The following is a 56596-nucleotide window of genomic DNA, read 5'->3' on the forward strand; positions in this document are numbered from 1 at the left end:
GGCCTGGAGGGCGTTGAGCTGTTCGAAGCCGATCAGGGCATTCAGTTCAACGGCGTGCAGACCAAAGCGCACGGCGTGCGCGTGGTGGGCAAGCTCGGCTTCCGCGATCACCCGATGCTGGAGCACTTCCGCTTTCTGCAGAGCGTCGCGGGCGACGCGGTGCCGAAAATGACCATTCCCAGCCCGAGCGTGCTGCATTTCCGCGGCGGTCGCAAGGTGATCGACGAGACGGTCTATCCCGATCTGGCGGCGTACTTCGACGATCTGGCGGAAACCTATAAAACGGCGATCAAAGCCTTTTACGACGCGGGCTGCCGCTATCTGCAGCTCGACGACACCGTCTGGGCCTACCTCTGCTCGGAAGATCAGAAGCGTCAGATCCGCGAGCGCGGCGACGATCCCGAGCAGCTGGCGCAAACCTATGCTCGCGTGCTTAACAAGGCGCTGGAGGGCAAACCCGCCGATCTCACCGTGGGCCTGCACGTCTGTCGCGGCAACTTCCGCTCGACCTGGATTTCAGAAGGCGGCTATGAGCCGGTGGCGGAGATCCTGTTCGGCGGCGTCAATATCGACGCCTTCTTCCTTGAGTATGACAACGAGCGCTCGGGCGGTTTCGAACCGCTGCGCTTTATCAAGCCGGGCCATCAGAAAGTGGTGCTGGGGCTGGTGACCACCAAAAACGGCGAGCTGGAAGATCCGGCGCAGGTGAAGGCGCGCCTGCAGGAGGCGGCGAAATTCGTTAGCCTCGACCAGATTTGCCTCAGCCCGCAGTGCGGTTTCGCCTCTACCGAAGAGGGCAACAGCCTGAGCGAAGAGCAGCAGTGGGCGAAGATCCGCCTGGTGGTCGATATCGCTGGTCAGGTGTGGTAATGCTGTAAACTTGTGCAAACAGGCGCGTAAAACGCGCCTTTTGTGCATCAGGATGCGCACTTACGCTGAAATTTCTTACGCGCTGGAGAAAAAATAAGCACATCATCTGATGCCCTGCGGAGATATATCCGAGATATTCACTGGTTTTGCCCTGTTTTCCGTCATAACCTTCTGGTTTTCCGATCCCGTATTGCCTTTCTCCGCTATAAACGTTCTACTTACGGCCGTTGTCGTATCATCCCACTTGTGAACAGAACAAAAGCAGCTTAATTCACCTGCGCGACACGATTAAGGCAAGCACAATGCGCTGGCATCGTGCGCTAAGTCGTTGTCAACGCGCGGTCTGGGGACAACATAAACCCAACTTCCACCGCAACACTCGTAACAGGCAATACAGTTGTATGACACATCGTTTAACCTCGAAGGATATCCTCGCGCTGGGCTTTATGACGTTTGCCCTGTTTGTTGGCGCGGGTAACATTATTTTCCCCCCGATGGTCGGTATTCAGTCAGGCGAACACGTCTGGACCGCCGCCGTTGGCTTCCTGATCACCGCGGTTGGCCTGCCGGTGATGACCGTTATCGCGCTGGCGCGCGTCGGCGGCGGGGTTGACGCGCTCAGCAGGCCGATCGGCAAAGGCGCCGGCCTGCTGCTGGCCACCGTCTGCTATCTGGCGGTGGGTCCGCTGTTCGCCACGCCGCGCACCGCTACCGTGTCGTTCGAGATGGGCATTGCGCCGCTGACCGGCGATGGCGAGCTGCCGCTGTTCATCTATAGCCTGATCTATTTCGTGCTGGTGATTGGCGTGTCGCTCTATCCGGGCAAGCTGCTCGATACCGTGGGCCACTTCCTCGCGCCGCTGAAGATCGTGGCGCTGACGGTGCTCGGCGTCGCGGCGCTGATCTGGCCGGCGGGCACCACCGCGCCCGCCACGGAAGATTATCAGCGCGCCGCCTTCTCCAGCGGCTTCGTTAACGGCTATCTGACCATGGATACGCTGGGCGCGCTGGTGTTCGGCATCGTGATCGTCAACGCGGCGCGCTCGCGCGGCGTTGAGAGCGCCAGCCTGCTGACCCGCTACACCATTCTGGCCGGCCTGATCGCCGGCGTCGGCCTGACGCTGGTCTACCTGAGCCTGTTTAAGCTCGGCAACGGCAGCGGGGCGCTGGTGGCGCAGAGCGCCAACGGCGCGGCGATCCTGCACGCCTACGTGCAGCAGACCTTCGGCGGCATGGGCAGCTTCTTCCTCGCGGCGCTGATTTTCGTCGCCTGCATGGTGACGGCGGTCGGCCTCACCTGCGCCTGTGCGGAATTTTTTGCGCAATACCTGCCGTTGTCGTATAAAGCACTGGTCTTTATTCTGGGTCTCTTCTCGATGGTGGTGTCAAACCTCGGTCTGAGCCATCTGATCCAGATTTCGATTCCGGTGCTGACGGCGATCTATCCGCCGTGCATCGTGCTGATTGTGCTGAGTTTCACCCTGAACTGGTGGAACAAGAGCAGCCGACTGATTGCGCCGACCATGCTGGTCAGCCTGATTTTCGGCATTATCGACGGCGTGAAAACCACCGGATTGAAAGATATGCTGCCGGCGTTTAGCCAGCATCTGCCGCTGGCGGATCAGGGACTTGCCTGGTTGCCGCCTTCGCTGGTGATGCTGCTGGTCGCGGCGATTGTGGATCGCGTGAAAGGACGCGAGCAGGTTACGGCTCACTCGTAACCGCCACAGCTGTTTACTCTGACCACGGGCTTGCCCGTGGTTTTTCTTTTCACAGGTACAGGTTGTTATGCAAGAAACCAATAAGCTCAAACGCGGACTGAGCACGCGCCACATCCGTTTTATGGCGCTGGGATCGGCGATTGGCACCGGACTGTTCTACGGGTCAGCGGATGCCATCAAGATGGCGGGGCCGAGCGTGCTGCTCGCCTATATTATCGGCGGCGCGGTGGCCTATATCATTATGCGCGCGCTGGGCGAGATGTCGGTGAATAACCCGCAGGCCAGCTCGTTTTCGCGCTACGCGCAGGATTATCTCGGGCCGCTGGCGGGCTATATCACCGGCTGGACCTACTGCTTTGAGATCCTGATCGTCGCCATCGCCGACGTCACCGCCTTCGGCATCTATATGGGCGTCTGGTTCCCAGAGGTGCCGCACTGGATATGGGTGCTGAGCGTGGTGCTGATTATCGGCGCGGTCAACCTGATGAGCGTGAAGGTGTTCGGCGAAGTAGAGTTCTGGTTCTCTTTCTTTAAGGTCGCCACCATCGTGGTGATGATCGTCGCCGGGTTCGCCATGATTATCTGGGGCATCGGCAACGGCGGTCAGCCGACCGGCATCCATAACCTGTGGAGCAACGGCGGCTTCTTCGCCCACGGCGTGGTCGGCATGCTGCTGTCGCTGCAGATGGTGATGTTCGCCTACGGCGGCATCGAGATTATCGGCATTACCGCCGGCGAAGCGAAAGATCCGGCGCAGTCGATTCCGCGTGCCATTAATTCGGTGCCGATGCGTATTCTGGTGTTTTACGTCGGCACGCTGTTCGTCATCATGTCGATTTATCCGTGGAACCAGGTCGGCACTGACGGCTCGCCTTTTGTTCTGACCTTCCAGCATCTCGGCATCGCCGCGGCAGCCTCGATCCTCAATTTCGTGGTGCTGACGGCGTCGCTGTCGGCGATCAACAGCGACGTGTTCGGCGTCGGCCGCATGCTGCACGGTATGGCGCAGCAGGGCCACGCGCCGAAGATGTTTATGAAGGTCTCCGCGCGCGGTATTCCGTGGGTGACGGTGGTGGTGATGATGGCGGCGATGCTGATTGCGGTTTATCTCAACTATCTGATGCCGGAGAAGGTGTTCCTGGTGATCGCCTCGCTGGCGACCTTCGCCACCGTCTGGGTGTGGATTATGATCCTGCTGTCGCAGATCGCCTTCCGCCGCAAGATCGGCAAAGAGGCGGCGAGCAAGCTGCAGTTCGCGGTGCCGGGCGGCATCTGGACCTCGCTGTTCGGCGTGCTGTTCCTCGCCTTTATCATCGCGCTGATCGGCTACTTCCCCGATACGCGGATTTCGCTCTATGTGGGGCTGGTGTGGATTGTGCTGCTGCTGGCGGGTTATAAGCTGGTGCGTAAAGCTTAATTTAGCTACGGCAAGGATTGCCTTTCCGCCTGAAGCGTCGTGCCAGCGCGCCAGGCATAGCCCGATCGCAAAGACGCAAAAAGCGGCATCCCTGCCAGCTCGGCCCGCGCGATTACGCACCTCATCCCTGAGGTGCGCCCGTAGCCGGGCTAACGCGTTGCGTTATTCAAAAACGCTCCCGGCGTTTTTGTCCCTGGCGCGGGACGCTTTGCTCTTCGGGCTTTGCCTGTCACGTATGGATTACGAGCCGTCTGTTTTAGTAGCCTACCAGCGGCTGCCCAGCGCGATTTCCACCCCTTGCGGGCTCAGATGGTTGTTATCGTAGTAGAGCGGCAGCCCTTGCCAGGTCACCAGACAGCCGCTGCGGTTGCATAAATTTTCCCGTAGCGACACCACGCGCACATCGCGCTGTTCATAGCCGCGCAGCAGCCGCGTCAGCGCATCTTCCGGCAGCGAATAGCGCGTGGTGCGTTCGTTCTGCGTCGGCAGCGTTTTCCAGTCGCTTAGCCACTGGCTCAGCTCGCGGCGCAGCGGCATATTGCGGTTGTTGCTGTAGCGCAGGGCATCCAGCGACAGCGACGGCGCGTCCTCTATCAGCACCACTTTTTTGCCCGCCTGCCGCAGCTGAGCGATGACTGCGTCCATGCCCTGTTTCAGGGCGCTGAGGTTGTCTTTGTCAGGGTGGTTGATGTCGCGATAACCGGCGCCGGGCAGAGTTTCAATGCCCGACGCCCAGAAGGCGGTCATCACCACTTCGCTGATGCGATCGCTCAAGAGTTCTTTCATCACCGCGTCATTAAACGCCGCGCACTGCTTCGCGTGCGCGGGCTGCTGGTAGACCGCGCGCGTGACCCCCGCCGCCAGCAGCGGGCAGGTCGCTTTGGTGAGCTGATAGAGCGGTTTTTGCTGCGCCTCGGCGTAGCGCGCGACGGCGGTGCGCATCGCGGCGGCATGGCTGTCCCCCACCAGCGCGACGCCAGGACGGGAGGCGTCTGGCTGACAGCGTTTATCCTGCGACGGCAGGTTAGGGCCGGCATCAAGCAGGCAGGGATTGGTCTGGGCGGCGATTTTATAGGCTTCGCTGCTGATCACTTTGTCATTGACGCGCCAGGTCATGCCGCCGCTGGCCCACAGGCCCACCATCGCCGCCGCCGCGGCCACCGACATTAAGCAGTAGGTAGGGATGACGCTGCGCGGCTTTCTGACCGGACGGCGGAACGGCTGTTCGACATAGCGCCATGAGAGCCAGGCGACGACCAGCGCAAGCGCGCTGACGCCCAGCCCCTGCGAGACGCTGAGCGGGCCGTCGCTGCAGATGCGCGCCAGCGCCAGCAGCGGCCAGTGCCACAGATACCAGGAGTAGGAGATTTTGCCGATAAAGCGCATCGGCGCGTTTTCCAGCACCAGGCGGCTGAGCGCGCCGCGCGCCGCGATCAGCAGGCAGGCCGCCAGCACCGGCAGCAGCGCCAGATAGCCGGGAAAGGCGTCGTTTTTGTTGAGCGTCAGGGCGCAATACGCCGTCAGCGCCAGTCCGGCAAGGGTAAAGAGATTGGCCCAGCGGCCGCTGAGCGGCTGCGGTTTCCACAGCGCTAGCAGGACGCCCGCGCCCAGTTCCCAGGCGCGCGTCGGCAGCAGATAGAACGCCTGCGAGCTGTTTTGCGGCGTCAGCCAGATGCAGCCCGCCAGCGACAGCAGGCTCAGCAGTAGCACTAGCCCCGCCATGGATCGGCGCAGCCTGGCCGCCAGCAGCAAGACAAACGGCAGCGCGACATAAAATTGCTCTTCGATCCCCAGCGACCAGCTCATCAGCAGCGGATTTAAATCCGCCGACGCGCTGAAATAATCGCTGCCCTTGAGCAGAATAATATTCGGCACCGAGAGAAAGACGCCGAAGCTGTATTTCGCCAGCTGGCCATATTCGAGCGGCGACAGCAGGAAATAGCCGATAAACAGCAGGCTGAACAGCATCACCATCAGGGCAGGCGCGATGCGGCGAATGCGTCGCACATAGAACGAATAAAATGAGAACTGGCCGGACGCGATATCACGGCTCAGGATGCCGCCGATCAGAAAGCCAGAGATAACAAAGAATATATCGACGCCCGCGTAGCCGCCGGGCAGGGCGCTGACGCCCGCGTGAAACAGCACCACCAGCAGGATGGCGACGGCGCGCAGGCCATCGATATCCGCACGATAACCCTGTATAGAGCGTGTTTTCATTATCGGATCCCCGAGTATCGATAAACGTATTGAATACCGCTTGTATCGTTAACGCGCCGCCAATAAAGAAATCGGCGAATCCAGTCGCCGAATTAAGCAAAAAAACAAAAAAATAATGATAAAGGGATGATTGACGCCGTTATGTTACGTCAAAAAAGCGCGGTGAAATCATGCCGTCGCGAATATAGAAAAGTTCGCACCGACACTGAAAAAACAGTGCAGCAACGATTAAGAAAAAAAGGGCGACTGATTAGCCAGACTAAAGGCGGGTAACGCGAGCAGGGCGCAGACGCGGAGAGCAGGCAGACTCTCCGCATGGCAAACGCTTTTTACGGGCAATGTCAGGCTTCGGCGACAGCATCCGGCCCGAGCAGCGTGTTAATTTGCGCATAGATAGCCGGGTTGGCCAGCAGCACCGGATTGCCGTTCTTCAGACCATCGTTGGCCAGATAGTCGTTGACGACGCCGCCCGCCTCGCGCATCAGCACGATGCCCGGCAGGCTGTCCCAGGGGTTCATATGCGCTTCGTAGTAGCCGATCAGACGGCCCGCCGCCGCCCAGGCGGTGGTCAGCGCGCCGGAGCCGATGCGCACAAACATGCCGCCCTGCTCAAGCAGCCCCTGAATAACGCCTGCGGTCTGCGCGGCTGGCGTGCGGCTGGAGTTGCTGATGCCCAGCACGCCCTCGCTGAGATGCTGCGCGCCGTGCGCCTGCAGGCGCGTGTCGTTCATCCAGGCGCCGTGGCCGGCGCGGGCGTGAAACAGCTCCTGATGGTTTGGGTCGCACACCACGCCGATCAGCGCCTCGCCGTCGCACAGCACCGCCAGCGACACGCACCAGTTATGCAGGCCGTTAAGGAAGCAGGCGGTGCCGTCGATGGGGTCGACCACCCAAACCCAGCGCGCGCCCTCGACCACGCCGCCGCTCTCTTCCCCCAGCACCGCGTCGTCCGGGAAGCGCTCGGCGATCAGCGTCTTAATCAGCGCTTCTACGTTGCGGTCCGCCTCGCTGACCACATCCTGTAAATCCCGCTTGTGTTCCACCACCAGCTGCTGGCGCTGCTGATACCATGCATAGGCGCGGCTGGCAGCCGCACGGGCGATTTCGCACGCGTGGTGATAACGCGCGTCTGTTTCAGTTTGCGAAGCGGATGACATCCTTTCCCTCTTATGGTTTGTCACGCGGCTGAATCGATCATTCGCCGGAAATAGCGCGCCGCGGACGCGCTATTGATAAGCAGGGTTTCATTAAGCCGTAAATGGGCAGGGCTGGCAAGTCGGGAAAAGCTCAGAGCGTTTTGCTGGTCGCCAGCACCATCAGGCGCGGATAGAAGCGGAAAAACAGCTGCTCCAGCTGGTCGTAGTGCGCGGTGAAGTCGTGATAGGAGTCGCGCAGCGAGGCGAGGCGCGGTCGGCGCTGCGCCATGCCGCTCAGCACGCGCGCCAGGCGCGCCGGTTCGGCGTAGTGTTCAAACCAGCGCTCGCGCCACATCACGGCGTTCAGCGCCTGAAAGCCCTCCGGCGTGCCCGCCAGCTGCGGCACGATGCGCTGTTCGGCAAAGCGCGAGAAGGCCGCCAGCGAGCGATCCGGGCAGAGGCTCTCCCAGTGACGCGCGAGAAAGTGATCCCACACCACGTCGAGCGTAATCGGCGCCACGCGGCGCGTTTCCGCGCGAAACAGCGGACGCGCCTCCTGCACTTCGGGCAGGGCGTCGGTCATCGCGTCAAGACGACGATGCATCAGAATGCCGTCAGCGACCGGCGTCGGCCACTGCTGGTGCGGATTGCCGCGCACGAAATCCGCCAGCAGGTTGCCAAGCAGCGAGCTTTCGGCGAGGTGAGCGAGGTGAAGATGAGCGAGAAAGTTCATGCCGCATTATAGCCAGAAGTGCGAAGGCGCAGCCAGTTGTTCAGAATTGGCCGCTTTTCCGCTAAACTGTGCCGCCTGTTTTTATGCCTGAGTAAGAAGTTAGCCATGCGTGTCGCCGATTTTACGTTTGAGTTGCCTGAATCCCTTATCGCCCACTATCCGCAGGCGCAGCGCAGCGGTTGTCGCCTGCTGTCGCTGGACGGTCCGAGCGGGCAGCTGACGCACGGGGTGTTTACCGACGTGCTGGAGAAGCTCAATCCCGGCGATCTGCTGGTGTTTAACAATACACGGGTGATCCCGGCGCGCGTCTTCGGCCGCAAGGCGAGCGGCGGCAAAATCGAAATGCTGGTGGAGCGCATGCTCGACGACAAGCGCGTGCTGGCGCACGTGCGCGCCTCTAAAGCGCCGAAGCCCGGCGCGCAGCTGCTGCTCGGCGATGACGAGAGCGTCAAGGCGACCATGGTGGCGCGCCACGACACCCTGTTCGAAATCGCCTTTGAAGACGACCGCGCGGTGCTGGATATTCTCAACAGCGTCGGCCATATGCCGCTGCCGCCCTATATCGATCGTCCCGACGAAGAGGCGGATCGCGAGCTCTATCAGACCGTCTACAGCGCCCGTCCTGGCGCGGTGGCGGCGCCCACCGCCGGTTTGCACTTCGACGAACCGCTGCTGGCGGCGCTGCGCGACAAGGGCGTCGAGATGGCGTTCGTTACGCTGCACGTCGGCGCGGGCACCTTTCAGCCGGTGCGCGTCGACAGCATCGAAGAGCATGTGATGCACTCTGAATATGCCGAAGTGCCGCAGGAGGTGGTCGACGCGGTGCTGGCGTGCAAAGCGCGCGGCAATAAAGTGGTCGCCGTCGGCACTACCTCGGTGCGTTCGCTGGAGAGCGCCGCGCAGGCGAGCAAAGAGGCGCTTATCGCGCCGTTCTTCGACGATACGCAGATTTTTATCTATCCCGGCTACCAGTATCAGGTGATTGACGCGCTGATCACCAATTTCCATCTGCCGGAATCGACCCTGATTATGCTGGTGTCCGCCTTTGCCGGCTATCAGCACACCATGGCGGCCTATCAGGCAGCGGTGGCGGAAGCCTATCGCTTCTTCAGCTACGGCGACGCCATGTTTATCACCAAAAATCCGCAGGCGCCGACGGAAAAAGTCGGCGGCTGATGACGTCCGGTTTACGGCGCTGCCGTAAACTGCTTGTTTAACCATCGCATCAGACTGTTTCTCTGATGGAGGCTTTGTGAAGTTTGAACTCGACACAACCGACGGGCGCGCGCGCCGTGGCCGTCTGATTTTCGATCGCGGCGTGGTGGAAACCCCGGCGTTTATGCCTGTGGGCACCTACGGCACGGTAAAAGGCATGACGCCGGAAGAGGTGCAGGAGACCGGCGCGCAGATTATCCTCGGCAACACCTTCCATCTCTGGCTGCGTCCTGGCCAGGAGATCATGAAGCTGCACGGCGACCTGCATGACTTTATGCAGTGGAAAGGGCCGATTCTGACCGACTCCGGTGGCTTCCAGGTGTTCAGCCTCGGCGATATTCGCAAGATCACCGAAGCGGGCGTGCACTTCCGCAACCCGATCAACGGCGATCCGATCTTCCTCGATCCCGAAAAGTCGATGGAGATCCAGTTCGATCTGGGATCGGACATCGTAATGATCTTCGACGAGTGCACGCCATACCCGGCGGACTGGGACTACGCGAAGCGCTCGATGGAGATGTCGCTGCGCTGGGCGCAACGCAGCCGCGATCGCTTCGACAGCCTGGGCAACAAGAACGCGCTGTTCGGCATTATCCAGGGCTCTGTTTACGAAGATTTACGTGATGTCTCAGTCAAAGGTCTGGTAGAGATTGGCTTTGATGGGTACGCTGTGGGCGGCCTGGCGGTCGGCGAGCCGAAAGAGGATATGCACCGCATCCTCGAGCACGTTTGTCCGCAGATCCCGCAGGATAAACCGCGTTATTTGATGGGCGTCGGCAAGCCGGAAGATCTGGTGGAAGGCGTACGTCGCGGCGTGGATATGTTTGACTGCGTGATGCCGACGCGCAACGCGCGCAACGGCCACCTGTTTGTGACCGACGGCGTGGTGAAAATCCGCAACGCGAAGCACAAAGACGACACCTCGCCGCTGGATGCGGAGTGTGATTGCTACACCTGTCGCAATTACAGCCGCGCCTACTTGCATCATCTTGATCGCTGTAACGAAATACTCGGCGCGCGCCTGAATACCATTCATAACCTGCGCTACTACCAGCGCCTGATGGCAGGTTTACGCCAGGCTATCGAAGAGGGTAAATTGGAGCGCTTTGTTAGCGAGTTCTACCAACGGACGGGCAAAGCGGTTCCGCCGTTAAACGTCTGATAATTCTATCAATGAGGGAAATTAAATGAGCTTTTTCATTTCTGACGCCGTGGCTGCCGCAGGTGCACCGTCGCAGGGAAGTCCGTATTCTCTGGTGATCATGCTGGTGGTGTTTGGCCTGATTTTTTACTTCATGATCCTGCGTCCGCAGCAGAAGCGTGCGAAAGAGCACAAAAAGCTGATGGAGTCTATCTCTAAAGGCGACGAAGTGCTGACCAGCGGTGGCCTGGTAGGCCGCGTCACTAAAGTTTCCGAGACGGGCTATGTCTCTATCGCCCTGAATGAAACCAACGAAGTGGTTATCAAACGTGATTTCGTGGCTGCCGTCCTGCCGAAAGGTACGATGAAGGCGCTCTAATATTTACTTCCCTAAGGGAACTGCCGTGTTAAATCGTTATCCTTTGTGGAAGTACGTGATGCTGGTCGTCGTGATTCTCGTCGGCCTGCTCTATGCGCTTCCCAACCTGTATGGTGAGGATCCGGCCGTTCAGATCACTGGCGCGCGCGGCGGCGCCGCCAGTGAGCAAACGTTGGATCAAATTCAGAACCTGTTAAAACAAGAGAATATCCAGAGCAAATCCCTCGCGCTGGAAAACGGCGCCATTCTGGCGCGCTTCGCCAATACGGATGTGCAGCTGCGCGCCCGTGAAGCGATTGTGAATAAGCTTGGCGAGAACTACGTCGTCGCGCTCAACCTCGCGCCGGCAACGCCGCGCTGGCTGAGTATGCTGGCGGCTGAGCCGATGAAGCTCGGTCTGGATCTGCGCGGTGGCGTGCACTTCCTGATGGAAGTGGATATGGACACCGCGCTGGGCAAGCTGCAGGAGCAGAATGCCGACAGCCTGCGCAGCGACCTGCGCGAAAAGAATATCCCCTATACCAACGTCAATAAAATCGCCAACTACGGCGTGGAAATCCGTTTCCGCGACGGCAGCAGCCGCGACGCGGCGATTAGCTGGCTCTCTGGCCGCCATCGCGACATGGTGATCTCCTCTAGCGGCAGCGACGGCCTGCGTGCGGTGATGAGCGACGCGCGTCTCAGCGAAGCGCGCGAATACGCCGTTCAGCAGAACATCACCATCCTGCGTAACCGCGTTAACCAGCTCGGCGTTGCCGAACCGCTGGTGCAGCGTCAGGGCACTGACCGCATCGTGGTTGAACTGCCGGGCATTCAGGACACCGCGCGCGCCAAAGAGATCCTCGGCGCTACCGCGACGCTGGAGTTCCGTCTGGTGAATACCACTGCCGATCCGACCGCTGCCGCCAACGGCCGTGTGCCGGGCGACTCGGAAGTGAAGCAGACGCGCGAAGGTCAGCCTGTTGTGCTCTACAAGCGCGTGATCCTGACCGGTGACCATATCACCGACTCGACCTCGAGCATGGACGAGTACAACCAGCCGCAGGTCAATATCTCCCTGGACGGCGCGGGCGGCAATATCATGTCGAACTTCACCAAGGACAATATCGGCAAGCCGATGGCGACCCTGTTCGTGGAGTATAAAGACAGCGGTAAGAAAGACGCCAACGGCCGCGCGGTGCTGGTGAAACAGGAAGAGGTGATTAACGTCGCCAATATCCAGTCTCGCCTCGGCAACAGCTTCCGCATCACCGGCATCAACAACCCGAACGAAGCGCGTCAGCTTTCGCTGCTGCTGCGTGCGGGCGCGCTGATTGCGCCGATTCAGATCGTGGAAGAGCGCACCATTGGCCCGACCATGGGCGCGCAGAATATCACCCAGGGGCTTGAAGCCTGCCTGTGGGGTCTGATCGCCTCGATTCTGTTTATGGTGGTGTTCTATAAAAAGTTCGGCCTGATCGCTACCAGCGCGCTGCTCTGCAACCTGGTGCTGATTGTCGGCATTATGTCGCTGCTGCCGGGCGCCACGCTCACCATGCCGGGCATCGCCGGTATCGTGCTGACGCTGGCGGTGGCGGTGGATGCGAACGTACTGATCAACGAGCGTATCAAGGAAGAGCTGAGAAACGGCCGTTCCGTTCAGCAGGCGATCCATGAAGGCTACAAAGGCGCCTTCTCCAGTATCGTCGATGCGAACGTCACCACGCTGATCAAGGTCATCATCCTGTATGCGGTTGGTACCGGTTCAATTAAAGGCTTTGCGATCACCACCGCGATCGGTATCGCCACCTCGATGTTTACCGCGATCGTTGGAACGCGCGCCATCGTGAACCTGGTGTACGGCGGCAAACGCATCAACAAGCTGTCTATCTGAGGAGTGCGTTGTGGCACAGGAATACAATATTGAACAGCTGAACCACGGGCGTAAAGTCGTCGACTTTATGCGCTGGGACACGCTGGCGTTTATCATCTCGGGCCTGCTGATCGTGGCGTCCATCGCCATGATCTCGGTGCGAGGTTTCAACTGGGGTCTCGATTTTACCGGTGGTACGGTGATCGAGATCGCGCTGGAGAAACCGGCCGAGCTGGATACGCTGCGTGACGGGCTGGAAAAAGCGGGCTATGCCGATCCTATCGTGCAGAACTTCGGCAGCAGCCGCGACGTGATGGTGCGCATGGCGCCGCTGGATGGTCCGGCGGGCCAGGAGCTGGGCAACAAGATCATCACCATCATCAATCAGACCACGCAGCAGAACGCGACCGTGAAGCGCATTGAGTTCGTGGGCCCGAGCGTGGGCAACGACCTGGCGCAGGCGGGTGCGATGGCGCTGCTGGCGGCGCTGATTGCGATCCTGATCTATATCGGCATTCGCTTTGAATGGCGTCTGGCGCTCGGCACCGTGCTGGCACTGGCGCACGACGTGATCATCACCTGCGGCATTTTGTCGCTGGCGCGCATCGAGATCGATCTGACCATCGTCGCCTCGCTGATGTCGGTGATCGGCTACTCGCTCAACGATAAAATCGTGGTTTCCGACCGTATTCGTGAGAACTTCCGCAAGATCCGCCGCGGCTCCTCTTACGATATCACCAACGTGTCGCTGACCCAGACGCTGAGCCGTACCCTGATCACCTCACTGACCACGCTGGCGATGATCCTGATCCTGTTTATCTTCGGTGGCGCGCTGCTGAAAGGCTTCTCGCTGACGATGCTGATCGGCGTCACCATCGGCACCATCTCGTCGATTTATGTCTCTTCCGCGCTGGCGCTGAAGCTGGGCATGAAGCGCGAGCATATGCTGGTGCAGAAGGTCGAGAAAGAGGGCGCGGATCAGCCCTCTATCCTGCCGTAACGCGCACGCGCGATAATAAAAAAGGGGCTGCCATCTGGCAGCCCCTTTTGTTTGGGCGCGTGGCTTACTGCGGCGGCGCGGCGGGCGCGTCGCCCACCACGTCATGCACGCGCACGAAGCCGATCTGCGACGGCGCGAAGCCGCTCAGACGCAGCGGCACGCTCACCGAGGCGCGCGGCAGCAGGGCGGCCGGCACCTCGATGGTCTGGCTCAGGCTGCTCGCTTCCAGCGGTTTGCCGGTGGCGGGATCCCGCTCGCCCCAGACCACGCGCGCCTGCAGCGCCGGCACCGGCTGGCTGCCGGTCGCGCTGAAGGTGAGCGTGGCGCGCGCGCCGTTCGCTTCCGCCGTCGGGCGCGTCAGCGACAGCCGCAGTGTGCCAAGCTGAGTTTGCAGTTCGACCGGCGTGTTGGCCTGCGGCACCAGCCAGGCGCCCTGCGTCGAGTGGCTGTTGAGCTGCCCCTGGATTTCGATGGCGCCCGCCTGACTGGTCAGGTGACGCATCTGCTGATTCAGCTGGCTCACTTCCTGATGCAGCTGAGTCACTTTCGGGCTGCTGGGCGTCGAGCTACAGCCGCTCAACAGCGCCATCGCGCACGCCAGCGGCGCCCAAACCATCCTGATCATAAAGCCTTCCTTGTACGTTATTTAGGAATACGTAATACCTGGCCTGGATAGATTTTATCAGGGTGCGTCAGCATGGGTTTATTGGCTTCGAAAATCTTGTTGTACTCGTTGGGGTTGCCGTACACGCTTTTCGAGATGGCGCTCAGGGTGTCGCCTTTCTTCACCGTATAGAACTCCGCTTCCGGTGCGTTGTCGGCGGTTTTAACCTGGTCATCGACTTTGGTGATGCCCGCGACGTTACCGGCCGCCACCAAAATTTTCTCTTTCAGCTCCTGAGAAATCCCGTCGCCGCTTACCGTGACGGTGTCGCCGTTAACCGCGACGTTGACTTTGTCGCTATCTGGCAGCCCGAGCTTGTCGATATGATCCTTCAGCTTTTTGCTGGCATCGTCGTGGCCGGACACCGCGTCCCACAGTTTTTCGCCTGCCTCTTTCACAAAGTTGAACAAACCCATAGATATCCTCCAGATGGTTAGGGTGTACGTCGCCTTTCTGACGACAACAGTAAGCATAGACATTTTCTCGCGTCCTCTCCTGCCGCAAGCCAAAAGGCACGCTTATACATTTTGTTGAAAACGCATTCGCGCTACACTGTATGGCTCATTTAGTTAGCGTCAGGAAACGTCATGCACTGCCCATTTTGCTCTGCTGTGGACACTAAAGTCATTGATTCTCGTCTGGTTAGTGAAGGCTCGTCCGTGCGCCGCCGCCGTCAGTGTCTGGTGTGCCATGAGCGCTTCACCACCTTTGAAGTGGCGGAGCTGGTGATGCCGCGGGTAGTGAAAAGCAATGACGTGCGCGAACCCTTTAACGAAGACAAGCTGAGCAGCGGCATGATGAAGGCGCTGGAGAAGCGCCCGGTCAGCGCCGATGCGGTCGAAAGCGCGGTAAACCATATCAAAACGCAGCTGCGCGCCACCGGCGAGCGCGAGATCCCCAGCAAGCTGATCGGCAATCTGGTGATGGACGAGCTGAAAAAGCTCGACAAGGTCGCCTATATTCGCTTCGCCTCGGTCTACCGCAGCTTTGAAGATATCCGCGATTTCGGCGCCGAGATTGCCAGGTTACAGGATTAACCATGACCGATGAACGCTATATGGCGCGCGCGCTGGAGCTGGCGCGGCGCGGCCGTTTTACCACCATGCCGAATCCTAACGTCGGCTGCGTTATCGTGCGCGACGGCGAAGTGGTGGGAGAGGGCTGGCATCAGCGCGCGGGCGAGCCGCACGCCGAGGTGCACGCGCTGCGAATGGCGGGCGAGAAGGCGCGCGGCGCCACCGCTTACGTCACGCTCGAGCCCTGCAGCCACCACGGCCGCACGCCGCCGTGCTGCGACGCGCTGATCGCCGCCGGCGTCAGCCGCGTCGTCGCGGCGATGCAGGATCCCAACCCGCAGGTCGCTGGCCGCGGCCTATATCGGCTGCAGCAGGCGGGCGTTGCGGTGAGCCATGGCCTGATGATGGCGGAAGCGGAGGCGCTGAATCGCGGCTTCCTGAAGCGGATGCGCACCGGTTTCCCCTGGGTTCAGCTCAAGCTCGGCGCCTCGCTGGATGGCCGCACCGCGATGGCCAGCGGCGAGAGCCAGTGGATCACCTCAGCCGCCGCGCGCCGCGATGTGCAGCGGCTGCGGGCGCAGAGCGCCGCGATCCTCAGCAGCAGCGCCACCGTGCTGGCGGACGATCCGTCGCTGACGGTGCGCTGGTCCGAGCTGGACGCGGAGACGCAATCGCTGCTCGACGAAGCGACGCTGCGTCAGCCGCTGCGCGTCATCGTCGACAGCCGCAATCGCGTCACGCCGCAGCACAAACTCATTTCCCAGCCGGGCGAAAGCTGGCTGATGCGCGCCGCGCCGGATGAGCAGCCCTGGCCGGCGAGCGTGACGCAGATCGGCGTGCCGCTGCGCGGCGAGCAGCTGGACCTGGTGGCGCTGATGATGCTGCTGGGTAAAAAGCAGGTGAACAGCCTGTGGGTGGAGGCGGGCGCGTCGCTGGCCGGCGCGCTGCTGCAGGCGGGCGTGGTAGACGAGCTGATCCTCTATCTGGCGCCGACGCTGCTGGGCGACGCCGCGCGCGGACTGTGCCAGCTCCCTGGCCTGCAACAACTGGCTGATGCGCCAGCCTTTTCATTTCGCGACGTGCGCCAGGTCGGCCCCGATCTGCGCCTGACGCTGACGCCGCGCTGAGCGCGGCGGAAAAGCGAGAGCACGCCGCCAAAGAGTGTGATAGAATCCGCCCCCCTGCGGGGCCATAACAAAACCCTGAAAGGATAAGTATGAAAGTTATCGAAGCTGCTGTTGCCACGCCTGAGGCCAATGTCGCCATCGTTATTGCGCGTTTTAACAACTTCATCAACGACAGCCTGCTGCACGGCGCGATCGATGCCCTGAAACGTATCGGTCAGGTGAAAGATGAAAACATCACCGTCGTCTGGGTGCCAGGCGCGTACGAACTGCCGCTGGCAGCCCGCGCGCTGGCGAACAGCGGCAAGCACGACGCCATCGTGGCGCTCGGCACCGTGATCCGCGGCGGCACCGCTCACTTTGAATATGTCGCCGGCGAAGCCAGCTCCGGCATCGCCAACGTCGCGATGACCAGCGAAATCCCGGTAACGTTCGGCGTGCTGACCACGGAAAATATCGAGCAGGCTATTGAGCGTGCCGGTACCAAAGCGGGTAACAAAGGCGCCGAAGCGGCCCTGACCGCACTCGAAATGATTAACGTATTGAAAGCCATCAAAGCCTGATTTTTGTAAGGGGAATTTTGTGAAACCTGCTGCTCGTCGCCGCGCCCGCGAGTGCGCCGTCCAGGCGCTCTACTCCTGGCAGTTGTCTAAGAATGACATTGCCGATGTGGAATACCAGTTTCTGGCGGAACAAGACGTCAAAGACGTCGACATTACCTATTTCCGCGAACTGCTGTCCGGTGTGGCGACCAACAGCGCGTATCTGGATGGGCTGATGAAACCTTACCTGTCGCGTCAGCTGGAAGAGCTGGGCCAGGTTGAAAAAGCAATCCTGCGTATTTCGCTGTTTGAACTGAGCAAGCGCGCTGACGTGCCCTATAAAGTGGCCATCAACGAAGGCATCGAGCTGGCGAAAGTGTTTGGCGCCGAAGACAGCCATAAGTTTGTCAACGGCGTGCTGGACAAAGCCGCTCCACAAATCAGACCCAATCGCAAATAAAGAAAAGGCCAGCTTGCTGGCCTTTTTTCATCAGTAAGCGGAACGCAACCATGTCCTGTGGCGAATTCGAACTCATCGCACGCTATTTCAATCGCAGAACCCGCAGCCGCCGTGACGTCGAGACCGGCATCGGCGACGACTGCGCGCTGATGAGCGTGCCGGAGAAACAGACGCTGGCGATCAGCACCGATACGCTGGTGGCGGGCGTCCACTTTTTACGCGATATCCATCCTGCCGATCTTGGCTATAAAGCGCTGGCGGTTAACCTCAGCGACCTGGCGGCCATGGGCGCCGATCCGGCGTGGCTGACGCTGGCGCTGACCCTGCCGGAAGTTGACGAAGCCTGGCTGAAAGCCTTCAGCGAAAGCCTGTTCGAGCTGCTGGAGTATTACGATATGCAGCTGGTGGGCGGTGATACCACGCGCGGCCCGCTGAGCCTGACGCTGGGCATTCACGGCCTGGTGCCGCAGGGACGCGCGCTGAAACGTTCAGGCGCGAAGCCGGGCGACTGGATCTACGTCACCGGCACGCTGGGCGACAGCGCGGCGGGGCTGGCGCTGCTGCAGCATCATCGCCGCATCGACGATCCGGCGGTGCATGAGGTGCTGATCAAGCGTCATCTGCGCCCGATGCCGCGCATTTTGCAGGGGCAGGCGCTGCGCTCGCTCGCCTCGGCGGCCATCGACCTCTCCGACGGGCTGATTTCCGATCTCGGCCATATTCTCAAGGCCAGCGGCTGCGGCGCGCGGCTCAATCTGGAGGCGTTGCCGCTATCGTCGGCGCTGCGCGACCATTTCGAGCCTGAGCAGGTGCTGCGCTGGGCGCTGAGCGGCGGCGAGGATTACGAACTCTGCTTTACCGTGCCGGAGATGAATCGCGGCGCGCTCGACGTCGCGCTGGGTCATCTCGGCGTGCCCTTTACCTGTATCGGGCAGCTGATGCCGGAAGCGGAAGGGCTGACGCTGCTGGATCACAACAAACCGGTTACCTTCAGCCACAAAGGATTTGATCATTTTGACGCGAAATAAGGATGTGGCGAAGGGTCGCCTGCGGCTGAGCAATCCCTGGCATCTGCTCGCCACCGGCTTCGGCAGCGGCTTAAGCCCCTATGTGCCGGGCACTATGGGGTCGCTGGCGGCGATCCCGTTCTGGTGGCTGATGGCGCGGCTGCCGCAGGATCTCTATTCGCTGATCGTGCTATTGGGCATTAGCATCGGCGTCTATATCTGCCACCGCACCGCCAAAGATATGGGCGTGCACGATCACGGCAGCATCGTCTGGGATGAGTTTATCGGCATGTGGATTACGCTGATGGCGATCCCGACCAACAGCTGGCAGTGGGTGCTGGCCGGTTTTGTGGTGTTCCGCATTTTCGATATGTGGAAACCCTGGCCGATCCGCTGGTTCGATCGCAACGTGCACGGCGGCATGGGGATTATGGTGGACGATATTATCGCCGGCGTGATTTCGGCGGCGCTGCTCTATGGCGCGGGCGTGTGGCTGTCCCCTCCCTTCCCATTGAGCTAATGGCTGCTTTTTAAGCCGCACAATGCCGCTTAGAGCGGGTAGCACGGACAGAAGAGCAAAGCGTCCCGCGGCAAGGACAAAAACGCCGGGAGCGTTTTTGAACAACGCAAAGCGTTGGCCCGTTTACGGGCGCACCTCAGGGATGAGGTGCGTATTCGCGCGGGCCGAGCGCGCAGGGAGGCCTTGAGCGACTTTGCGATCTGTCCGTGCTACCCGCTCAGGCACTTTTCCAGCAGCCTTTAGCCTACCTTTATTCAAATCCCACTACTGGATGCGGCTGATAAACCGTCTCCAGCTCGGCAATCTCCTCGGCGCTCAGATCGACCTCCACCGCCTTTACCAGATCCGCCAGCTGCTCGGCGCGCGAGGCGCCGATAATCGGCGCGGTCACGGCCGGCTTATGCAGCAGCCAGGCGAGCGCCACCTGCGCGCGACTCACCCCTTTCTGCGCCGCGATCGCCTCGACGCGCTGCGCGATGGCCGCATCGTTCTCTTCCGTCGCGCTGTAGAGCGTCTTGCCGAACTCATCCGACACCGAGCGCGCGGTGGTTTCGCCCCACGGACGCGTCAGACGACCGCGCGCCAGCGGACTCCACGGCAGCACGGCGACATTCTCCGCCTGACAGAGCGGGTGCATCTCGCGCTCCTCTTCGCGCTGAATCAGGTTGTACTGATCTTGCATACTGACGAAGGGTGCCCAGCCGTGCTGACGCTGGGTATAGAGCGCTTTGGCGAACTGCCAGGCGTACATGGAAGAGGCGCCGATATAGCGCGCTTTACCCGCCTTCACCACGTCGCTTAACGCCTCCAGCGTCTCCTCCAGCGGCGTCTCGTAATCCCAGCGGTGGATCTGCAGCAGATCGACATACTCCATATCGAGACGCTTCAGGCTGTCGTCGATCGACTGCATGATATTGCTGCGCGACAGCCCCTGCGACAGATTGCTGAGCGGGAAGTAAACCTTAGTGGCGACCACGATCTCATCACGACGCGCATACGCCTTGAGCGCCCGGCCGACAATCTCCTCGCTGCTGCCGTCGGAGTAGCTGTTGGCGGTATCGAAAAAGTTAATGCCTGCGTCGAGCGCCTGCTGGATCAGCGGGCGGCTGCTCGCTTCCGGCAGCGTCCAGGCGTGACGGCCGCGGTCCGGTTCGCCAAAGGTCATACAGCCGAGACAGAGACGGGAAACCTGAAGATCGGTATTGCCTAACTGCGTGGTTTTCATGAAAGCTCCTGCTATGCATTAACAATCGGTTAAGCATAGCAGGAGAGCGGGGCAGGGAATTTACTCGGCGAGCCAGTCGCGGATCTGCTGCTGAATGCCTTGCGCATCCAGCTGATAGTCGTGACGCACCTCATCCTGCGTGCCCTGCGGGATAAACTCATCCGGCAGGCCCAGATTGAGCACCGGCACGCGCAGGCGCTTCGCCATGACCGTCTCGTTGACGCCGCTGCCCGCGCCGCCTTTGATGGCGCCTTCTTCCAGCGTCACCAGCGATTCGTGACTCTGCGCCAGCTCGGCAATCAGCGCCTCGTCGAGCGGCTTCACGAAGCGCATATCCACCAGCGTGGCGTTAAGCGCTTCCGCCGCTTCCGCCGCCGCCGGCAGCAGCGTGCCGAAATTGAGGATCGCCAGCTTCTCGCCCTGGCGCTTCACCACGCCTTTGCCCAGCGGCAGGCTCTGCAGCGGCGTCAGCTCGACGCCGACCGCGTTGCCGCGCGGATAGCGCACCGCGCTCGGCCCATCCTGATAGTGATAGCCGGTGTAGAGCATCTGGCGACATTCGTTTTCGTCGCTCGGCGTCATGATCACCATCTCTGGCACGCAGCGCAGGAAGGCGAGATCGAACGCGCCCTGATGCGTCTGCCCGTCGGCGCCGACGATGCCGCCGCGATCGATAGCGAACAGCACCGGCAGCTTCTGGATCGCCACGTCGTGGATCAGCTGATCGTAGGCGCGCTGCAGAAAGGTCGAGTAGATCGCCACGATCGGCTTATAGCCGCCGATCGCCATGCCGGCGGCGAAGGTCACCGCATGCTGCTCGGCGATCGCCACGTCGAAATACTGCGACGGATAGCGGCGCGAAAACTCCACCATGCCGGAACCTTCGCGCATCGCCGGCGTCACCGCCATCAGCTTCGCGTCATCCTGCGCCATCTCGCACAGCCAGTTGCCGAAAATTTTCGAGTAGCTCGGCAGGCCTTCGGCGCTCTTGGGCAGCGCGCCGCTGGCGGGATCGAACTTCGGCACCGCGTGCCAGGTGATCGGATCCTCTTCGGCGGGCGCGTAGCCTTTGCCCTTTTTGGTCATGATATGCAGGAACTGTGGCCCTTTCAGGCTGCGCATGTTGTTCAGCGTGGCGACCAGCGTCAGCACGTCATGGCCGTCTACCGGGCCGATATAGTTAAAGCCCAGCTCCTCGAACAGCGTGCCCGGCACCACCATGCCTTTCAGATGCTCCTCGGTGCGCTTCACCAGCTCTTTGATCGGCGGCAGCCCGCCCAGCACGCGCTTGCCGCCTTCGCGCAGGCGCGAATAGGTCTTGCCGGAGAGGATCTGCGCCAGACGATTATTCAGCGCGCCGACGTTCTCTGAGATCGACATCTCGTTGTCGTTAAGGATCACCAGCATATCGGGCTTGATGTCGCCCGCGTGGTTCATCGCCTCAAACGCCATGCCGGCGGTGATCGCGCCGTCGCCAATAATGCAGGCGGTGCGACGGCCCAGCCCTTCGCGCTCCGCCGCCGCCGCCATGCCGAGACCGGCGCTGATCGACGTCGACGAGTGGCCGACGCTCAGCACGTCATATTCGCTCTCGCCGCGCCAGGGAAAGGGGTGCAGGCCATTTTTCTGACGGATGGTGCCGATGCGGTCGCGACGGCCGGTCAGGATTTTATGCGGATAGGCCTGATGACCGACATCCCACACCAGATGATCGAACGGCGTGTTGTAGACGTAATGCAGTGCGACGGTCAGCTCGACCACGCCCAGACCCGAGGCGAAATGGCCGCTGGAGCGGCTGACGCTGTCCAGCAGGTATTGACGCAGTTCGTCGCACAGCGCCGGCAGCGACTCTTTCGGCAGAGCGCGCAGCTCCTCAACGGTGCTGGCCTGCGCCAGTGTCGGGTATTTTGCAATATCAAAACTCATCAGAGACTCATTATGGAAGTTATTTGTCGCGTTCAATTATGAAGCTTGCCAGCGCCTGCAATGCTGTGGTGTCTAACGATTGCGCCGCAAGAATGTCCAGCGCGCTCAGCGCCTGCTGGTGAAGCTCTCTGGCTTTCGCGCGGGCGCTTTCCAGCCCCAGCAGCGACGGATAGGTGCTCTTGTCGAGATCCTGATCGGCACCCTGTTTTTTACCGGTTACCGCGCTGTCGCCGACCACATCCAGAATATCGTCCTGTACCTGAAACGCGAGGCCGATAGCGTCGGCATAGGTGTCCAGCGCGGGCAGCGCGGCGCGTCCGCGTTCGCCTGCCGCTAACGCGCCAAGGCGCACCGCGGCGCGGATCAGCGCCCCGGTTTTATGGCGGTGGATCTGCTCAAGCTGCGTCAGCCCGACGCGCTGGCCTTCCGCCGCCAGATCGAGCGCCTGACCGCCGCACATGCCGGCGACGCCGCTGGCGCGCGCCAGCTCGGCGATCATCGCCAGTCGACAGGCGTCGCTGACGCCCGGCATCGGCTCGTCGGCCAGAATAGAGAACGCCAGGGTTTGCAGCGCGTCGCCCGCGAGGATTGCGGTATCTTCGCCATACTTAATATGACAGGTCGGCTGGCCGCGACGTAACGCATCGTCATCCATCGCGGGCAGGTCGTCATGGATCAGAGAGTAGGCGTGAATGCATTCAACGGCGGCGGCGGGCGCGTCAAGGCTCGCCGCGTCGGCGCGCAGCATTTCGCCGGTGGCGTAGACCAGAAAAGGACGCAGGCGTTTACCGCCTAATAATGCCCCATAACGCATGGCATTAACCAGAGGAGAACTCTGAAAGGGCAGCGGCGCTAAAAAGCGCGACAGCGCCGCGTTTACGCGTTCCGGGTAAACGCTCAGCAGGTGAATAAAATCCATTAACTGTTTTCCGGCGTGAAGGCGCTGAGATCGGCGTCTTTATCGTCGCTGAGCAGAATGCGCACGCGCTGCTCCGCCTGTTGTAGGGTTTGTTGACCGTTGCGCGCCAGCTGGACGCCGCGCTCAAACTCATTCAGCGCCTCTTCCAGCGGCAGCTCGCCGCTCTCCAGTCGGCTGACGATCTGCTCCAGCTGCTGTAAGGAGGTTTCAAAACTGGCAGGCTGTTCGGCTTTTTTCGGCATATTCAGTGTCGACTCACGTGTAAGACTTTATCTCGTAATCGGTCATGGTAGCGGAGAGCGTTTGATTAGCAAAATAATCAATGTGACTGCGGTTGCAGAAGCAGTCATCTGACAAAGGTGATATACTCTCGCGCCTCGGATGCGGATGCGCCCTTTAGCCCGCAATATTTGTGATTTTACCAGCTAAGTGCTGCTCGCTCGCACTTATTTGCCCAACGAATTCGTGTCGCCATGAAGTTTATCATCAAGTTATTTCCTGAAATCACCATCAAAAGTCAGTCGGTGCGACTGCGCTTTATTAAAATTCTCACCAGCAATATCCGCAACGTGCTGAAAACCGTTGGCGAAGATATCGCCGTGGTGCGTCACTGGGATCACATTGAAGTGCGTTCCAAAGACGAAGGGCTGCGCGGCGTGATTGTCGATGAACTCACGCGCATTCCCGGTATTCATCACGTGCTGTCGGTGGAAGACCGCAGCTATACCAGCGTGCACGACATCTTCGAGCAGACGCTGGCGCTCTACGGCGACAGCCTGCAAAACAAAAGCTTCTGCGTGCGCGTTAAACGACGCGGTAAACATGAGTTTAGCTCGCAGGACGTAGAGCGCTACGTCGGCGGCGGGCTTAATCAGCATATCGCCAGCGCGAAGGTGCAGCTCAACAAGCCGGACGTCACCGTGCATCTCGAAATCGACGACGATCGCCTGATGCTGATCACCGGCCGCTACGAAGGGCTGGGCGGCTTCCCGATCGGCACCCAGGAAGATGTGCTGTCGCTGATCTCCGGCGGCTTCGACTCCGGTGTCTCCAGCTATATGCTGCTGCGCCGCGGCTGCCGCGTGCACTATTGCTTCTTTAACCTCGGCGGCGCGGCGCATGAAATCGGCGTGCGCCAGGTGGCACACTATATCTGGAACCGCTTCGGCCGCTCGCATCGCGTGCGCTTTGTGGCGATCAACTTCGAGCCGGTGGTGGGCGAGATTCTGGAAAAAGTGGATGACGGCCAGATGGGCGTGGTGCTGAAGCGCATGATGGTGCGCGCGGCGTCAATGGTCGCCGAGCGCTACGGCGTGCAGGCGCTGGTAACCGGCGAAGCGCTGGGCCAGGTCTCCAGCCAGACGCTGACCAACCTGCGCCTGATCGACAACGCCTCCGACACCCTGATCCTGCGTCCGCTGATTTCGCACGATAAAGAGCACATCATCAAGGTGGCGCGCGAAATCGGCACCGAAGATTTCGCCAGCACCATGCCGGAATATTGCGGCGTGATCTCGAAAAGCCCGACGGTGAAAGCGGTGAAGGCGAAGATCGAGGCGGAAGAGCAGCATTTCGACTTCGCTATTCTGCAGCGCGTGGTGGAAGAGGCGAGCAACGTCGATATCCGCGACATCGCCGAGCAGGCCGAAGAGGAGGTGGTGGAAGTGGAAACCGTTGACTCGTTCGGCAGCGACGACGTGGTGCTCGATATTCGCGCCATCGACGAGCAGGAAGACAAGCCGCTGACGCTGCAGGGCACCGAGGTGAAATCGCTGCCGTTCTACAAGCTCAGCAGCCAGTTCGGCGATCTCGATCAGAGCAAAACCTGGCTGCTCTACTGCGATCGCGGCGTGATGAGCAAACTGCAGGCGCTCTACCTGCACGAGCAGGGCTTTAAAAACGTAAAGGTTTACCGTCCGTAAGCTGCGCGCGCCGTCGGCAATCCCCTGTGGGCGCTGCCGACGGCGCGCTGCGCGCTATTCGCTGTAATCGTAGATCCCCGGCGCCAGCACCAGCTGCGACGCCACTTCCGCCGCTTTCTCTTTGCCTGCCAGCAGATCGATCAGCTTGAGCGCGAAATCCATCGCCGTGCCTGGCCCCTGGCTGGTGAGCAGATTAACGCGCGGATCCCACACCACGCGCCGCTCCATCCACTTCTCCGCCGGAATGGTCTCTTTTAAGCCGGGAAAGCCGGTCATATTGCCGACCGGGAAGAGATCGTGCGGCACCAGTACGGTGCCGGCCGCGGCGCAGATCGCCGCGACGATGCGGCCGGAGAGATGGCACTGGCGCACGGTTTCCACCAGCAGCGGACTGTCGCGAAAGGTCTGCGCGCCTGTTAGCCCGCCCGGCAGCACGATGGCCGCATAGTCGTTATCGGCCACCTCCACCAGCGGCGCGTCAGCCAGAAGGCGCACGCCGCGCGAACAGTGGATCTCACGCGTGCCGTCGCTCTCGACGCTGGCGGTGACCACTTGCAGGCCGCCGCGCACCAGCAGATCGATGGTGGTGACCGCTTCGGTCTCTTCACTGCCATGCGCGAGGCAAACCAGTACTGGCATGTTCGCGGTCATAATGGGACTCCTTGCGTTTAACTAACTCATAAAGCCGGGTGTTTTCCGGCAGCGCGATGCCCTGCGCGCGAGCGCGCCGCAGCAGAAAACCGGTAATGTAGTCGATTTCGGTCAGGCGCTGCGCCCGCACGTCCTGCAGCATTGACGAGGTGTTGGCCGCCGTGGTCTCAATCACGTTGTAAACAATGTCTCGCAGGCTGTCGGCGGTAATGTGCTGACCTTCGCGCTCCATCACCCAGCTCAGCTCCTGACAGAGCAGATCGATCTGCTGCGGCCAGGCGCGCAGCGCGCCGTTCTGGCAGTCGTGCTCGACGGTGAGCGGATTGATGACGCAGTTAACCGCCAGCTTGCGCCAGCAGGCGGCGCCGATGTTGTCATGCCAGGCGACGTCCGGCAGCGCCGCGTGCAGAATATCGGCGAGATCGCTCCAGGCGGCGCTTTTCCGATTGGCTGGCCCGATATGGGTGATGCCGCTGGCAACATGCTTGATCACCGTACCGTCACGCATCGCCGCGTGGGTGGTGATGCCGCGCAGCAGCGGCTGGCTGAGACCTTTTAGCTCATCCAGCGTGCCCATGCCGTTGTGCAGCAGCAGCACTGGGCAATCGTCCGACAGCACGCTCTGCAGGTTGCGCACCGCGGGCGACACCTGCGGCGCCTTGAGCGTCACCAGCAGCAGCTGGCTGTCGGCCAGAAACAGCGGATCGTTGGCGATAAAGGTGTGGTTGCTCACCTTGCCCTGGTAATCGATAACGTTAACGGAACAGTAGGGCTGCGGCACGCGCAGCCATCCCTGCACCTCATGGCCCTGGCGTGCAAGCGCGGCGAGCCAGATCTGGCCGATGGCGCCGCAACCCAACACGGTAATTTTCATACTGCCTCCCGCATCCGGGGTTGTCGTTTGTTCTTACTACACAGCGATAAGTATAGCGTTGTGCGCAGCCTGATTTTGTTTAGTGCGGCAAGACGCGTATTATGCATGTCACTTTAGCGTCAGGAGAAGAAGAGATGCCATCTTTCGATATCGTTTCCGAAATCGACATGCAGGAAGTCCGCAACGCGGTCGAAAATGCCAACCGTGAATTAACGACCCGCTTCGATTTTCGTAACGTAAGCGCCAGTTTTGAGCTTAACGAAAAGAATGAAACCATCAAAGTCACCAGCGAATCTGATTTTCAGGTGAAACAGCTGGTGGATATGCTGCGCGAGAAAATGCTCAAGCGCGGCATTGAGGGCGCTGCCCTGGATATCCCGGAAGAGATCGAGCACAGCGGCAAGAGCTGGAGCGTCGATGCCAAAATGAAAAAGGGCATTGAGACAGAAGTGGCGAAGAAAATCGTCAAGCTGATCAAAGAGAGCAAGATCAAAGTGCAGACGCAGATTCAGGGCGAGTCGCTGCGCGTGACCGGCAAGTCGCGCGACGATCTGCAGAGCGCGATGGCGCTGGTGCGCGGCGGCAACCTTGGTCAGCCGTTCCAGTTTAAAAACTTCCGCGACTGATCCCCCCTTTTAACGTGCGGCGTCCTGCGCGCCGCACGCTTTTCACCCAATCCTGCTCTATATCAACACGGCGCCCGGCAAAGTCGCGCACATTTCTTCAGAAGCCTGTCTACTGGAGAGACGAATCATGAAAACGATGAAAGCCGCCGTAGTGAAAGCCTTTGGTCAGCCGCTGGAGATTGAGCAGGTGCCGGTGCCGCAGGTCGGGCCAGGCCAGATCCTGGTGAAAATCGCCGCCACCGGCGTTTGCCATACCGATCTGCACGCGGCGGAGGGAGACTGGCCGGTCAAACCGACGCCGCCTTTTATTCCCGGCCATGAAGGCGTTGGCGAGGTGGTGGCGCTCGGGCCCAATGTGACCCATCTCCGCCTGGGCGATCGCGTTGGCGTTCCCTGGCTCTACTCGGCGTGCGGCCACTGCGAACACTGCCTGGAGAGCTGGGAGACCCTCTGTCTGAGCCAGCAAAACGCCGGCTACTCGGTTAACGGCAGCTTTGCCGAATATTGCCTCGCGGACGCGAATTACGTCGGCCTGCTGCCGGATAACCTTGAATACGCCGAGGTCGCGCCGATCCTCTGCGCCGGCGTCACCGTCTATAAGGGACTGAAGATGACCGATACCAAACCAGGTGACTGGGTGGTGGTGTCCGGCATCGGCGGGCTGGGGCATCTGGCGATCCAGTATGCCGTGGCGATGGGGCGCAACGTCGCGGCGGTCGATATCGACGACGATAAACTGGCGTTCGCGCAGCGTCTCGGCGCCAGCGTGGTGGTTAACGCCCGCAAGGCGGATCCGGCGCAGGTCTGCCATACCGCCTTCGGCGGCGCGCATGGTGCGCTGGTGACCGCCGTTTCGCCCACGGCGTTTGAACAGGCGATCGGCACGCTGCGGCGCGGCGGCACCATGGTGCTGAACGGCCTGCCGCCCGGCAAATTCGATCTCTCTATCTTTGATATGGTGCTGGACGGCATCACCGTGCGCGGCTCAATTGTCGGCACGCGCAAAGATCTGCAGGAGGCGCTCGATTTTGCCGGCCAGCATAAGGTCAAGGCCAGCGTCGCCGTAGAGCCGCTGAGCAATATCAACGACATTTTCAACCGCATGCGCGCCGGTAAAATCGAGGGGCGCATCGTGGTGGATATGTCGCTCTGAGCGGCAAGGTAAAAAGCAAAAACCCGGCGCAGGCCGGGTTTTTTATGCGACGAACGCGCTTAGCTGCTGGCGAGCAGCGCCTCCAGCTCGGGACGGCTGGTGACCTTGCTGTCGATCTTGATATAGGCGCTTTTCTCTTCCGGCACGATCAGCACGGCTGAGACGCCCGGCTGCGCCTTCAGGCGCTGTTCCAGATTCGGCACCGCCAGCGCGTTGTCGCTCAGCACGATGCGCAGGCTGCTGACGTAGGGCGGCTCCTGCATGGTCATGGCGACGAACAGCCAGATCGCGGCGACGATGGCGCCCACCAGAAACACGGTCTGCGCGTCAAAATGACCAAACACCCAGCCGCCGAGGCTGCCGCCAATCGCCACGCCGATAAACTGGCTGGTGGAATAAAGTCCCATCGCCGTGCCTTTGTAGCCCGCCGGCGACTCTTTGCTCACCAGCGAAGGCAGAATCGCCTCCATCAGGTTAAAGGCGAAGAAGAAAAGCTGCACGCCGATCACCAGCGTCCAGAAGTGGCCTTCCGCGCCCCACAGCACAATCTCCGCGATCACGATCAGCCCGACGCAGGCGACAAAGACCCGCTTCATGCGGCGCTTCACCTCGGCGTAAATAATAAAGGGCACCACGCCGACAAAGGCGATCAGCATCGTTACCAGATAGATTTTCCAGTGCTCGGAGGCGGGCAGGCCCGCCTGCTCGAACTGGCCGGGCAGGGCAACGAAGCTGGACATCAGCAGGATATGCAGGCAGAGAATACCGACGTTGAGTTTAATCAGGCGTGAATTGCCGAGCACCTTGCGGAAGCTGCCTTTCACCATGCCCGATTCGCGATTCAGCACGTGGTTAGGGGCATTGGGCACCACCAGCAGGGTGATCACGATGCCCAGCGAGGCGAGGATAGCGATCATCCAGAACAGCGCGTGCAGGCCAAGCGCATGGGTAACGATTGGGCCGATGACCATTGCGATGGCGAAGGTGACGCCAAAGCTGATGCCAATAAAGGCCATCGCCTTGGTGCGGTTCTGTTCACGGGTTAAATCAGAGAGCAGCGCCATGACGGCGGCGGCGATGGCGCCGGAACCCTGTAGCGCGCGGCCCAGAATAATGCCCCAGATCGAGCTGGTGGTGGCGGCGATAATACTGCCAAGAACGAACAGCAGCAGCCCGCCGACAATCAGCGGCTTACGCCCGATGCGATCGGAGAGCAGGCCAAAGGGGATTTGAAAAATCGCCTGCGCCAGACCGTAGATGCCGATCGCCAGGCCGATAAGCGTTTCACTTGCACCCTGAAGCGCCATGCCGTAGGTGGTTAACACCGGCAGGACCATAAACATGCCCAGCATTCGCAGGGAAAATACCGTACCCAAACCCCATGTGGCGCGTCGCTCCACCGGCGTCATTTTATTATCGTTCATTCCAACCTCTGTAAGTTTGCCGCATCTATTTTAGGGAGCAGGGGAGGGCGGGTAAAACAATAGTGTTTAAGAAGTGGTAACAAAAAGAAAGGGCGCGAAATCGCGCCCTTAGCATGCTATTGCCGTGCGGTTTTACCACACATAGGTCAGCAGATCTTTCGACGCCGGGGCCATGAAGTCGACCGACATCATCACGCTCAGCGCGGTGATGGCGACGATAGAGAAGACGAACAGCTTACGTGCCCAAACGCGATCGTTTGAGGTTTTGTAACCTGACAACGCCATTCCCAGCCACCAGACGCTCACCGCCGCCGCGACGACCAGATATTTATAGCCCGCGTAGCCGCCCAGCGTCAGCATCAGCGTGGCGATCATAAACGCCAGAATGTAGAGCGTAATATGATTCTTCGCCACGGAGATGCCTTTCACCACCGGCAGAACCGGGATGTTGGCCGCCTGGTAATCTTTGAAGCGGAAGATGGCAATCGCGTAGGAGTGCGGCATCTGCCACAGGCTAAAGATCGCCAGCAGGATCAGCGCGCCGGCGTCGAACTGACCGGTGACGGCGCAGTAGCCAATCACCGGCGGCGCGGCGCCTGACAGGCTGCCAATCAGCGTCCCGTAAACCGAGTGACGCTTCATGTACAGGCTGTAAATACCGACGTAAACCACGAAGCCCATGACCGCCAGCCACATGGCCAGCGGATTGGCGCCAAAGTAGAGCAACGCAAAGCCAGCAATACCCAGCGCGGTAGCATAAATCAGGCTTACTTTCGCGGAGATGAGGCCTTTAACCAGCACTCGATTCCGGGTTCTCTCCATCTTCACGTCGATATCGCGGTCGATCACGTTGTTAAAAACACAACCTGAGGCGACAACCAGCGATACGCCGATCAGCGAGGCGAGGAACAGGGCGTAATCGATGCTGCCTTTCGAGGCCAGCAAAAATCCGCCGATCACAGAAATTAAATTCCCGAAAATAATTCCTGGTTTGGTTACTTGCAGGTATTGCTTAATCATTACGCGACTCTTTAGCGAACCATCATGTTGTAGTTGAGGTTCCACATAATCCACAGCGAGCCCACTACGACGATCAGAATAATGACCGCCGAGAAGACGATGGCCACCATGTTCCAGCCGCCTTCGGACTTGGTGTCCAGATGCAGGAAGTAGATCAGGTGAACAACGACCTGGATAACTGCGCAGGCAACGACAACGCCCAGCGTCATACCCTGGGATGACCCGCCGCTCATCACCATCCAGAACGGAATACCGGTCAGGATGACAGAGAGGATGAAGCCGATCATGTAGGACTTCACGCTGCTGTGCGGAACAACATTTCCGTTAGCTGAATGACTCATTACATGACCCCCATCAGATAGACAATGGTAAACACGCAGATCCACACCACATCCAGGAAGTGCCAGAACAGGCTCAGGCAGAGGATGCGCGTATGGTTAGTCGACGTCAGTCCACGTTTGGCGATCTGGAACATCAGCACCAGCATCCAGATCAGGCCGCAGGTCACGTGCAGACCGTGGGTGCCGACCAGCGTAAAGAAGCCGGACAGGAAGCCACTGCGGTTCGGGCCGAAGCCCTCTTCGATCAGATGATGGAACTCATAGATTTCCATGCAGATAAAGCCAAGACCGAACAGGAAAGTCAGCGCCAGCCAGCTGAGCACCGAGCTTTTCTTGTCGTGGTTCATGGCGATAACCGCCATGCCGTAGGTGATGGAGCTAAGCAGCAGCAGCGCTGTTTCGCCCAGCACGAACGGCAGTTCGAAGATATCTTTGCCTGACGGACCGCCGGCAGTGCTGTTGACCATGACTGCATAGGTCGCAAACAGGGTTGCGAAGATAATGCAGTCACTCATCAGGTAGATCCAGAAGCCAAAGACTTTATTGGCTCCTGCATCGTGATGCCCATGCTCCGCATGGGCGTCGTGGTGGTGTTTTGTCAGAGTTTCAGTTGACATTATTTCAGACCCGCTTTGCTGATATCGTCAAAGTGCTGCTTTTCGATCTTCTCAATCTCGGCAACCGGAACGTAGTAGTCCACGTCTTCGTCGAAGCTCTTCACAATCCAGGTCACGATCATGCCCAGGAAGGAAAGGCCAGCCAGCCACCAGATATGCCAGATTGCGGCAAAACCGAATACCGTTGCGAAGGCAGCGATCACGATAGCCGCGCCACTGTTCTTCGGCATATGAATCTCTTCATATTTCGCCGGCTGCTGATACGCTTCGCCTTTCTCTTTCATTTCCCAGAACGCGTCGCGCTCGTGGATATGCGGGATAGTAGCGAAGTTGTAGAACGGCGGCGGTGAAGAGGTTGCCCACTCCAGCGTACGGCCGCCCCACGGGTCACCGGTCAGATCGCGGTTCTGATGACGGTCACGCACAGAGACGTAGAACATGGTCAGCTGGCAGATGATGCCGCAGGCGATCAGGCCCGCACCCACAGCGGCGACAACCAGCAGTGAGTGGAACTGCGGATCGATATCCTGGCTCAGACGACGGGTCATACCCATGAAGCCCAGGATGTACAGCGGCATAAACGCAACGAAGAAGCCGATGATCCAGAACCAGAAGGCGCGTTTGCCCCAGGTTTCGTTCAGGGTAAAGCCGAAGGCTTTCGGGAACCAGTAGGTCACGCCGGCCATACAACCGAATACCACGCCGCCGATGATGACGTTATGGAAGTGCGCAATCAGGAACAGGCTGTTGTGCAGCACGAAGTCCGCGCCCGGCACTGCCAGCAGAACACCGGTCATACCACCTACAGAGAAGGTGACCAGGAAGCCCACGGTCCACAGCATGGCAGAGTGCATCACGATGCGGCCCTGATACATGGTGAACAGCCAGTTAAAGATTTTCACGCCGGTCGGAATCGCGATGATCATCGTCATGATGCCGAAGAAGGCGTTAACGTTCGCGCCCGCACCCATGGTGAAGAAGTGGTGCAGCCAAACGATGAACGACAGTACGGTAATGGCGATGGTTGCCCACACCAGCGAGGTGTAGCCAAACAGACGCTTTTTCGAGAAGGTCGCAGTGACTTCAGAGAAGACGCCAAACACCGGCAGCACCAGGATATACACTTCCGGGTGGCCCCAGACCCAGATCAGGTTGACGTACATCATCATGTTACCGCCCATTTCATTAGTAAAGAAATGGAAGCCGAGGTAACGGTCAAGCGTCAACAGCGCCAGGGTCACGGTCAGAACCGGGAACGCAGCGATGATCAGGACGTTAGTGCAAAGAGAAGCCCAGGTAAATACCGGCATTTTGAACAGGTCCATGCCCGGCGCACGCATCTTCAGAATGGTTACGAAGAAGTTGATGCCGGTCAGCGTGGTCCCGATACCGGAAAGCTGGAGACTCCAGATCCAGTAATCGACCCCGACGCCAGGACTGTACTCCGCGCCAGACAGCGGCGGATAGGCCAGCCAGCCGGTCTGTGCAAACTCGCCCACGCCCAGAGAAAGGTTAACCAGGATCACACCGACCGCGGTAAACCAGAAGCTCAGGTTGTTCAGGAACGGGAATGCCACGTCGCGCGCACCGATTTGCAGCGGTACCGCGATGTTCATCAGACCGACCACGAAAGGCATCGCCACGAAGAAGATCATAATCACGCCGTGCGCGGTAAAGATCTGATCGTAGTGGTGCGGTGGAAGTATGCCGGCTTCCCCAGCGGAAGCCATTACCTGCTGGGTACGCATCATAATCGCATCGGCAAAGCCGCGCAGCAGCATGACGAACGCCATGATGATGTACATGATACCCAGTTTTTTGTGGTCGACGGAGGTGAGCCACTCCGACCACAGGTACTGCCATTTACCAAAATAGGTGAGGGCAGCGATGATTGCCAGACCACCAATGATGATCCCGGCAACCGTAACCATGATAATCGGCTCATGGTACGGCACTGCATCCAGTGTTAATTTTCCGAACATCGTATTATTCCTCGGCTCCCGCGGAAGCGGTGTGACTCATGTCCATGCCTTCGTGCTGCGACATGTCCATCTTCCCGTGGCTGGTCATGAACTTAGCGATGACTTGCTTGAACAGTTCAGGATTCGCTGAAGAGAAATATTCCACCGGATGATTTTCGCTTGGCACCGCCACTTTCTCGAAATCTTCCATGGTGGTCAGCGTGTTAGGCGCCGCTTTAACTTTGGCGACCCACTGCTGGAATTCCGCATCGTCCTTGGTTGCAATGGCTTTGAACTTCATACCAGAGAAACCGCGACCACTGAAGTTCGAAGAGATACCGTCGAACGTTCCTGGCTCATTGGCGATCAGGTGCAGTTGGGTCTGCATGCCCGCCATGGCGTAAATCTGGCTGCCGAGCGTCGGAATAAAGAAGGAGTTCATCACGGAGTTGGAGGTAATTTTGAAGCTCACCGGCGTGTTAGCCGGGAAAGCGATCTGGTTAACGGTCGCAATACCCTGTTCCGGGTAGATAAACAACCATTTCCAGTCCAGCGCCACCACTTGGATCTCAACCGGTTTCACGTCAGAGGCCAGCGGTTTGCTTGGCTCCAGCGCGTGGGTCGATTTCCAGGTCAGCACGCCGAGGAAGAGAATGATCAGGATCGGAATGGTCCAGACCACGGCTTCAACTTTGTTAGAGTGTGACCAGTTAGGGCTGTACTTCGCTTCAGTGTTGGATGCACGATATTTCCATGCAAACATCACCGCCATCAAGATTGCGGGAATAACGACGATCATCATTAAGCCGAAGGCTGTCAGAATCAACGAACGTTGCTCAAGTGCAATCTGTCCCTTGGGATTTAACAACGCATTATCGCAGCCACTCATTAACAAAGTGCCTGCGATTAATGACAAAATCCCCAAACTTTTATTGTATTTCCTGAGTCTCATTTAACGACCTCAATGACAAAGGGCTTATTGTCGTTTAAGTGTGCGCGCATTTTACGGGAAGGTTTATGCAGTGTAAACCAGCATAAGGATGTGTCAGCAGCGTGTTGACACCTTTTGCTAAGGGTGTCACAGATGTTGCCTGGGGTGACAAATTATTAACTGCGACAAGCAGTTGGCACTAATATAACAAAAACCGATGAAAGTATCCTTAAAGAAATCAGGGAAAGAATAAACCTTACTTTTGATGCTCAATTATTTAACAAATCTGCATCATTTGTGTGATGAAAATTATACAAAATAATTGCTCACCGGTTTTTAATATATTGGCTAAACGAGCAGTCGCGATCTTAATATTTCCAGGAAAATAACACGCGATGACAAAGTTTAACTTTTGCCGCCCGAAAAGGCGGCCTGATTTACTTTCGTGATGAAATCATACCTGGTGTTAATTACCGCGGCTGGCGCGCCGCGGAGGCGCTGCGCTGCGCCAGCACGTCCAGCGTAACGCCGCCGCACACCGCCAGCGCCAGCAGCGCCATGCCCGCCTCAAACAGCCCGCCAGGCTGGCCCTCAAGCTGCCACCCTCCCAGCGCCTGACAGGCCAGCGCCGTCAGCCAGAGCGCAATAAGCGCGCCGCCCACGCAGAACAGGCGCGTCGTCCAGCGATAGGCGACGGCAAAGCGGGTGCGTGGGAAAAAACGCTCGCTTTTCTGCGCCGCATCAAGCGTGCTGCGGCACAGCAGCAGCAGCAGCAGGCCCGGCAGCGCCGCCAGCACGGTAAAGGCGTAGAAGGTAGGCCAGCCCCAGAGTTCCACCAGCCAGCCGGCCGCCGGGCCGACATAGACACGGCCCACCGCCGAGAGCGCCGAGAGCAGGGCGAACTGCGTCGCGGAGAAAGATTTGTTGCACAGGGTCATTAACAGCGCCACAAACGCCGCGGTGCCCATGCCGCCGCACAGATTCTCGACAAAGACGGCGCTGGCCATGCTCCATAAATGGTGCGGCGTCACCGCCAGCAGCCAGTAGGCGAAGTTCGAGACCGCCTGCAGCACGCCAAAAATCAACAGGGCGCGGAACAGGCTCAGGCGCTGCATCAGCACGCCGCCGTAGAGCGCGCCGATAATCGTCGCCAGCAGGCCGAGCGTTTTGTTGACCAGCCCGACGTCGCCGGCGTTGAAACCGACGCCGCGAATTAAAAAGGTGGTGGTGAGCGAGGCGGCGAAGGCGTCGCCGAGCTTATACAGCACGATCAGGGTGATAAGCAGCCAGGCGTTGTCGCGCTGGAAAAAATCCCGTAGCGGCAGCGCGACCGCGTCGCGCAGGGAGTGCGGCGCGGCAACGCGGCTGTCGGGCTCTTTCGCCATCAGGGTAGCGATCAGCGCGGGCGCCATCAGCAGCGCCATCAGCCAGTAGGTCGCCTGCCAGCCGAGATAGCGATCCGCCAGCCACAGCGCCAGCCCGCCGGAGACCAGCATCGCCAGCCGATAGCCCAGCACGGTAATGGCCGCGCCGCTGCCGCGCTCTTCCGGCGGCAGCACGTCGGTTTTCCACGCGTCGAAGACGATATCCTGCGAGGCGGAGCAAAAGGCGACCAGCACCGCCAGCGCGGCGAGCAGCGTCAGGTCGCGCCCTGGCTGCATAAAGCCCATCGCCACAATCCCGCCAATTAGCGCGATTTGCGTCAGCAGCAGCCAGCCGCGTCGTCGTCCGAGAAACGGCGGGGTAAAGCGGTCCATTACCGGCGACCAGAGAAATTTAAATACGTAGGCCTGACCGACCAGTGAAAAAAAGCCGATGGTCTTCAGGTCGACATTTTCCACCGTCATCCACGCCTGCAGCGTGCCAGCGGTGAGCGCCAGCGGCAATCCCGAAGCAAAGCCCAGCAGCAGTAACACGGCGGCATTTCGTTGGGTGAAGATACGGAGATAATGATTCATGCGGATCCTGAAGCAGTGCCCGGCAGCGCGCCGGGCACAGGGTGCGGCGGATTAGTGCGCGTTCTGCTTAATGAAGTTGTTGATGCTGGTGTCCTGCGCCATGTCGGCGATGACATCGCCCAGCGTCGAGTTCACCGCGTTGGTGATCTTGTCGTTGGTCGCGCTGAACGCGCCTTCTACGCTGTAGGTCTGGCGGTAGTTTTTCACCTGCTTATTGCCGTTTTTCGCGGTGGCGATGATCGAGATATCCGCTTTAGTGGTGATGCTGTAGCGCACATTGCCCTGAGTCACGTCGGCATAGAGGTTGTTCACCACGATCTGCAGGTCGACCGCGCCGTCAGGACCAATCATATAACCGCGCGCGGTCATCTGCTTCTCCAGCACCTCCTGCAGCAGGAAGCGCAGGTCGCGCGATGGCGTCAGGGTCACCAGCTGACCGTCGCGATTCACTTTCGCCAGCGCCTGATCGCTGCGCTGATCGGCGCCGTTAATGCTGACGGTGACGCCCATCAGGCTCGGGTCCTGCTGCGGCAGCTCGATTTTCGGCTGAATGGTCAACGTATTGCTGTTAGTGGCGCAGCCGGCCAAAATGAACGCGGCCAGCAGGGGAAATAACAGTTTTTTCAACATGCTTCTTCTCGTTAATGTTGTGGGTTGGTTTGCAAAAACTGCGGCCATCATAGCACTGCGCGGCAGTGAAAAAAGCCCTGGCCAGGTGTAAATTCGCGGTAAACGCCTTTTTTATCCGCCTGCTCAAAGCGGCCTGTTGATCGCCTCTCTCGCTGCGCTATGATGCCGTCTGGCTTAGACAACCGCGGAAATATTTTCACACATCTGTGCGGTTGCGCCTGAAAAGCTACTAATATTTAACCAGATGGGGCACAGCGCTCGCCATTGAGGAAAAAACAATGATCCGCGAACAAATCGAAGAGAAGCTGCGCCTGGCTTTCCAGCCGGCACATCTGGAAGTGCATGACGAAAGCTACCGCCACAACGTGCCGGCAGGATCGGAGAGCCATTTTAAAGTGGTTATCGTCAGCGATCTGTTTGTCGGCCAGCGCTTTCTGGCGCGCCACCGCGCCATTTACGGCGAGCTGGCCGCTGAGCTGGCGGGCAGCGTGCACGCGCTGGCGCTGCACACCTACACCCTCAAAGAGTGGGAAGGGCTGCAGGATACCGTGCTGGCCTCCCCGAACTGCCGCGGCGCCGGCACCCTCGCCTGAATTCCCCTTTTCTAAAAACGGCCTGCGGGCCGTTTTTTTTCATTATTTAGCGATAAACGCGATCTCCGGCGCAAAAAAGCAGCAAAGCCGTTAAAAAGTGGTGAGTTTCCAGCCTCGACTCACTAGGGCGATGCCGCTATAATGCGGCGTCTATTTTTCCGGAATGTCTTCGGGACGCTTCTGGTGACAGGGATCAGGTTCTCTTAATGGAAGCCGTCCCGGTTGTTGGATACGGCGCATTACACAATGTGTGGTGTCTGAAGTTGACCGAGCACGCGATTTTTTGAGGTAACAAGATGACAGTTTCAGTAGAAACCACTCAGGGTCTGGGCCGTCGCATTTCGATTACTGTCCCAGCTGACAGCATTGAAAGCGCAGTGAAGAAAGAACTGGTGGAAGTGGCGAAAAAAGTCCGTATCGATGGTTTCCGTAAAGGCAAAGTGCCGGCCAATATCATCGCACAGCGCTACGGCGCTTCTGTTCGTCAGGACGTGCTGGGCGAGCTGATGACGCGCAACTTCGTTGACGCCATCATCAAAGAAAAAATCAACCCGGCTGGCGCGCCGAACTACGTGCCGGGCGAGTACAAAGAAGGCGAAGACTTCACCTACGCGGTAGAGTTTGAAGTCTATCCGGAAGTTGAGCTGCAGGGTCTGGACAGCATCGAAGTGGAAAAACCGCTGGTCGAAGTCACCGACGCTGACGTCGACGCCATGCTGGACACGCTGCGCAAGCAGCAGGCGAACTGGAAAGAGAGCGATGCGGCAGCGACCGCTGAAGATCGCGCGACCATCGACTTCTCAGGTTCCGTTGACGGCGAAGAGTTCGAAGGCGGCAAAGCCTCTGACTTCGTGCTGGCAATGGGCCAGGGCCGTATGATCCCGGGCTTCGAAGAGGGCATCGTCGGTCATAAAGCGGGCGAAACCTTCACTATCGACGTGAAATTCCCGGAAGACTACCACGCGGAAAATCTGAAAGGTAAAGACGCGAAGTTCGAGATCGTGCTGAAGAAAGTGGAAACGCGCGAGCTGCCGGAACTGACCGAAGAGTTCATCAAGCGTTTCGGCGTGGAAGATGGCTCAATTGACGGTCTGCGCGCCGAAGTGCGTAAGAACATGGATCGCGAGCTGAAAGGCGCTATCCGTAACCGCGTCAAGACGCAGGCGATCGACGGTCTGGTGAAAGCCAACGAGATCGACGTCCCGACTGCCCTGATCGACAGCGAAATCGACGTGCTGCGTCGCCAGGCTGCGCAGCGCTTCGGCGGCAACGAGAAGCAAGCGCTGGAACTGCCGCGCGAGCTGTTCGAAGAGCAGGCGAAACGCCGCGTTATCGTCGGTCTGCTGCTGGGCGAAGTGATCCGCACTCACGAGCTGAAAGCAGACGAAGCGCGCGTCAATGCGCTGATCGAAGAGATGGCTTCTGCCTACGAAGATCCGCAGGAAGTGATCGAGTTCTACAGCAAGAACAATGAGCTGATGAACAACATGCGCAACGTGGCGCTGGAAGAGCAGGCGGTTGAAGCCGTTCTGGAAAAAGCGAAAGTCACTGAGAAAGCGACCAGCTTCCAGGAACTGATGAATCAGACCTCTGCTGCCTGATCGCTGATTTAACCAGAAGTGCTGAGCCCGCGGCTGCAAAGTCGCGGGCTTTTTTGTTTTTGCGGCGTCAGCGGCGCTATTCGCTTAATAAACCGGCAAATTATTCACGTTGCGCTTTTTCCCGGTTAGCGAATAGAGAAAAGGTTGTTATGCTTGAAACAGCAAGGCAGTATCCCCAGATTGAGGGAGTATGCACAAGAGAGTTAGACTGGCTGATTAACCGTCCTTGAAGGTGTCGGAAACGAAGCGGAGACGCGCGACGCGGGCTCGCTTCAGTGAAAATCGGTACAGAATGTTGCCAATGAACTATATCCAGGAGACGGTAATGTCATACAGTGGCGATCGTGAATTTACTGCGCCGCGCAATGCGCTGGTGCCCATGGTGGTTGAACAGACTTCGCGCGGCGAGCGTTCCTACGACATCTATTCCCGCCTGCTGAAAGAGCGCGTCATCTTCCTGACCGGTCAGGTTGAAGATCACATGGCCAATCTGATCGTGGCGCAGATGCTGTTTCTGGAAGCGGAAAACCCTGAGAAAGATATCTATCTCTACATTAACTCCCCTGGCGGCGTGATCACCGCGGGCATGTCGATCTACGACACCATGAAGTTTATCAAGCCTGACGTCAGCACCATTTGTATGGGCCAGGCCTGTTCAATGGGCGCGTTCCTGCTCACCGCCGGCACCAAAGGCAAGCGTTTCTGTCTGCCGAACTCGCGCGTGATGATCCACCAGCCGCTAGGCGGCTATCAGGGCCAGGCGACCGATATTGAAATTCATGCCAAAGAGATCCTGAAAGTGAAACAGCGCATGAATGAGCTGATGGCGCAGCACACCGGCAAGTCGCTGGAAGAAATTGAGCGCGATACCGAGCGCGACCGTTTCCTCTCGGCGAGTGAAGCGGTAGAGTATGGTTTAGTCGACTCTGTCCTGACGCATCGTGAATAAGACTCATCTGCCCGGCTCCTTACGCTATAGTTACTGGGAAACGGGTTTGAGTTGAATGAATATTGGCCGTGTTCGCACGGCCTGCGCCGTACGCCAGTATGGCCTGAGAACAAGAAGAGGTTAACTGATGACAGATAAGCGCAAAGACGGTTCAGGGAAGTTGCTGTACTGCTCTTTTTGCGGCAAAAGCCAGCATGAAGTGCGTAAGCTGATTGCCGGGCCGTCAGTGTATATCTGCGACGAGTGTGTCGATCTGTGCAATGACATCATTCGCGAAGAGATTAAAGAAGTTGCCCCGCATCGCGAACGTAGCGCGCTGCCTACGCCGCACGAAATCCGCCATCACCTCGATGATTATGTTATCGGCCAGGAAAGGGCGAAAAAAGTGCTGGCGGTTGCGGTGTATAACCACTACAAGCGCCTGCGCAACGGCGATACCAGCAATGGCATTGAGCTGGGCAAAAGCAACATTCTGCTGATTGGTCCTACCGGTAGCGGTAAAACTCTGCTGGCGGAGACGCTGGCGCGCCTGCTGGACGTGCCGTTCACCATGGCTGACGCCACCACGCTGACCGAAGCGGGCTACGTGGGCGAAGACGTGGAGAACATCATCCAGAAGCTGCTGCAGAAGTGCGACTACGACGTGCAGAAAGCGCAGCGCGGCATCGTTTATATCGATGAGATCGATAAAATCTCGCGTAAATCGGACAACCCGTCCATTACGCGCGACGTCTCCGGCGAAGGCGTGCAGCAGGCGCTGCTGAAGCTGATCGAAGGCACCGTCGCGGCGGTACCGCCGCAGGGCGGCCGTAAGCATCCGCAGCAGGAGTTTTTGCAGGTCGACACCTCGAAGATTCTGTTTATCTGCGGCGGCGCGTTTGCGGGCCTGGATAAAGTGATCTCCCAGCGCGTGGAAACCGGCTCCGGCATCGGCTTCGGCGCCACGGTGAAAGGCAAATCGCAGAAAGCGACCGAAGGCGAGCTGCTCTCTCAGGTTGAGCCTGAAGATCTGATCAAATTCGGCCTGATCCCGGAATTTATCGGTCGTCTGCCGGTGGTCGCCACCCTCAGCGAGCTGAGTGAAGAGGCGCTGATCCAGATCCTGCGCGAGCCGAAGAACGCCCTGACCAAGCAGTACCAGGCGCTGTTCAACCTGGAAGGCGTCGAGCTGGAGTTCCGCGACGAAGCCCTGACCGCCATCGCCAAAAAAGCGATGTCGCGTAAGACCGGCGCGCGCGGCCTGCGTTCTATCGTTGAAGGCGCGCTGCTGGAAACCATGTACGATCTGCCTTCGATGGAAGACGTCGAAAAAGTGGTGATTGACGAGTCGGTTATCGACGGCCAGTCAGAGCCGATGCTGATCTACGGCAAGCACGAAGCCCAGGCGTCTGGCGAATAATTCACCACGCCAAGGGTGTTGAAATGATTAAAAAAGGGGAAAATTCTTTCCCCTTTTGTTTTTCTCGCTTTCATGCCGTTGAATGTCGAACGATCATCCCCATATACTCATAATCCTGTGGGTTTAACTGCACGTTCCTGCATTTGCGGTGCCCATCACCTGGCGGACACTAACTAAGAGAGAGCTCTATGAATCCTGAGCGTTCTGAACGCATTGAAATCCCCGTGTTGCCTCTGCGCGACGTGGTGGTTTATCCGCACATGGTAATTCCGTTGTTTGTTGGTCGGGAAAAATCGATCCGTTGCCTTGAAGCGGCGATGGATCATGACAAGAAGATCATGCTGGTTGCCCAGAAAGAGGCGTCAACGGATGAACCTGGCATTAACGATCTCTTCTCTGTAGGGACCGTAGCCTCTGTATTGCAGATGCTGAAACTGCCTGACGGCACAGTCAAAGTGCTGGTCGAAGGCCTGCAGCGCGCGCACATTACCACGCTGGCCGACAATGGCGACCACTTCACCGCGCAGGCGGAATACCTGATCTCGCCGGAAATTGAAGAGCGCGAGCAGGAAGTGCTGGTGCGCACGGCCATTAATCAGTTTGAAGGCTACATCAAGCTGAATAAAAAGATCCCGCCGGAAGTGCTGACCTCGCTGAACAATATCGACGACGCAGCGCGTCTGGCCGACACCGTGGCGGCGCATATGCCGTTGAAATTAGCGGATAAACAGTCGGTGCTTGAGATGTCGGACGTTAACGAACGTCTGGAATATCTGATGGCGATGATGGAGTCCGAAATCGATCTGCTGCAGGTTGAGAAGCGCATTCGCAACCGCGTGAAAAAGCAGATGGAGAAAAGCCAGCGCGAGTACTATCTGAATGAGCAGATGAAGGCCATTCAGAAAGAGCTGGGCGAAATGGACGACGTGCCGGACGAGTACGAAGCCCTGAAGCGCAAAATCGACGCGGCGAAAATGCCGGCCGAAGCGCGCGAAAAAGCAGAAGCCGAACTGCAAAAATTAAAAATGATGTCGCCGATGTCCGCCGAAGCGACGGTGGTGCGCGGCTATATCGACTGGATGGTTCAGGTACCGTGGAACGCGCGCAGCAAGGTGAAGAAAGACCTGCGCAAGGCTCAGGAGACGCTGGACACCGACCATTACGGCCTGGAGCGTGTCAAAGACCGCATCCTGGAATACCTCGCCGTACAGAGCCGCGTCAGCAAAATCAAAGGCCCAATCCTCTGTCTGGTGGGACCGCCGGGCGTGGGTAAAACCTCGCTGGGTCAGTCGATCGCCAAGGCGACCGGACGCAAGTACGTGCGTATGGCGCTGGGCGGCGTGCGTGACGAAGCGGAAATTCGCGGTCACCGTCGCACCTACATCGGCTCGATGCCGGGCAAACTGATCCAGAAGATGGCGAAGGTCGGCGTGAAAAACCCGCTGTTCCTGCTGGATGAGATCGACAAAATGTCCTCCGACATGCGCGGCGATCCCGCTTCCGCGCTGCTGGAAGTGCTCGATCCCGAGCAGAACATCGCCTTTAACGATCACTACCTCGAAGTGGATTACGATCTCTCCGACGTGATGTTCGTGGCGACCTCTAACTCCATGAACATTCCGGCGCCGCTGCTGGATCGTATGGAGGTGATCCGCCTGTCGGGTTACACCGAGGATGAGAAGCTCAATATCGCCAAACAGCATCTGCTGCCGAAGCAGATTGAGCGTAACGCCCTGAAGGCGAGCGAAATTACCGTTGAAGACAGCGCCATCGTCGGCATCATTCGCTACTACACCCGCGAAGCGGGCGTGCGTAGCCTCGAACGCGAACTGTCGAAGCTGTGCCGTAAAGCGGTGAAAACGCTGCTGCTGAATAAAGAGCAGAAGCACATCACCATTAACGGCGAAAACCTCAAGGATTTCCTGGGCGTGCAGCGCTTCGACTACGGCCGCGCCGAAAGCGAAAACCGCGTGGGTCAGGTAACCGGCCTGGCGTGGACGGAAGTGGGCGGCGATCTGCTGACCATCGAAACCGCCTGCGTGCCGGGTAAAGGCAAGCTGACCTACACCGGTTCGCTCGGCGAAGTGATGCAGGAGTCGATTCAGGCGGCGCTCACCGTGGTGCGCGCGCGCGCCGAGAAGCTCGGCATCAACGGCGACTTCTACGAGAAGCGCGACATCCACGTGCACGTGCCGGAAGGCGCGACGCCGAAAGATGGCCCGAGCGCTGGTATCGCGATGTGCACCGCGCTGGTCTCCTGTCTGACCGGCAACCCGGTGCGCTCTGACGTGGCGATGACCGGCGAGATCACGCTGCGCGGTCAGGTGCTGCCGATCGGCGGCCTGAAAGAGAAGCTGCTGGCGGCCCATCGCGGCGGCATTAAAGTGGTGCTGATCCCGGACGATAACAAACGCGATCTGGAAGAGATTCCGGCCAACGTGATTGCCGATCTGGAGATCCATCCGGTGAAGCGCATCGAGGAAGTGTTAGGCCTCGCGCTGGAAAATGCCCCTTACGGCATGCAGGTTGCGACCGCAAAATAGTGATTAGCGACATAAAGCATTAAAAAGCGAAGCTGGCAGGCGAATGAGCGCTTGCCAGCTTTTTTTAGTGCCGCTAATTTAGGGGGCTGCGGAAACAGCGATTAAGATGAATTCCGTTGTTTCGGCTCAACAGGCTTGATATAACGTGCTGCGCATTCGTATCCGGCAGGACGCGCGGATGTGAAGTGAAATAATAAAAGAGGGGATGAAGAGAGTGAATAAGTCACAGTTGATCGACAAAATTGCTGCAGACGCTGACATTTCTAAAGCAGCAGCGGGACGTGTTTTAGACGCATTCACCAGTTCTGTTACCGACGCGCTGAAAGGCGGCGACGAAGTGGCGCTGGTGGGCTTTGGCACTTTCTCCGTACGCGAGCGTGCCGCACGTACCGGCCGCAATCCGCAGACCGGCAAAGAGATCACCATTGCTGCTGGCAAAGTACCGGGCTTCCGCGCCGGTAAAGCGCTGAAAGACGCTGTCAACGCATGACAACGCATCTGTCCGCAGAAGCATTTTCTTCCGTGGACTAGAGGACGGTTCATCCGTTCTCATGTAACATACGGGCACATCAAATTTGATGTGCCTTTTTTATTCGGATCCGGGGATAAATCGCGCTACGACTTGTCTCAACAGGAGTGAAGCTGCCAGGCTAAACGGCAGTTGCGTAACGGCCTTAATCCGACAGGCGTTGCGCCCGAGGTTTACATCCACACTACAGCGGAGCGTTGTCATACCATGATGGACAATTTACGCGCGGCGTCGAATCATGTCGTGCTCAAGGTTATTTTGGGGTTGATTATTCTCTCCTTCGTGCTGACCGGCGTTGGCAACTATCTTATCGGCGGCAGCGGCGATTATGCCGCCAAAGTAAACGGCCAGGAAATCAGCCGGGCGCAGTTAGATCAGGCGTTCAACAGCGAGCGTAGCCGCCAGCAGCAGATGCTGGGCGACCAGTTCTCGCAGCTGGCCGGCAACGACGGCTTTATGCAGCAGATGCGCCAGCAGGCGCTGTCGCAGCTGGTGGACCAGGCGCTGCTCGATCAGTACATCAACGATCTCCATATCTCTATCAGCGACGACCAGGTAAAGCAGGCGATCTTCGCCCAGCAGGCGTTTCAGACCAATGGTAAATTCGACAACGCGAAATATAACGGCCTGCTGAGCAGCATGGGCTTCACCGCCGATCGCTATGCGGAAGCGCTGCGCAAACAGCTGGCCACCCAGCAGCTGATCAACGCCATCGCCAACACTGACTTTATGCTGAAGGGCGAAACCAGCAAGCTGGTGGAGCTGGTGTCGCAGAAGCGCGACATTCGTCAGGCGACCATCGACGTCAACGCGCTGGCGGCCAAACAAACCGCAACGCCCGACGAGATTGCCCAGTATTATCAGCAGCATAAAAGCAACTTTATGGCGCCGGAGCAGTTCCGCGTCAGCTATATCAAAATGGATGCCGCCAGCCTGCAGGCCAACGTCAGCGACGCGGATATTCAGAGCTGGTACGACCAACATAAAGCAGACTATACCCAGCCGCAGCGCAACCGCTACAGCGTGATCCAGACCAAAACCGAAGCGGACGCCGCTGCGGTGCTGGAACAGCTGAAAGGCGGCGCTGACTTTGCTGCGCTGGCGAAAAGCAAATCGATCGATCCCATCTCGGCGCGCAAAGGCGGCGACATGGGCTGGCTGGAGCCGGCCACCACGCCGGACGAGCTGAAAGAGGCGGGTCTGACGCAGAAAGGCCAGCTTTCCGGCGTGATCAAATCGTCGGTCGGCTTCCTGGTGGTGCGCCTGGATGATACCCAGCCGGAGCAGATTAAACCGCTGGCTGAGGTGCGTGACGCCGTGGCCGATAAAGCGAGGCAGGAGAAAGCGGTCGACGCCTTCTATCAGCAGCAGCAAAAGGTGAGCGAAGCGGCGAGCAACGACAACGAGTCGCTGGCCGGCGCGGCGCAGGCTTCAGGGCTGAAAGTAGTTGAGACCGGCTGGTTCAGCCACGACAGCGTGCCGCCGGAGCTGAACTTCGATCCGGTGAAAAATGCGGTGTTCAACGGCGGTCTGACTGGCCAGAACGGCGCGCCGGGCAATAACTCCGACGTGATCACCGTAGATGGCGACCGCGCCTTTGTGCTGCGCATCAGCGAGCATAAACCTGAGGCAGTTAAACCGCTGGATGAAGTGACAGCGCAGATTGCCGACACGCTGAAGCACGATAAAGCCGCACAGCAGGCAAAAGCCCAGGCAGACAAACTGCTGGCCGATCTTAACGCAGGCAAGCTGGATGCGCTGAGCGCGGCTGGCCTGACGCTGAGCGCCAGCAAAACCGTGGATCGCAACAGCCAGGATCCGGTTGCCCAGACCGCCTTCAGCCTGCCGCAGCCCGCTGACAACAAAGCCTCATGGGGCGTCAGCGAAGATATGCAGGGCAACGTCGTGCTGGTGGCGCTGGACAAGGTCAACAGCGGCTCGCTGCCGCAGGCGCAAATCGACGAAATGGTCAAAGGCGTCACGCAGAATAACGCGCAGCTGGCTTTCGAAGCGCTGCTGGTTAACCTGCGCAAAGAGGCCAAAATCAAATATGGCGCAGCGGCGCAAATGCAGTAACGCTCGCAAAAATGTAGCAAGCATTGAAAACCGAAAAGGCCGCCTGCGCGGCCTTTTCCATTTCTGAAAGGTGCCTTTTGCCGCTGCGCCGTCTCTCTGTCACGCTGTGCCTGCTGTCACACACATGGAGGAACACAGCATGACTAAATCACTTTTTACCGCACTCTGCTTCACCCTGGCTTTGGGCAGCGCGCTCGGTTATCCCGCACTGTCGGCGGCGGAACCCGCCACTGACGCGCCGGCGGCGCAGGCCGCGCCTCCCAGCCGCGAGCCGCTCAGCATCAATGACGCGAGCGCCGAGCAGCTGTCGGCGGCGATGAACGGCATCGGGTTGAAAAAGGCGCAGGCCATCGTCAGCTACCGCGAGCAGTACGGCCCCTTTACCGCCATTGAACAGCTGAAAGAGGTGCCAGGCATCGGCAATGCGCTGATTGAACGCAACGCCGATCGGCTGAAACTGTGAGCTAAGACGCAAGCCTGACGCTTTTGCCGCGCGCGCGAGCCGCTTTTGCTACGCTGAAGAGGTCTTACCAGTGAGCCCTTTTGCAGCAGGAGATGTCAGGCATGCAGACCACCATTAAAGTTCGCGGCTATCACCTTGACGTGTATCAGCACGTTAACAATGCGCGCTATCTGGAGTTTCTTGAGGAGGCGCGCTGGCAGTGGCTCGAAGAGGCCGATGCCTTTAGCTGGCTGCAGCAGCAGCAGCTGGCGTTTGTGGTGGTGAACATCAATATCAACTATCGTCGCCCGGCGGTGCTGGGCGACGTGCTGACGATCCATAGCGAAATGACGCAGCTGAACGGCAAAAGCGGCGTGATTACCCAGCGCGTGACGCTGGCGGGCAGCGATACCCTGGTGGCCGACGCGGCGCTAACCTTTGTCTGCATCGATCTGCGCACGCAGAAAGCGGTGGCGCTGGAGAGCGAGCTGCGCGCGCGGCTGGAAGCCTTTTCACCCTGAATCAGCGCCACGTCAGCGAGACGCCGCGCCCAGGGCAGGAGCATAGCCAGCATCAGGATCAGGCTAAACCACTTTTGCTTTTCATCGCCGCCATCACGCCGTCGCGGTCGGCGAGATAGTCGTTCAGACCGCGCGCGCGCAGATGACAGGCGGCGCATTCGCCGCAGCCGTCGCCTTTCACGCCGTTGTAGCAGGTCAGGGTCTCTTCGCGCACCAGCGTCAGGCTCTGCCAGTAATCGGCCAGCGCCCAGGTCTCCGCTTTATTCAGCCACATCAGCGGGGTCTCAAAACGTACTTCGCGCGCCATTCCCAGCGTGACCGCGTGGTTCAGCGCCTTGACGAATTCGTCGCGGCAGTCAGGATAGCCGGAAAAATCGGTTTCGCAGACGCCGGTGATCACCGCTTCCGCCTCTACCTGATAAGCGTAAACCGATGCCAGAGTGAGAAACAGAATATTGCGTCCCGGCACAAAGGTGCTCGGCAAACCGCTGGCGGCGGGATCGTAAGAGGGAACGGGAATATTGTCGCGGGTCAGGCTGCTCACCGCCAGCTCGTTGAGCAGCGTCACGTCGAGCACCTTGTGCGCCCGCGCGCCCAGCTTCAACGCCAGCTCACGCGCGACGTCGATCTCTTCGCGATGGCGCTGCCCGTAGTCGAAGGTGACGCAGTGCACTTCGTCATACTGCTGCAGTGCCTGGATCAGGCAGGTGGTGGAGTCTTGTCCACCGCTAAACACGACAACGGCTCGTTTCATCATAATGTCCTGGTCGAAAATTTTGCGTCTATGGTAATGGCTCTGCGCGTCGCTGAACAGCCTGACGCGGCGCGTCACACCGCCAGCGGCGGCGCCACCCAGGCGCGGCTGAAGTCAAACCAGCCCAGCGTGTTGAGCTGAATGCCCTCTACGCCCGGCGGCGCGAAGATTTGATAGCGATAGTTAAACAGCGGCAGCAGCAGACCGTCATGCATCAATCGATGGTAGAGCTGATGCAGCGCGGCGCTGCGGGCCTCGCTGTCAGCCAGCTGCTGGATGGCCGATAGCTGCTGGCGAAGGGGACGGCTGTTTTCAGCGGGCCATAGCTGGTCAAGCTCCAGCCAACTGGCCAGCGTAAAGATGGGCGCGTCGCCAATCAGCCGATCGCCCATCACCAGATCGGCCTGCGCCAGATCCTCTGTGCGCCGCCAGCTTTTGACATCGTGGAAGGTCAGGATCAGCTCGCAGCCTTCGGCGCGCAGCAGCTGACGCAGCGCCTGCGCCATCTCATGCAGCTCCACCGGCAGCTGATAGTGCAGCGTCAGACGCGCTGGCAGCTGGCACGCCTCTTCCTCTTCAACAAGGGGCACCGGCCAGCCCGGCAGCAGCTCTTTGCTCGGCGTAATCAATCCCTCTTCCAGCGGCAGCTGCGCCACGATGCCGCTTTGCTGCAGCAGGCGGAACAGGCGACGCGCCTGCGCCGGGCTAAAGCCAGCGCGCGGCCGACAGGCAAGGTAGCAGAAGCCGAGGCTGATGCTGCGGCTGACCGGCCGCAGCGACGCCAGATCCGCCGCGTCGCCGATGGCGATCTGCACCGGATGGCGGCAGCTGGTGCCCAGCGCGCGATCGAACAGCGTCGGCGTAATCCAGTACTCCACCGCCTGCATTAGCGGCAGCTGCAGGTGCCAGCGCGCATGGCTCTCGATACGCACCAGCTCAGGGGTAAAGTGCGCCAGCTTCCAGGCGCCGCTGCCGAGGCGCGGCTGCTGCGGATGGGGCAGCAGGCAGAGCTGATGCGCCAGCCGCCAGGGCAGCCAGTGGTCGCTGCTGCTGAGCTGAAAGCGCAGCGCCAGCGGATGGGGCGCGTCGACGCGTTCAACCTGCGCCAGCAGGCGCCGCGCGAGATCGTCCTGCAGAATGCGCTGAAACTGCTCTACCAGCTGCGCGGCCTGAATCGGCTCGTCGCTGTGCCAGAACAGCTGAGGTCGCAGCCAGAACAGCCAGACGCGTCCGTCGTCGCTGCAGTGCCAGTGATGGGCGAGATCGCCCACCGGCTCATCCGCCTCGAAGCGCGTCAGGCCTGAAAAGAGCTGGCGCGCCAGATGCTGCTCGGCGCGTCCGTTGATCTGCAGCGGCGCCACCGATTCCAGCGGGCGATAGTAGGGGATGCGCAGCACCGGCGCGTCGTTTTGCCACTGGCCGCCCATCAGCGGGCGTAGCAGATTGACCAGCCGATCCGGCGCCATCTCCAGCAGCTGCAGCGCTTCGGCGGCGTTGCCCGCCTGCAGCTGCGTCTGCAGCAGCTGTTGCCGCAGCTGCTCCGGCGTGCGCAGAAAGGTGAGCCGCCCGAGCTTTCCGCGCCCCGACTCCCCCTGCCAGCGCAGCCAGCCCGCCTGCTGCCACTGCGACAGCAGGGTGCGCAGATGGCGATCGCTGCAAAAGCAGCGGCTGGCCATCTCGGCCACGCAGGTCTGCTGGGACGCGCCCTGGCTGTGCTGCCACAGGCGCTGAAACTGATTAAGGCGATTAAGCTGGCGCATAATAAACCCGGAAGCGTTTTCAAAAAGTATTCACTATTAGTTCCGGGATTACCAGGCGATAGTGAAGCCTGTTTTTTCAACGGGAGAGAGCAATGGCACGACTCGCCGCATTCGATATGGACGGCACGCTGCTGCTGCCCAGCCATCAGCTGGGCCATCAGACGCTCGCCAGCCTGCTGGCGCTGCATCAGCGCGATGTGCATCTGGCGTTCGCCACCGGCCGGCATCTGCTGGAGATGCAGATCCTGCGCCAGCGCATCACGCTGCCCGCGTGGCTGATCACCGGCAACGGCACGCGCGTGCACGATCTGGAGGGGCATCTGCTGTTCGCCAGCGACCTTTCACCGTCGGTGGCGGAGGAGGTGCTGCACAGCCGCTGGGAGAGCACGGCGACGGTGCACGTTTTCAACGACGACGGCTGGTTTACCGACGTGCCGGTGCCGCAGATGCTGCAGGCGCACGCGCTGAGCGGCTTCGGCTATCAGCTGCGCGACCTGAAAAGCTTTCCCGCGCACCAGGTGACAAAAATCTGCTTTGTTGACGATCACCACGCGCTCCTTCCGTTGCAAGGCCAGCTGGAGGCGGCGATCGGCGATCGCGCCACGATCTGCTTCTCGGCGTGGGACTGTCTGGAAGTGCTGCCGCTCAACTGCAACAAAGGCAGCGCGCTCGCCATGCTGTGTCAGCATCTTTCGCTGACGCTGGCGGAGTGTATGGCCTTCGGCGACGCCATGAACGACCGTGAAATGCTGTCGCTGGTGGGCAAAGGTTTTGTGATGGGCAACGCCATGAGCCAGCTCAAGTCCGCGCTGCCCCATTTGCCGGTTATCGGCCATTGCGAGACACAGGCGGTGTCTCACTATTTAGATCACTGGATGGCGACGCCGCACCTCGCGTATTCCCCCGAATGCTGAGGATTTCCGTGACGCGGACAGGAGGTCCGCGCTTTTATTCCAGCTCGCGCTGCCAGCGGCTGATATCGCCAAACTGCCGCGCCACCCAGCTTTCGTCATAGTAGCTGTCAGGATAGCGCTCGCCGCTGTCGCACATCAGCGTTACCAGCGATCCCTGTTCCCCCCGCGCCCGCATCCGTTTCGCTACCTGCATCATGCCCCAGAAGTTGGTGCCGGTAGAGGCGCCCGGTTTGCGGCCGATAATCTGCTCCAGTTTGCGCATCGCCGCGAGGGTCGCGCCGTCCGGCACTTTCATGATTTCATCAATCACGTCCGGCATAAAAGAGGGCTCGACGCGCGGACGGCCGATGCCTTCGATCAGGCTGCCGCGCGGGCTGCGCAGCGTCGCGTCACGGCTGTGCCAGTAGTCGAAGAACACCGAGTGCTCGGGATCGACCACCAGCAGCTGGGTGGCGAAGCCCTGATAGCGAATATAGCGGCCCAGCGTTGCCGAGGTGCCGCCGGTGCCGGCGCTCATGATCAGGGTATGCGGCACCGGAAAGGGCTCGAGCGCCATCTGACGGAAAATGCTCTCCGCGATGTTATTATTGCCGCGCCAGTCGGTGGCGCGCTCGGCGTAGGTGAACTGATCCATAAAGTGACCGTCCAGCTCGCGCGCCAGCTGCGCCGAGGCGCTGTAAAGCTCGCAGGGATCGGCGACGAAGTGGCACTGTCCGCCGTAGAATTCGATTTGGGCGATTTTACGCTTCGCGGTGCTCGCCGGCATCACGGCGATAAAGGGCAGGCCGAGCAGCTGGGCGAAATAGGCTTCCGACACCGCCGTGCTGCCGGACGACGCCTCGATCACCGGCCTGTTCTCTTTAATCCAGCCGTTCGCCAGCCCGTAGAGAAACAGCGAGCGCGCCAGGCGATGCTTCAGGCTGCCGCTGGGATGGGTGCTCTCATCTTTCAGGTAGAAGCCGATACCGGGATAATCCGCCAGACGAAAGCGAATCAGGTGGGTTTCGGCGGAGCGCTGAAAGTCCGCGTTGATTTCATTAATGGCGTGGCGAGTCCAGTTACTCATGATGCGATTCCGGCAGAGAAGATGCGCTGATTGTAAGGCACGGGCAGGAAAAAGAGGTTGCTTTATCTTCGCTATAATGGCGCCATTGGAGAAAAAAATTCTCCCGGAGGAGCAAATGTTAGATAAAACTGACCGCCATCTGCTGGATCTGCTGCAGCGCGACTGTACGCTTTCGCTGCAGGCGCTGGCGGACGCCGTCAATCTGACCACCACGCCGTGCTGGAAGCGACTGAAAAAGCTGGAGGATGACGGTATCATCCGCGCACGCGTCGCGCTGCTCGATGCGGAAAAGCTCGGCCTGTCGCTCACCGCGTTTATGCTGGTGAAAACCCAGCAGCACAGCCGCGAATGGTATCAGCGCTTCGTCTCGGCGGTGCAGAGCATGCCGGAAGTGCTGGCGTTCTATCGTATGGCGGGCGAGTACGATTATCTGCTGCGCGTTCAGGTGGCGGATATGAAGCGTTATGACGATTTTTACAAACGTCTGGTCAACAGCGTGCCGGGCCTGATTGACGTCACCTCCAGCTTCGCCATGGAGGAGATCAAATACACCACGGCGCTGCCCGTTGCTCCCTGAAGCAAAAGAAAGAGAATAGCTTGTGCGATTATTCAGCCAGTTAAGTTGGTACTTTATTCGCGAGTGGCGGCGCTATCTGGGCGCGGTCACTCTGTTGATCATCATCGCGATCCTGCAGCTGCTGCCGCCGCACCTGGTAGGCGTGATCGTCGACGGCGTCACGCGCCGCAGCATGAGCGGCAGCACTATTATGATGTGGATCGGCGTAATGCTGGCGACCGCCGTGGCGACCTATCTGCTGCGCTACGTCTGGCGCGTGCTGCTGTTCGGCGCCTCCTATCAACTCGCCGTCGAGCTGCGCGAAGATTTCTATCGCCAGCTCAGCCGCCAGCACCCGGCGTTTTACCTGCGCCATCGCACCGGCGATCTGATCGCGCGCGCCACCAACGATGTCGACCGCGTGGTGTTTGCCGCAGGAGAAGGGGTGCTGACGCTGGTGGATTCGCTGGTGATGGGCTGCGTGGTGCTGCTGGTGATGAGCCTGCAGATCAGCTGGCAGCTGACGCTGCTGTCGCTGGTGCCGATGCCGATTATGGCGCTGTTTATCCACCGCTACGGCAACCAGCTGCACGATCGCTTCAAGCTGGCGCAGGCGGCTTTCTCCAGCCTGAACGATCAGACGCAGGAGAGCCTGACCAGCATCCGCATGATCAAGGCGTTCGGCCTTGAGTCGCACCAGTCTGAACAGTTCTCCGCCATTGCGCGCGACACCGGAGCGAAAAACCTGCGCGTGGCGCGCGTCGACGCCCGTTTTGACCCGACCATCTACATCGCCATCGGCCTCGCCAATCTGCTGGCGATCGGCGGCGGCAGCTGGATGGTCTGGCATCAACAGCTCACGCTCGGTCAGCTCACCAGCTTTGTGATGTACCTCGGCCTGATGATCTGGCCGATGCTGGCGCTGGCGTGGATGTTTAACATCGTCGAGCGCGGCAGCGCCGCCTGGAGCCGCATCGGCGCGCTGCTGGCGGAGGCGCCAGCGGTGCAGGACGGCGAGCAGGAGCTGCCTGCCGAAGCGGGAACGCTGCAGGCGGCTATCCGCGAGTTTCGCTATCCGGCCAGCGGCGCGCCGGTGCTGCGTAATCTGCGCTTTACGCTGAAACCGGGCCAGATGCTCGGCCTGTGCGGCCCGACCGGCAGCGGCAAAAGCACGCTGCTCAGCCTGCTGCAGCGCCACTTCGATATCGACAGCGGAGCGATCCGCTACCACGACGTGCCGCTGACCCAGCTGCGCATCGACAGCTGGCGCAGCCGCCTGGCGGTGGTCAGCCAGACGCCGTTTCTTTTCTCCGACAGCGTGGCGAGCAATATCGCGCTGGGCAGGCCTGGCGCCACGCAGGAGGCGATTGAGCGCGCGGCGACGCTGGCCTGTGTGCATGAAGATATCCTGCGGCTGCCGCAGGGCTATCAGACCGAAGTGGGCGAGCGCGGCGTGATGCTCTCCGGCGGACAGAAGCAGCGGATCGCTATTGCGCGCGCGCTGCTGCTCGACGCGGAGATCCTGATCCTCGACGACGCACTGTCGGCGGTCGACGGCCGCACCGAGCATGACATCCTGCACAACCTGCGTCAGTGGGGCAAAGGACGCACGCTGATCATCAGCGCGCATCGTCTGTCGGCGCTGACGGAGGCGAACGAAATTCTGGTGCTGCAGCAGGGCGAAGTGGCTCAGCGTGGCGATCATGAGGCGCTGGCGGCCGAGCCGGGCTGGTATCGCGATATGTATCGCTATCAGCAGCTTGAGGCGGCGCTGGACGAAGACGAACCGGCAAAAGAGGCGCACGATGGCGAAATCTAAACGCTTATGGCCGACGCTAAAGCGTCTGCTCGCCTACGGCAAGCCGTGGCGTAAATCGCTGAGCCTCGCGGTCGGCATGCTATGGATCGCCGCCGCGGCCGAAGTGACCGGGCCGGTGCTGGTCAGCTACTTTATCGACCAGCTGGTGGCAAAACATCAGATGCCGCTGGGCATTGTGGCGGGACTGGCGGTGAGCTTTATTCTGCTGCAGCTGCTGGCGGCGGGGCTGCACTATTTTCAGGCGCTGCTGTTTAACCGCGCGGCGATCGGCGTCGTGCAGCAGCTGCGCAGCGACGTGATGGACGCGGCTCTGCGTCAGCCGCTCAGCGCGTTCGACACCCAGCCGGTGGGGCAGATTATTTCGCGCGTCACCAACGACACCGAAGTGATTAAAGATCTCTACGTGACGGTGGTGGCGACGGTGCTGCGCAGCGCGGCGCTGATCGGCGCGATGATGGTGGCGATGTTTAGCCTCGACTGGCGCATGGCGCTGGTGGCGATGGCGATCTTCCCGCTGGTGCTGACGGTGATGCTGATCTATCAGCGCTACAGTACGCCGATCGCGCGTCGCGTGCGCAGCTATCTGGCGGATATCAACAACGGCTTCAACGAAGTGATCAACGGCATGAGCGTGATCCAGCAGTTTCGCCAGCAGGCGCGCTTCGGCGAGCGCATGAGCGAGGCCAGCCGCGCGCACTATCTGGCGCGCATGCAGACGCTGCGGCTCGACGGGTTTCTGCTGCGTCCGCTGCTTAGCCTGTTTTCAGCGATGATCCTCTGCGGTTTGCTGCTGCTGTTCAGCTTCTCCTCGCCGGGCATTTTCGAAGTCGGCGTGCTCTATGCGTTTATTACTTATCTCGGGCGCCTGAACGAACCGCTGATCGAACTCACCACGCAGCAGTCGATGCTGCAGCAGGCGGTGGTGTCGGGGGAACGTATTTTCGAGCTGATGGATGCGGCTCAGCAGCGCTACGGCGCCGACGATCGCCCGCTGGCGTCGGGCCGCATCGCGCTGCGGCACCTCAGCTTCGCCTACCGCGCCGATCGCAACGTGCTGAGCGATATCAACCTTGAGGTGCCGGCGCGCAGTTTTATCGCGCTGGTCGGGCATACCGGCAGCGGCAAAAGCACGCTCGCCAACCTGCTGATGGGCTACTACCCGGCGACGCACGGCGAGATATGCCTGGACGACCGGCCCATTAGCCAGCTCAGCCATCAGACGCTGCGCCGCGGCATCGCCATGGTGCAGCAGGATCCGGTGGTGCTGGCGGATAGCCTGCTGGCTAACGTGCGCCTCGGCCGCGATATCAGCGAAGAGGCGGTGTGGCAGGCGCTGGAGCGGGTGCAGCTGGCGTCGCTGGCGCGCGCCTTGCCCGACACCATCCATACGCGCCTGGGCGAGCAGGGCAACACGCTGTCTGTCGGGCAGAAGCAGCTGCTGGCGCTGGCGCGCGTGCTGGTGGAGATGCCGCAGATCCTTATCCTCGACGAAGCGACCGCCAACATCGACTCCGGCACCGAGCAGGCGATTCAGCAGACGCTGCGCGCGCTGCGCCAGCACACCACGCTGGTGGTTATCGCTCATCGTCTGTCGACCATTACCGAGGCGGACACCATTCTGGTGCTGCATCGCGGTCAGGTGGTAGAGCAGGGCGATCACGCCGCGCTGCTGGCGCGGCAGGGACGTTACTGGCAGATGTATCAGCTGCAGCAGGCGGGTGATGAACTCGCGTCGGGCAAGGCGATCGCCGCCGTCGACTAGATTGCACCTTTTTTGCGCGCAATTATCAGAATGTTCTGTATCTGTGCACTTCTTTGAGGCCACCAGCACCAAAGAAGTGCAGCTTTTTAACCGCCGCGCCGCGCTTTTCTGAACAGC

General features: G+C 59.7%; 52 protein-coding genes (1 of these 52 running past the window's edge). 30 read left to right on the forward strand and 22 right to left on the reverse strand.

From position 1 onward, the window contains the following. The 3 genes from B2J69_RS10695 to proY form a co-directional block, all read left to right on the forward strand. Nucleotides 1–870 carry the 3' portion of a cobalamin-independent methionine synthase II family protein gene (locus tag B2J69_RS10695; protein WP_081139277.1) on the forward strand. 234 nt of this gene lie to the left of the window's left edge, so 870 of the gene's 1104 nt are visible here — the last part of the coding sequence; the start codon falls outside the window, past its left edge; its stop codon occupies nucleotides 868–870. A 401-nt stretch (nucleotides 871–1271) separates the two neighbouring features. Then, nucleotides 1272–2591, forward strand: a complete 1320-nt coding sequence (gene brnQ / locus B2J69_RS10700; protein WP_081139278.1) for a branched-chain amino acid transporter carrier protein BrnQ — start codon at nucleotides 1272–1274, stop codon at nucleotides 2589–2591. A gap of 67 nt (nucleotides 2592–2658) precedes the next feature. Beyond that, the gene (gene proY, locus B2J69_RS10705) at nucleotides 2659–4008 is read left to right on the forward strand and encodes a proline-specific permease ProY (RefSeq protein ID WP_081139279.1); all 1350 of its coding nucleotides are present in this window, start codon (nucleotides 2659–2661) and stop codon (nucleotides 4006–4008) included. A gap of 264 nt (nucleotides 4009–4272) precedes the next feature. Here proY and B2J69_RS10710 read toward each other — a convergent pair whose 3' ends face one another. From B2J69_RS10710 to B2J69_RS10720, 3 genes are all read right to left on the reverse strand, one after another. Then, on the reverse strand, nucleotides 4273–6228 hold the full coding sequence (locus B2J69_RS10710) for an acyltransferase family protein (RefSeq protein ID WP_081139280.1): 1956 nt from the start codon (nucleotides 6226–6228) through the stop codon (nucleotides 4273–4275). Between the two features lie 341 nt (nucleotides 6229–6569). Further along, nucleotides 6570–7385, reverse strand: a complete 816-nt coding sequence (locus B2J69_RS10715; RefSeq protein ID WP_081139281.1) for an inositol monophosphatase family protein — start codon at nucleotides 7383–7385, stop codon at nucleotides 6570–6572. 130 nt (nucleotides 7386–7515) lie between these two features. Beyond that, on the reverse strand, nucleotides 7516–8097 hold the full coding sequence (locus B2J69_RS10720) for an ACP phosphodiesterase (RefSeq protein WP_081139282.1): 582 nt from the start codon (nucleotides 8095–8097) through the stop codon (nucleotides 7516–7518). 105 nt (nucleotides 8098–8202) lie between these two features. On the opposite strand from B2J69_RS10720, the gene queA reads away from it, so the two are divergent. From queA to secF, 5 genes are all read left to right on the forward strand, one after another. After that, entirely contained in the window at nucleotides 8203–9273 is a 1071-nt protein-coding gene (gene queA, locus B2J69_RS10725) for a tRNA preQ1(34) S-adenosylmethionine ribosyltransferase-isomerase QueA (protein ID WP_081139283.1), read from the forward strand. A 76-nt stretch (nucleotides 9274–9349) separates the two neighbouring features. Beyond that, a complete protein-coding gene (gene tgt / locus B2J69_RS10730; RefSeq protein ID WP_081139284.1) occupies nucleotides 9350–10474 on the forward strand; it encodes a tRNA guanosine(34) transglycosylase Tgt in 1125 nt (374 codons plus the stop codon). Nucleotides 10475–10499: 25 nt separating this feature from the next. Then, the gene (gene yajC / locus B2J69_RS10735) at nucleotides 10500–10832 is read left to right on the forward strand and encodes a preprotein translocase subunit YajC (RefSeq protein WP_081139285.1); all 333 of its coding nucleotides are present in this window, start codon (nucleotides 10500–10502) and stop codon (nucleotides 10830–10832) included. Nucleotides 10833–10857: 25 nt separating this feature from the next. Then, nucleotides 10858–12705: a protein translocase subunit SecD gene (gene secD / locus B2J69_RS10740; protein WP_081139286.1), complete on the forward strand. Its 1848-nt coding sequence runs from the start codon at nucleotides 10858–10860 to the stop codon at nucleotides 12703–12705. Between the two features lie 10 nt (nucleotides 12706–12715). Continuing rightward, nucleotides 12716–13684 carry a protein translocase subunit SecF gene (gene secF / locus B2J69_RS10745; protein WP_081139287.1) on the forward strand — a complete coding sequence of 323 codons (969 nt, stop codon included), beginning with the start codon at nucleotides 12716–12718 and terminating at the stop codon, nucleotides 13682–13684. Between the two features lie 64 nt (nucleotides 13685–13748). Here the strand turns inward: secF and B2J69_RS10750 are convergent, their stop codons facing one another. Next, nucleotides 13749–14309, reverse strand: a complete 561-nt coding sequence (locus tag B2J69_RS10750) for a SadB/YajI family lipoprotein (protein ID WP_081139288.1) — start codon at nucleotides 14307–14309, stop codon at nucleotides 13749–13751. Nucleotides 14310–14326: 17 nt separating this feature from the next. Beyond that, nucleotides 14327–14764, reverse strand: coding sequence for a peptidoglycan-binding protein LysM (lysM, locus tag B2J69_RS10755; RefSeq protein ID WP_081139289.1), 438 nt, complete (start codon nucleotides 14762–14764; stop codon nucleotides 14327–14329). Nucleotides 14765–14935: 171 nt separating this feature from the next. Here lysM and nrdR point away from each other — a divergent pair, with 171 nt between their 5' ends. The 6 genes from nrdR to pgpA all read left to right on the forward strand — a co-directional run bounded on the left by nrdR (nucleotide 14936) and on the right by pgpA (nucleotide 19017). Next, on the forward strand, nucleotides 14936–15385 hold the full coding sequence (gene nrdR / locus B2J69_RS10760) for a transcriptional regulator NrdR (RefSeq protein ID WP_033788790.1): 450 nt from the start codon (nucleotides 14936–14938) through the stop codon (nucleotides 15383–15385). 2 nt (nucleotides 15386–15387) lie between these two features. Further along, entirely contained in the window at nucleotides 15388–16491 is a 1104-nt protein-coding gene (gene ribD / locus B2J69_RS10765) for a bifunctional diaminohydroxyphosphoribosylaminopyrimidine deaminase/5-amino-6-(5-phosphoribosylamino)uracil reductase RibD (RefSeq protein WP_081139290.1), read from the forward strand. Between the two features lie 89 nt (nucleotides 16492–16580). After that, nucleotides 16581–17051 carry a 6,7-dimethyl-8-ribityllumazine synthase gene (gene ribH / locus B2J69_RS10770; RefSeq protein ID WP_033752735.1) on the forward strand — a complete coding sequence of 157 codons (471 nt, stop codon included), beginning with the start codon at nucleotides 16581–16583 and terminating at the stop codon, nucleotides 17049–17051. A 19-nt stretch (nucleotides 17052–17070) separates the two neighbouring features. Continuing rightward, nucleotides 17071–17490 (forward strand): transcription antitermination factor NusB, encoded by a 420-nt coding sequence (nusB, locus tag B2J69_RS10775; protein WP_081139291.1) that lies wholly within the window; start codon nucleotides 17071–17073, stop codon nucleotides 17488–17490. A gap of 50 nt (nucleotides 17491–17540) precedes the next feature. Further along, a complete protein-coding gene (gene thiL, locus B2J69_RS10780; protein ID WP_081139292.1) occupies nucleotides 17541–18518 on the forward strand; it encodes a thiamine-phosphate kinase in 978 nt (325 codons plus the stop codon). After that, entirely contained in the window at nucleotides 18496–19017 is a 522-nt protein-coding gene (pgpA, locus tag B2J69_RS10785; protein ID WP_407944739.1) for a phosphatidylglycerophosphatase A, read from the forward strand. Before thiL ends, pgpA begins: the two co-directional genes overlap by 23 nt. Before the next feature lie 250 nt (nucleotides 19018–19267). Here pgpA and B2J69_RS10790 read toward each other — a convergent pair whose 3' ends face one another. The 4 genes from B2J69_RS10790 to xseB are packed head-to-tail and all read right to left on the reverse strand — an operon-like array spanning nucleotide 19268 to nucleotide 23329. Continuing rightward, nucleotides 19268–20242, reverse strand: a complete 975-nt coding sequence (locus tag B2J69_RS10790) for an aldo/keto reductase (RefSeq protein ID WP_081139294.1) — start codon at nucleotides 20240–20242, stop codon at nucleotides 19268–19270. A gap of 60 nt (nucleotides 20243–20302) precedes the next feature. Beyond that, a complete protein-coding gene (dxs, locus tag B2J69_RS10795; protein WP_081139295.1) occupies nucleotides 20303–22168 on the reverse strand; it encodes a 1-deoxy-D-xylulose-5-phosphate synthase in 1866 nt (621 codons plus the stop codon). A gap of 19 nt (nucleotides 22169–22187) precedes the next feature. After that, a complete protein-coding gene (gene ispA / locus B2J69_RS10800) occupies nucleotides 22188–23087 on the reverse strand; it encodes a (2E,6E)-farnesyl diphosphate synthase (RefSeq protein ID WP_081139296.1) in 900 nt (299 codons plus the stop codon). Next, the gene (xseB, locus tag B2J69_RS10805) at nucleotides 23087–23329 is read right to left on the reverse strand and encodes an exodeoxyribonuclease VII small subunit (RefSeq protein WP_081139297.1); all 243 of its coding nucleotides are present in this window, start codon (nucleotides 23327–23329) and stop codon (nucleotides 23087–23089) included. Before xseB ends, ispA begins: the two co-directional genes overlap by 1 nt. Nucleotides 23330–23560: 231 nt before the next feature. On the opposite strand from xseB, the gene thiI reads away from it, so the two are divergent. Further along, nucleotides 23561–25009 (forward strand): tRNA uracil 4-sulfurtransferase ThiI, encoded by a 1449-nt coding sequence (gene thiI / locus B2J69_RS10810; protein ID WP_081139298.1) that lies wholly within the window; start codon nucleotides 23561–23563, stop codon nucleotides 25007–25009. Between the two features lie 54 nt (nucleotides 25010–25063). Here thiI and yajL read toward each other — a convergent pair whose 3' ends face one another. Beyond that, nucleotides 25064–25660, reverse strand: a complete 597-nt coding sequence (gene yajL, locus B2J69_RS10815; protein WP_081139299.1) for a protein deglycase YajL — start codon at nucleotides 25658–25660, stop codon at nucleotides 25064–25066. Beyond that, entirely contained in the window at nucleotides 25614–26534 is a 921-nt protein-coding gene (panE, locus tag B2J69_RS10820) for a 2-dehydropantoate 2-reductase (RefSeq protein WP_081139300.1), read from the reverse strand. Before panE ends, yajL begins: the two co-directional genes overlap by 47 nt. 134 nt (nucleotides 26535–26668) lie before the next feature. On the opposite strand from panE, the gene B2J69_RS10825 reads away from it, so the two are divergent. Continuing rightward, nucleotides 26669–27160: a YajQ family cyclic di-GMP-binding protein gene (locus B2J69_RS10825; protein WP_081139301.1), complete on the forward strand. Its 492-nt coding sequence runs from the start codon at nucleotides 26669–26671 to the stop codon at nucleotides 27158–27160. A 127-nt stretch (nucleotides 27161–27287) separates the two neighbouring features. Further along, nucleotides 27288–28313 (forward strand): alcohol dehydrogenase AdhP, encoded by a 1026-nt coding sequence (gene adhP, locus B2J69_RS10830; protein ID WP_081139302.1) that lies wholly within the window; start codon nucleotides 27288–27290, stop codon nucleotides 28311–28313. Between the two features lie 59 nt (nucleotides 28314–28372). Here adhP and B2J69_RS10835 read toward each other — a convergent pair whose 3' ends face one another. The 8 genes from B2J69_RS10835 to B2J69_RS10870 all read right to left on the reverse strand — a co-directional run bounded on the left by B2J69_RS10835 (nucleotide 28373) and on the right by B2J69_RS10870 (nucleotide 37195). Next, on the reverse strand, nucleotides 28373–29737 hold the full coding sequence (locus tag B2J69_RS10835; protein ID WP_081139303.1) for an MFS transporter: 1365 nt from the start codon (nucleotides 29735–29737) through the stop codon (nucleotides 28373–28375). A 132-nt stretch (nucleotides 29738–29869) separates the two neighbouring features. Further along, nucleotides 29870–30757: a heme o synthase gene (gene cyoE / locus B2J69_RS10840; RefSeq protein ID WP_081139304.1), complete on the reverse strand. Its 888-nt coding sequence runs from the start codon at nucleotides 30755–30757 to the stop codon at nucleotides 29870–29872. A gap of 11 nt (nucleotides 30758–30768) precedes the next feature. Further along, nucleotides 30769–31098, reverse strand: coding sequence for a cytochrome o ubiquinol oxidase subunit IV (locus B2J69_RS10845; protein WP_081139305.1), 330 nt, complete (start codon nucleotides 31096–31098; stop codon nucleotides 30769–30771). Next, nucleotides 31098–31715 carry a cytochrome o ubiquinol oxidase subunit III gene (locus B2J69_RS10850; protein WP_081139306.1) on the reverse strand — a complete coding sequence of 206 codons (618 nt, stop codon included), beginning with the start codon at nucleotides 31713–31715 and terminating at the stop codon, nucleotides 31098–31100. The genes B2J69_RS10845 and B2J69_RS10850 overlap by 1 nt, the downstream gene beginning before the upstream one ends. Further along, nucleotides 31715–33697 carry a cytochrome o ubiquinol oxidase subunit I gene (gene cyoB, locus B2J69_RS10855; RefSeq protein WP_081139307.1) on the reverse strand — a complete coding sequence of 661 codons (1983 nt, stop codon included), beginning with the start codon at nucleotides 33695–33697 and terminating at the stop codon, nucleotides 31715–31717. The genes B2J69_RS10850 and cyoB overlap by 1 nt, the downstream gene beginning before the upstream one ends. 4 nt (nucleotides 33698–33701) lie before the next feature. Then, the gene (gene cyoA / locus B2J69_RS10860; protein WP_081139308.1) at nucleotides 33702–34628 is read right to left on the reverse strand and encodes a cytochrome o ubiquinol oxidase subunit II; all 927 of its coding nucleotides are present in this window, start codon (nucleotides 34626–34628) and stop codon (nucleotides 33702–33704) included. Nucleotides 34629–35077: 449 nt separating this feature from the next. Further along, on the reverse strand, nucleotides 35078–36565 hold the full coding sequence (gene ampG, locus B2J69_RS10865) for a muropeptide MFS transporter AmpG (protein WP_081139309.1): 1488 nt from the start codon (nucleotides 36563–36565) through the stop codon (nucleotides 35078–35080). Nucleotides 36566–36616: 51 nt separating this feature from the next. Beyond that, nucleotides 36617–37195, reverse strand: a complete 579-nt coding sequence (locus tag B2J69_RS10870) for a lipoprotein (RefSeq protein WP_081139310.1) — start codon at nucleotides 37193–37195, stop codon at nucleotides 36617–36619. A gap of 278 nt (nucleotides 37196–37473) precedes the next feature. Here B2J69_RS10870 and bolA point away from each other — a divergent pair, with 278 nt between their 5' ends. The 9 genes from bolA (at nucleotide 37474) to B2J69_RS10915 (ending at nucleotide 47848) form a co-directional block, all read left to right on the forward strand. Next, complete coding sequence (gene bolA, locus B2J69_RS10875; protein WP_081139311.1) at nucleotides 37474–37788, forward strand: transcriptional regulator BolA; 315 nt, start codon at nucleotides 37474–37476, stop codon at nucleotides 37786–37788. A gap of 296 nt (nucleotides 37789–38084) precedes the next feature. Continuing rightward, nucleotides 38085–39389, forward strand: coding sequence for a trigger factor (gene tig, locus B2J69_RS10880; protein WP_081139312.1), 1305 nt, complete (start codon nucleotides 38085–38087; stop codon nucleotides 39387–39389). Nucleotides 39390–39714: 325 nt separating this feature from the next. Continuing rightward, a complete protein-coding gene (gene clpP, locus B2J69_RS10885; protein ID WP_033788807.1) occupies nucleotides 39715–40338 on the forward strand; it encodes an ATP-dependent Clp endopeptidase proteolytic subunit ClpP in 624 nt (207 codons plus the stop codon). Between the two features lie 127 nt (nucleotides 40339–40465). Then, the gene (gene clpX, locus B2J69_RS10890) at nucleotides 40466–41737 is read left to right on the forward strand and encodes an ATP-dependent protease ATP-binding subunit ClpX (protein WP_081139313.1); all 1272 of its coding nucleotides are present in this window, start codon (nucleotides 40466–40468) and stop codon (nucleotides 41735–41737) included. Nucleotides 41738–41925: 188 nt separating this feature from the next. Continuing rightward, on the forward strand, nucleotides 41926–44280 hold the full coding sequence (gene lon, locus B2J69_RS10895) for an endopeptidase La (protein WP_081139314.1): 2355 nt from the start codon (nucleotides 41926–41928) through the stop codon (nucleotides 44278–44280). A gap of 214 nt (nucleotides 44281–44494) precedes the next feature. After that, a complete protein-coding gene (hupB, locus tag B2J69_RS10900) occupies nucleotides 44495–44770 on the forward strand; it encodes a nucleoid-associated protein HU-beta (protein ID WP_081139420.1) in 276 nt (91 codons plus the stop codon). Nucleotides 44771–45016: 246 nt separating this feature from the next. Then, complete coding sequence (gene ppiD, locus B2J69_RS10905; protein WP_081139315.1) at nucleotides 45017–46885, forward strand: peptidylprolyl isomerase; 1869 nt, start codon at nucleotides 45017–45019, stop codon at nucleotides 46883–46885. A gap of 139 nt (nucleotides 46886–47024) precedes the next feature. Continuing rightward, nucleotides 47025–47348 (forward strand): helix-hairpin-helix domain-containing protein, encoded by a 324-nt coding sequence (locus tag B2J69_RS10910; RefSeq protein ID WP_081139316.1) that lies wholly within the window; start codon nucleotides 47025–47027, stop codon nucleotides 47346–47348. A gap of 101 nt (nucleotides 47349–47449) precedes the next feature. Further along, nucleotides 47450–47848, forward strand: coding sequence for an acyl-CoA thioesterase (locus tag B2J69_RS10915; protein ID WP_081139317.1), 399 nt, complete (start codon nucleotides 47450–47452; stop codon nucleotides 47846–47848). Between the two features lie 58 nt (nucleotides 47849–47906). Here the strand turns inward: B2J69_RS10915 and queC are convergent, their stop codons facing one another. Together queC and B2J69_RS10925 are read right to left on the reverse strand one after the other, a co-directional pair. After that, nucleotides 47907–48602, reverse strand: coding sequence for a 7-cyano-7-deazaguanine synthase QueC (gene queC, locus B2J69_RS10920; protein ID WP_081139421.1), 696 nt, complete (start codon nucleotides 48600–48602; stop codon nucleotides 47907–47909). Between the two features lie 74 nt (nucleotides 48603–48676). Continuing rightward, entirely contained in the window at nucleotides 48677–50362 is a 1686-nt protein-coding gene (locus B2J69_RS10925) for an SgrR family transcriptional regulator (protein WP_081139318.1), read from the reverse strand. A 92-nt stretch (nucleotides 50363–50454) separates the two neighbouring features. Here B2J69_RS10925 and cof point away from each other — a divergent pair, with 92 nt between their 5' ends. Continuing rightward, nucleotides 50455–51276 (forward strand): HMP-PP phosphatase, encoded by an 822-nt coding sequence (gene cof / locus B2J69_RS10930; RefSeq protein WP_081139319.1) that lies wholly within the window; start codon nucleotides 50455–50457, stop codon nucleotides 51274–51276. Between the two features lie 34 nt (nucleotides 51277–51310). On the opposite strand, the gene B2J69_RS10935 is transcribed toward cof, so the two are convergent. After that, nucleotides 51311–52342, reverse strand: a complete 1032-nt coding sequence (locus tag B2J69_RS10935; RefSeq protein WP_236722709.1) for a PLP-dependent cysteine synthase family protein — start codon at nucleotides 52340–52342, stop codon at nucleotides 51311–51313. Nucleotides 52343–52457: 115 nt separating this feature from the next. On the opposite strand from B2J69_RS10935, the gene B2J69_RS10940 reads away from it, so the two are divergent. The 3 genes from B2J69_RS10940 to B2J69_RS10950 are packed head-to-tail and all read left to right on the forward strand — an operon-like array spanning nucleotide 52458 to nucleotide 56479. Further along, nucleotides 52458–52919: an Lrp/AsnC family transcriptional regulator gene (locus B2J69_RS10940; RefSeq protein WP_081139320.1), complete on the forward strand. Its 462-nt coding sequence runs from the start codon at nucleotides 52458–52460 to the stop codon at nucleotides 52917–52919. Between the two features lie 22 nt (nucleotides 52920–52941). Then, a complete protein-coding gene (locus tag B2J69_RS10945; protein WP_081139321.1) occupies nucleotides 52942–54717 on the forward strand; it encodes a SmdA family multidrug ABC transporter permease/ATP-binding protein in 1776 nt (591 codons plus the stop codon). Next, nucleotides 54704–56479 carry a SmdB family multidrug efflux ABC transporter permease/ATP-binding protein gene (locus B2J69_RS10950; RefSeq protein WP_081139322.1) on the forward strand — a complete coding sequence of 592 codons (1776 nt, stop codon included), beginning with the start codon at nucleotides 54704–54706 and terminating at the stop codon, nucleotides 56477–56479. The genes B2J69_RS10945 and B2J69_RS10950 overlap by 14 nt, the downstream gene beginning before the upstream one ends. The last annotated feature ends 117 nt before the right edge of the window (nucleotides 56480–56596 follow it).

Source organism: Pantoea latae (assembly GCF_002077695.1).
GTDB classification, from domain to species: domain Bacteria; phylum Pseudomonadota; class Gammaproteobacteria; order Enterobacterales; family Enterobacteriaceae; genus Pantoea; species Pantoea latae.

What these genes read in the sequence shown, in the direction of transcription:
- ispA (WP_081139296.1), bottom strand. Translation starts at nt 23,087, where the DNA reads ATGGATTTTATTCACCTGCTGAGCGTTTACCCGGAACGCGTAAACGCG.
- B2J69_RS10720 (WP_081139282.1), bottom strand. Translation starts at nt 8,097, where the DNA reads ATGAACTTTCTCGCTCATCTTCACCTCGCTCACCTCGCCGAAAGCTCG.
- lon (WP_081139314.1), top strand. Translation starts at nt 41,926, where the DNA reads ATGAATCCTGAGCGTTCTGAACGCATTGAAATCCCCGTGTTGCCTCTG.
- B2J69_RS10710 (WP_081139280.1), bottom strand. Translation starts at nt 6,228, where the DNA reads ATGAAAACACGCTCTATACAGGGTTATCGTGCGGATATCGATGGCCTG.
- B2J69_RS10915 (WP_081139317.1), top strand. Translation starts at nt 47,450, where the DNA reads ATGCAGACCACCATTAAAGTTCGCGGCTATCACCTTGACGTGTATCAG.
- lysM (WP_081139289.1), bottom strand. Translation starts at nt 14,764, where the DNA reads ATGGGTTTGTTCAACTTTGTGAAAGAGGCAGGCGAAAAACTGTGGGAC.
- queA (WP_081139283.1), top strand. Translation starts at nt 8,203, where the DNA reads ATGCGTGTCGCCGATTTTACGTTTGAGTTGCCTGAATCCCTTATCGCC.
- B2J69_RS10950 (WP_081139322.1), top strand. Translation starts at nt 54,704, where the DNA reads ATGGCGAAATCTAAACGCTTATGGCCGACGCTAAAGCGTCTGCTCGCC.
- clpP (WP_033788807.1), top strand. Translation starts at nt 39,715, where the DNA reads ATGTCATACAGTGGCGATCGTGAATTTACTGCGCCGCGCAATGCGCTG.
- cyoA (WP_081139308.1), bottom strand. Translation starts at nt 34,628, where the DNA reads ATGAGACTCAGGAAATACAATAAAAGTTTGGGGATTTTGTCATTAATC.
- B2J69_RS10850 (WP_081139306.1), bottom strand. Translation starts at nt 31,715, where the DNA reads ATGTCAACTGAAACTCTGACAAAACACCACCACGACGCCCATGCGGAG.
- B2J69_RS10715 (WP_081139281.1), bottom strand. Translation starts at nt 7,385, where the DNA reads ATGTCATCCGCTTCGCAAACTGAAACAGACGCGCGTTATCACCACGCG.
- tig (WP_081139312.1), top strand. Translation starts at nt 38,085, where the DNA reads ATGACAGTTTCAGTAGAAACCACTCAGGGTCTGGGCCGTCGCATTTCG.
- brnQ (WP_081139278.1), top strand. Translation starts at nt 1,272, where the DNA reads ATGACACATCGTTTAACCTCGAAGGATATCCTCGCGCTGGGCTTTATG.
- cyoE (WP_081139304.1), bottom strand. Translation starts at nt 30,757, where the DNA reads ATGATTAAGCAATACCTGCAAGTAACCAAACCAGGAATTATTTTCGGG.
- ppiD (WP_081139315.1), top strand. Translation starts at nt 45,017, where the DNA reads ATGATGGACAATTTACGCGCGGCGTCGAATCATGTCGTGCTCAAGGTT.
- ampG (WP_081139309.1), bottom strand. Translation starts at nt 36,565, where the DNA reads ATGAATCATTATCTCCGTATCTTCACCCAACGAAATGCCGCCGTGTTA.
- B2J69_RS10870 (WP_081139310.1), bottom strand. Translation starts at nt 37,195, where the DNA reads ATGTTGAAAAAACTGTTATTTCCCCTGCTGGCCGCGTTCATTTTGGCC.
- queC (WP_081139421.1), bottom strand. Translation starts at nt 48,602, where the DNA reads ATGAAACGAGCCGTTGTCGTGTTTAGCGGTGGACAAGACTCCACCACC.
- yajL (WP_081139299.1), bottom strand. Translation starts at nt 25,660, where the DNA reads ATGACCGCGAACATGCCAGTACTGGTTTGCCTCGCGCATGGCAGTGAA.
- B2J69_RS10835 (WP_081139303.1), bottom strand. Translation starts at nt 29,737, where the DNA reads ATGAACGATAATAAAATGACGCCGGTGGAGCGACGCGCCACATGGGGT.
- B2J69_RS10925 (WP_081139318.1), bottom strand. Translation starts at nt 50,362, where the DNA reads ATGCGCCAGCTTAATCGCCTTAATCAGTTTCAGCGCCTGTGGCAGCAC.
- B2J69_RS10910 (WP_081139316.1), top strand. Translation starts at nt 47,025, where the DNA reads ATGACTAAATCACTTTTTACCGCACTCTGCTTCACCCTGGCTTTGGGC.
- B2J69_RS10935 (WP_236722709.1), bottom strand. Translation starts at nt 52,342, where the DNA reads ATGAGTAACTGGACTCGCCACGCCATTAATGAAATCAACGCGGACTTT.
- dxs (WP_081139295.1), bottom strand. Translation starts at nt 22,168, where the DNA reads ATGAGTTTTGATATTGCAAAATACCCGACACTGGCGCAGGCCAGCACC.
- thiL (WP_081139292.1), top strand. Translation starts at nt 17,541, where the DNA reads ATGTCCTGTGGCGAATTCGAACTCATCGCACGCTATTTCAATCGCAGA.
- B2J69_RS10825 (WP_081139301.1), top strand. Translation starts at nt 26,669, where the DNA reads ATGCCATCTTTCGATATCGTTTCCGAAATCGACATGCAGGAAGTCCGC.
- B2J69_RS10750 (WP_081139288.1), bottom strand. Translation starts at nt 14,309, where the DNA reads ATGATCAGGATGGTTTGGGCGCCGCTGGCGTGCGCGATGGCGCTGTTG.
- ribH (WP_033752735.1), top strand. Translation starts at nt 16,581, where the DNA reads ATGAAAGTTATCGAAGCTGCTGTTGCCACGCCTGAGGCCAATGTCGCC.
- adhP (WP_081139302.1), top strand. Translation starts at nt 27,288, where the DNA reads ATGAAAACGATGAAAGCCGCCGTAGTGAAAGCCTTTGGTCAGCCGCTG.
- thiI (WP_081139298.1), top strand. Translation starts at nt 23,561, where the DNA reads ATGAAGTTTATCATCAAGTTATTTCCTGAAATCACCATCAAAAGTCAG.
- B2J69_RS10790 (WP_081139294.1), bottom strand. Translation starts at nt 20,242, where the DNA reads ATGAAAACCACGCAGTTAGGCAATACCGATCTTCAGGTTTCCCGTCTC.
- cof (WP_081139319.1), top strand. Translation starts at nt 50,455, where the DNA reads ATGGCACGACTCGCCGCATTCGATATGGACGGCACGCTGCTGCTGCCC.
- xseB (WP_081139297.1), bottom strand. Translation starts at nt 23,329, where the DNA reads ATGCCGAAAAAAGCCGAACAGCCTGCCAGTTTTGAAACCTCCTTACAG.
- clpX (WP_081139313.1), top strand. Translation starts at nt 40,466, where the DNA reads ATGACAGATAAGCGCAAAGACGGTTCAGGGAAGTTGCTGTACTGCTCT.
- panE (WP_081139300.1), bottom strand. Translation starts at nt 26,534, where the DNA reads ATGAAAATTACCGTGTTGGGTTGCGGCGCCATCGGCCAGATCTGGCTC.
- bolA (WP_081139311.1), top strand. Translation starts at nt 37,474, where the DNA reads ATGATCCGCGAACAAATCGAAGAGAAGCTGCGCCTGGCTTTCCAGCCG.
- B2J69_RS10940 (WP_081139320.1), top strand. Translation starts at nt 52,458, where the DNA reads ATGTTAGATAAAACTGACCGCCATCTGCTGGATCTGCTGCAGCGCGAC.
- nrdR (WP_033788790.1), top strand. Translation starts at nt 14,936, where the DNA reads ATGCACTGCCCATTTTGCTCTGCTGTGGACACTAAAGTCATTGATTCT.
- B2J69_RS10845 (WP_081139305.1), bottom strand. Translation starts at nt 31,098, where the DNA reads ATGAGTCATTCAGCTAACGGAAATGTTGTTCCGCACAGCAGCGTGAAG.
- yajC (WP_081139285.1), top strand. Translation starts at nt 10,500, where the DNA reads ATGAGCTTTTTCATTTCTGACGCCGTGGCTGCCGCAGGTGCACCGTCG.
- cyoB (WP_081139307.1), bottom strand. Translation starts at nt 33,697, where the DNA reads ATGTTCGGAAAATTAACACTGGATGCAGTGCCGTACCATGAGCCGATT.
- ribD (WP_081139290.1), top strand. Translation starts at nt 15,388, where the DNA reads ATGACCGATGAACGCTATATGGCGCGCGCGCTGGAGCTGGCGCGGCGC.
- proY (WP_081139279.1), top strand. Translation starts at nt 2,659, where the DNA reads ATGCAAGAAACCAATAAGCTCAAACGCGGACTGAGCACGCGCCACATC.